The organism is Brevibacterium aurantiacum (assembly GCF_003932995.1).
Taxonomy (GTDB): Bacteria; Actinomycetota; Actinomycetes; order Actinomycetales; family Brevibacteriaceae; genus Brevibacterium; species Brevibacterium aurantiacum.
In genome coordinates this window covers 2,478,263-2,535,933 of the sequence record NZ_CP025333.1, presented here as the reverse complement: position 1 = coordinate 2,535,933, position 57,671 = coordinate 2,478,263, and the positions used below count along the sequence as shown (strand labels likewise).

General features: G+C 61.8%; 44 protein-coding genes and 3 rRNA genes (2 of these 47 running past the window's edge). 43 read left to right on the top strand and 4 right to left on the bottom strand.

What is annotated here, in order from left to right; genetic code table 11:
* From pglX to CXR25_RS11670, 5 genes are all read left to right on the top strand, one after another.
* Positions 1-1,159 carry the 3' portion of a BREX-1 system adenine-specific DNA-methyltransferase PglX gene (pglX, locus tag CXR25_RS11690; RefSeq protein WP_125240567.1) on the top strand. It extends 2,369 nt beyond the left edge of the window, so 1,159 of the gene's 3,528 nt are visible here — the last part of the coding sequence; its start codon lies off the left edge, out of view; its stop codon occupies positions 1,157-1,159.
* Entirely contained in the window at positions 1,156-3,651 is a 2,496-nt protein-coding gene (pglZ, locus tag CXR25_RS11685; protein WP_125240566.1) for a BREX-1 system phosphatase PglZ type A, read from the top strand. Before pglX ends, pglZ begins: the two co-directional genes overlap by 4 nt.
* Before the next feature lie 14 nt (positions 3,652-3,665).
* Complete coding sequence (gene brxL / locus CXR25_RS11680; protein WP_125240565.1) at positions 3,666-5,789, top strand: BREX system Lon protease-like protein BrxL; 2,124 nt, start codon at positions 3,666-3,668, stop codon at positions 5,787-5,789.
* Positions 5,786-7,051: an SIR2 family protein gene (locus CXR25_RS11675; protein ID WP_125240564.1), complete on the top strand. Its 1,266-nt coding sequence runs from the start codon at positions 5,786-5,788 to the stop codon at positions 7,049-7,051. The genes brxL and CXR25_RS11675 overlap by 4 nt, the downstream gene beginning before the upstream one ends.
* A gap of 73 nt (positions 7,052-7,124) precedes the next feature.
* Positions 7,125-9,065, top strand: coding sequence for an ATP-binding protein (locus CXR25_RS11670; RefSeq protein ID WP_164513963.1), 1,941 nt, complete (start codon positions 7,125-7,127; stop codon positions 9,063-9,065).
* 323 nt (positions 9,066-9,388) lie between these two features.
* On the opposite strand, the gene CXR25_RS19380 is transcribed toward CXR25_RS11670, so the two are convergent.
* The gene (locus CXR25_RS19380) at positions 9,389-9,667 is read right to left on the bottom strand and encodes a transposase (protein ID WP_164513962.1); all 279 of its coding nucleotides are present in this window, start codon (positions 9,665-9,667) and stop codon (positions 9,389-9,391) included.
* 188 nt (positions 9,668-9,855) lie between these two features.
* The gene (locus CXR25_RS11660; RefSeq protein ID WP_125240561.1) at positions 9,856-10,830 is read right to left on the bottom strand and encodes a quinone oxidoreductase family protein; all 975 of its coding nucleotides are present in this window, start codon (positions 10,828-10,830) and stop codon (positions 9,856-9,858) included.
* Between the two features lie 44 nt (positions 10,831-10,874).
* On the opposite strand from CXR25_RS11660, the gene argC reads away from it, so the two are divergent.
* The 15 genes from argC to CXR25_RS11585 all read left to right on the top strand — a co-directional run bounded on the left by argC (position 10,875) and on the right by CXR25_RS11585 (position 28,977).
* Positions 10,875-11,984, top strand: a complete 1,110-nt coding sequence (argC, locus tag CXR25_RS11655) for an N-acetyl-gamma-glutamyl-phosphate reductase (protein WP_125240560.1) — start codon at positions 10,875-10,877, stop codon at positions 11,982-11,984.
* Complete coding sequence (gene argJ / locus CXR25_RS11650) at positions 11,981-13,159, top strand: bifunctional glutamate N-acetyltransferase/amino-acid acetyltransferase ArgJ (RefSeq protein ID WP_125240559.1); 1,179 nt, start codon at positions 11,981-11,983, stop codon at positions 13,157-13,159. Before argC ends, argJ begins: the two co-directional genes overlap by 4 nt.
* Positions 13,156-14,139: an acetylglutamate kinase gene (gene argB / locus CXR25_RS11645; protein ID WP_125240558.1), complete on the top strand. Its 984-nt coding sequence runs from the start codon at positions 13,156-13,158 to the stop codon at positions 14,137-14,139. The genes argJ and argB overlap by 4 nt, the downstream gene beginning before the upstream one ends.
* Positions 14,132-15,334: an acetylornithine transaminase gene (locus CXR25_RS11640; RefSeq protein ID WP_125240557.1), complete on the top strand. Its 1,203-nt coding sequence runs from the start codon at positions 14,132-14,134 to the stop codon at positions 15,332-15,334. The genes argB and CXR25_RS11640 overlap by 8 nt, the downstream gene beginning before the upstream one ends.
* A 94-nt stretch (positions 15,335-15,428) precedes the next feature.
* Entirely contained in the window at positions 15,429-16,352 is a 924-nt protein-coding gene (gene argF / locus CXR25_RS11635) for an ornithine carbamoyltransferase (protein ID WP_125240556.1), read from the top strand.
* Positions 16,349-16,882, top strand: coding sequence for an arginine repressor (locus tag CXR25_RS11630; protein ID WP_101598844.1), 534 nt, complete (start codon positions 16,349-16,351; stop codon positions 16,880-16,882). Before argF ends, CXR25_RS11630 begins: the two co-directional genes overlap by 4 nt.
* Before the next feature lie 102 nt (positions 16,883-16,984).
* On the top strand, positions 16,985-18,457 hold the full coding sequence (argH, locus tag CXR25_RS11625) for an argininosuccinate lyase (protein WP_101598845.1): 1,473 nt from the start codon (positions 16,985-16,987) through the stop codon (positions 18,455-18,457).
* A gap of 82 nt (positions 18,458-18,539) precedes the next feature.
* Positions 18,540-18,785: a type II toxin-antitoxin system prevent-host-death family antitoxin gene (locus CXR25_RS18810; RefSeq protein ID WP_069601375.1), complete on the top strand. Its 246-nt coding sequence runs from the start codon at positions 18,540-18,542 to the stop codon at positions 18,783-18,785.
* A 30-nt stretch (positions 18,786-18,815) separates the two neighbouring features.
* Entirely contained in the window at positions 18,816-18,977 is a 162-nt protein-coding gene (locus CXR25_RS19145) for a type II toxin-antitoxin system RelE family toxin (protein WP_276330403.1), read from the top strand.
* Positions 18,978-19,083: 106 nt separating this feature from the next.
* Positions 19,084-20,370 carry a tyrosine--tRNA ligase gene (gene tyrS / locus CXR25_RS11610; protein ID WP_101598847.1) on the top strand — a complete coding sequence of 429 codons (1,287 nt, stop codon included), beginning with the start codon at positions 19,084-19,086 and terminating at the stop codon, positions 20,368-20,370.
* 250 nt (positions 20,371-20,620) lie between these two features.
* Positions 20,621-21,022 carry a YccF domain-containing protein gene (locus CXR25_RS11605; protein WP_009885325.1) on the top strand — a complete coding sequence of 134 codons (402 nt, stop codon included), beginning with the start codon at positions 20,621-20,623 and terminating at the stop codon, positions 21,020-21,022.
* A 536-nt stretch (positions 21,023-21,558) separates the two neighbouring features.
* Positions 21,559-23,092: ribosomal RNA gene (locus CXR25_RS11600) — 16S ribosomal RNA — on the top strand.
* Positions 23,093-23,504: 412 nt separating this feature from the next.
* Positions 23,505-26,621, top strand: a 23S ribosomal RNA gene (locus CXR25_RS11595).
* A 157-nt stretch (positions 26,622-26,778) separates the two neighbouring features.
* Positions 26,779-26,897: ribosomal RNA gene (rrf, locus tag CXR25_RS11590) — 5S ribosomal RNA — on the top strand.
* The 16S, 23S and 5S rRNA genes sit together here, the layout of an rRNA operon.
* A gap of 283 nt (positions 26,898-27,180) precedes the next feature.
* Complete coding sequence (locus CXR25_RS11585) at positions 27,181-28,977, top strand: BCCT family transporter (protein WP_069600349.1); 1,797 nt, start codon at positions 27,181-27,183, stop codon at positions 28,975-28,977.
* A 256-nt stretch (positions 28,978-29,233) separates the two neighbouring features.
* Here the strand turns inward: CXR25_RS11585 and CXR25_RS11580 are convergent, their stop codons facing one another.
* Together CXR25_RS11580 and CXR25_RS11575 are read right to left on the bottom strand one after the other, a co-directional pair.
* A complete protein-coding gene (locus tag CXR25_RS11580; protein ID WP_096162868.1) occupies positions 29,234-30,796 on the bottom strand; it encodes a GMC family oxidoreductase in 1,563 nt (520 codons plus the stop codon).
* Between the two features lie 13 nt (positions 30,797-30,809).
* Positions 30,810-32,288, bottom strand: a complete 1,479-nt coding sequence (locus CXR25_RS11575) for an aldehyde dehydrogenase family protein (RefSeq protein ID WP_114384936.1) — start codon at positions 32,286-32,288, stop codon at positions 30,810-30,812.
* A gap of 894 nt (positions 32,289-33,182) precedes the next feature.
* On the opposite strand from CXR25_RS11575, the gene CXR25_RS19015 reads away from it, so the two are divergent.
* The 23 genes in view from CXR25_RS19015 to CXR25_RS11460 are tightly spaced (at most 39 nt apart) and all read left to right on the top strand, a layout consistent with a single transcriptional unit that may run on beyond the window.
* Positions 33,183-35,438 (top strand): hypothetical protein, encoded by a 2,256-nt coding sequence (locus CXR25_RS19015; protein WP_241212331.1) that lies wholly within the window; start codon positions 33,183-33,185, stop codon positions 35,436-35,438.
* Positions 35,435-36,469, top strand: a complete 1,035-nt coding sequence (locus CXR25_RS11565) for an HAD-IIA family hydrolase (RefSeq protein WP_114384934.1) — start codon at positions 35,435-35,437, stop codon at positions 36,467-36,469. Before CXR25_RS19015 ends, CXR25_RS11565 begins: the two co-directional genes overlap by 4 nt.
* A complete protein-coding gene (locus CXR25_RS11560; RefSeq protein ID WP_114384933.1) occupies positions 36,462-36,665 on the top strand; it encodes a hypothetical protein in 204 nt (67 codons plus the stop codon). Before CXR25_RS11565 ends, CXR25_RS11560 begins: the two co-directional genes overlap by 8 nt.
* Positions 36,662-37,465, top strand: coding sequence for a TlyA family RNA methyltransferase (locus CXR25_RS11555; protein WP_114384932.1), 804 nt, complete (start codon positions 36,662-36,664; stop codon positions 37,463-37,465). Before CXR25_RS11560 ends, CXR25_RS11555 begins: the two co-directional genes overlap by 4 nt.
* Positions 37,462-38,403 (top strand): NAD kinase, encoded by a 942-nt coding sequence (locus CXR25_RS11550; protein ID WP_009883072.1) that lies wholly within the window; start codon positions 37,462-37,464, stop codon positions 38,401-38,403. The genes CXR25_RS11555 and CXR25_RS11550 overlap by 4 nt, the downstream gene beginning before the upstream one ends.
* Positions 38,404-40,107, top strand: a complete 1,704-nt coding sequence (recN, locus tag CXR25_RS11545; protein ID WP_114384931.1) for a DNA repair protein RecN — start codon at positions 38,404-38,406, stop codon at positions 40,105-40,107.
* 15 nt (positions 40,108-40,122) lie between these two features.
* A complete protein-coding gene (gene steA / locus CXR25_RS11540; protein WP_096146997.1) occupies positions 40,123-41,361 on the top strand; it encodes a putative cytokinetic ring protein SteA in 1,239 nt (412 codons plus the stop codon).
* Entirely contained in the window at positions 41,354-42,304 is a 951-nt protein-coding gene (locus CXR25_RS11535) for a copper transporter (RefSeq protein WP_096161101.1), read from the top strand. The genes steA and CXR25_RS11535 overlap by 8 nt, the downstream gene beginning before the upstream one ends.
* 1 nt (position 42,305) lies before the next feature.
* A complete protein-coding gene (locus tag CXR25_RS11530) occupies positions 42,306-43,175 on the top strand; it encodes a hypothetical protein (RefSeq protein ID WP_101582734.1) in 870 nt (289 codons plus the stop codon).
* Positions 43,172-44,905 (top strand): murein biosynthesis integral membrane protein MurJ, encoded by a 1,734-nt coding sequence (gene murJ / locus CXR25_RS11525; RefSeq protein ID WP_101582729.1) that lies wholly within the window; start codon positions 43,172-43,174, stop codon positions 44,903-44,905. The genes CXR25_RS11530 and murJ overlap by 4 nt, the downstream gene beginning before the upstream one ends.
* On the top strand, positions 44,902-46,074 hold the full coding sequence (locus CXR25_RS11520) for a glycosyltransferase family 4 protein (RefSeq protein ID WP_069600338.1): 1,173 nt from the start codon (positions 44,902-44,904) through the stop codon (positions 46,072-46,074). The genes murJ and CXR25_RS11520 overlap by 4 nt, the downstream gene beginning before the upstream one ends.
* Before the next feature lie 33 nt (positions 46,075-46,107).
* Entirely contained in the window at positions 46,108-47,244 is a 1,137-nt protein-coding gene (locus CXR25_RS11515; RefSeq protein ID WP_009883079.1) for a hypothetical protein, read from the top strand.
* 8 nt (positions 47,245-47,252) lie between these two features.
* Positions 47,253-48,935, top strand: coding sequence for a CTP synthase (locus CXR25_RS11510; RefSeq protein WP_035278698.1), 1,683 nt, complete (start codon positions 47,253-47,255; stop codon positions 48,933-48,935).
* Between the two features lie 11 nt (positions 48,936-48,946).
* Positions 48,947-49,594, top strand: coding sequence for an NUDIX domain-containing protein (locus CXR25_RS11505; protein ID WP_009883082.1), 648 nt, complete (start codon positions 48,947-48,949; stop codon positions 49,592-49,594).
* Between the two features lie 9 nt (positions 49,595-49,603).
* Entirely contained in the window at positions 49,604-50,551 is a 948-nt protein-coding gene (gene xerD / locus CXR25_RS11500; RefSeq protein WP_009883084.1) for a site-specific tyrosine recombinase XerD, read from the top strand.
* Positions 50,552-50,590: 39 nt separating this feature from the next.
* A complete protein-coding gene (locus tag CXR25_RS11495; protein WP_009883086.1) occupies positions 50,591-51,460 on the top strand; it encodes a ParA family protein in 870 nt (289 codons plus the stop codon).
* 8 nt (positions 51,461-51,468) lie between these two features.
* A complete protein-coding gene (locus CXR25_RS11490) occupies positions 51,469-52,353 on the top strand; it encodes a segregation and condensation protein A (RefSeq protein WP_009883087.1) in 885 nt (294 codons plus the stop codon).
* Positions 52,350-52,982, top strand: coding sequence for an SMC-Scp complex subunit ScpB (scpB, locus tag CXR25_RS11485; RefSeq protein WP_009883088.1), 633 nt, complete (start codon positions 52,350-52,352; stop codon positions 52,980-52,982). The genes CXR25_RS11490 and scpB overlap by 4 nt, the downstream gene beginning before the upstream one ends.
* Positions 52,983-53,000: 18 nt before the next feature.
* Positions 53,001-53,861, top strand: coding sequence for a pseudouridine synthase (locus CXR25_RS11480; RefSeq protein WP_029416991.1), 861 nt, complete (start codon positions 53,001-53,003; stop codon positions 53,859-53,861).
* On the top strand, positions 53,858-54,958 hold the full coding sequence (locus CXR25_RS11475) for a prephenate dehydrogenase (protein WP_096178475.1): 1,101 nt from the start codon (positions 53,858-53,860) through the stop codon (positions 54,956-54,958). Before CXR25_RS11480 ends, CXR25_RS11475 begins: the two co-directional genes overlap by 4 nt.
* Complete coding sequence (gene cmk / locus CXR25_RS11470) at positions 54,955-55,614, top strand: (d)CMP kinase (RefSeq protein WP_009883092.1); 660 nt, start codon at positions 54,955-54,957, stop codon at positions 55,612-55,614. The genes CXR25_RS11475 and cmk overlap by 4 nt, the downstream gene beginning before the upstream one ends.
* Positions 55,611-57,122, top strand: coding sequence for a ribosome biogenesis GTPase Der (gene der / locus CXR25_RS11465; RefSeq protein ID WP_009883094.1), 1,512 nt, complete (start codon positions 55,611-55,613; stop codon positions 57,120-57,122). Before cmk ends, der begins: the two co-directional genes overlap by 4 nt.
* On the top strand, positions 57,123-57,671 hold the start of the coding sequence (locus CXR25_RS11460; RefSeq protein ID WP_114384930.1) for an AI-2E family transporter. The gene runs 735 nt beyond the window's last position; only the first 549 of its 1,284 coding nucleotides appear in the window; its start codon is at positions 57,123-57,125; its stop codon lies off the right edge, out of view.

Genomic DNA, 57,671 nt, shown 5'->3' with positions numbered 1-57,671 from the left:
TGGCTCGGAGTTTGCAGACCTCCTGAATCCGACCCACCACTTCAAGGCTGGCGACTTTGCTCGTCTCCCGCTTCCGAAGGTTGATGCCGAGCAGGTCGAACGTCAGGCGGCAGATGCGATCGCCATCGCCAGAGATGACTGGCTGACGCAGGAGACCGCACCGGGCTTTACTGTGCTTCCGGGGGACGCTGGTCCTGGCACAGTGTCGTCTTGGGTTGAGCGTTGCCGCACGCTCGGCGAGGAACGCACGACGGCGCTCCTGACGATTGAACAGGACATTCAAGACACCATCGGTGAGGCCCTGGGCGACGAGGGCGGCGGCTCGACGCTACCAGCGCGTTCCACCATTACGCTCCTTGGCAATGCGGAGTACACCTTTTCGACCGCTGATGACGCCGGGCATGCGGCTGCGCGCGAGCTTGTCATCGATATGGTCTCGTACGCGGTCGGCTGTATGTTCGCTCGGTACAGTCTCGACGAACCCGGCCTGATTCTCGCTGACCAGGGCGCGACGCTACAGGATTACCTCGCCAAGGTGCCGCGGCCGACGCTCGTTCCTGATGCAGACAACGTGCTGCCGATCGTTGATGGCGACTGGTTCGAGGACGACATTGTGGCGCGGTTCCGCCAGTTCCTACGCACAGCGTTCGGCGAGAAATATTTCGAGGAGAATTTGCGGTTCGTTGAGGAGTCGCTCGGTGTCAAGACCCTGCGGGATTACTTCATCACCCGAGCGGGGCGGTCTAGGTTCTACGACGATCATGTGAAGCGTTACAAGAAGCGCCCGATCTACTGGCTGTTCTCCAGCCCGAAGGGTTCGTTCAATGCCTTGATCTACATGCATCGCTACGCGCCGTCCACAGTCTCGACGGTGCTGAACGAGTACCTGCGGGAGTTCGAGTCGAAGTTGGAGGCGAACCTTCAGCATCAGGAACGCCTCGTTGCCGGGGACGGCACGCCGCGCGAGAAGGCGGCGGCGCTCAAGGAGGCCGAGAGGCTGCGCAAGGTACTGCTGGAGCTGGGTGAGTACGAGCACGACATGCTCTATCCGCTGGCGTCGCAACAGGTCGCCATCGACCTCGACGAAGGGGTGAAGGTGAACTACCCGAAGTTCTACCCGGCCCTCAAGAAGATCACTGGGTTGGAGGCAGCGGAGTGAACTCGCTCAGCGCGGTCCTCCCGCATCTGGAGCAGCGATTCGAGTCGCAGCGGCTCGTTTTCTGGCATGACGCGGAGAGCGAGTATGCCGCCGAGCTCGATGCCCTCGACCTCCGCGAGGTCACGACCTTGCGTGTGGAGAACAACGAGTACTCGGTGAAGAACCGCGTCCTTCACGACGAACCGGCGGCCAAGTTCCTCATCTACCGCGCCGGTGGCGTGCCCGTCGGTGTCGGCAACTGGTTGCTCGACCTGGAACTGGCCTACGGCGTGTTCACCGCAGACAGCGCGGCACTCGTGCGACAGGACCTTGGGCTCGACGGCCCCGGCACCGAAGACGTGCTGCGGGACCACGAGAAGTTCTTCCGAGCCGCCAAACGAGCACAGGCCCTCAAGTCAGTACTTTCGGCTGACGATGACGCAGACCGGCTGCGGGCCAAGATGTGCGCAGTCGTGGTTGGCCAGCGTGAGCACAGCATGCTGGAGCTCACGCGCGCCCTGCTGATCGAGAACGCACGCGGCGAAGCAAGCAAGTACGAGGCTCTGGTTGAGCAGGGGCTCGGCGGGTTCCACTGGGCAGGTGTAGCAAAGATTTACGGCTACGAAGCAAACGAGCCCAGCGTCGACGACTTCGTGTTGTGGATGTTCCGCCAGGCAGCTAATGGGTTCGCATCGGACACTCCGGGTGAGCTTCGCAACGTCCAGCTCGATTTCGCAAGCCTGCGCAATGACCGGCGCAGCGCCGACGCCCTCGCGACCTTGGCGCGCCGAGCATCAGAGAGCCTGAGCTACGCGGACAGCATCGAAGATGCCGAACTGACCGATCTCGTCGACAACGATCTCTTCGAGGATGTCGAGCAGAAGGTCATCAGCCTGCTCGCCCACGCGGTCCGCGAACGGACGATGAGTGCGCGGGAAGTCGCGGAGACGATCCGCGCTCGCCAAAGCAGCATTTGGGTTGACGGATACCGGGAGCTGTACGCGGCACTCGGAGCCGCCTCCGACCTGTTGAGCGAACTCTCCAACGCAAGTTTCGCGATCGCGTCATTCGATGAAGGGCTCGACCGCTATCGCAAGCAGTGGTTCCTAATCGACCAGCTCTATCGGCAGTTCCACTTCGCGGCGCGCACCACCGAGTACGCGGGACCGCTGGAGGCCCTCCGCGAGGAGGTCGAGAAGCACTATGCGAACCGCTACCTGTACGAACTAGGCAACTCCTGGCAGCAGCAAGTCGACGCCGTGCAGGACTGGCGATCCGTGACGTTACGCCCACAGACCAAGTTCTTCATCGATCACGTCGAGCCGATCATCCGCAAGGGAAACCGGAAGGCGGTCGTCATTATCTCTGACGCGCTGCGCTACGAGATTGCCGATGAACTGCGCTCACGCATCCGCCAGGAAGACCGCTTCGACGCAGAACTCGACGCCATGCTCGGTGTGCTGCCGAGCTACACCCAGCTCGGCATGGCCGCTCTGCTTCCACACAGGACTTTGGCCCACTCGCAGGGTGGCGATCCCGTGCTCGTTGACGGCCAGCGATCCGACGGAACCACGAACCGTAACAAGGCCTTGGCCTCCGTGGGTGGGTTCGCGATCCGGGCCGAGGAGGTCCTGTCGATGCCGCGCGGGGAGCTGCGTGATCTCTACGGTGCGCATCAGGTGCTGTACGTCTACCACGACAGGATCGATGCGATCGGTGACAAGGCAACCACCGAGCGGCAGGTGTTTGAAGCCGCCGACGACGCATTGCGTGACCTGGTGGACCTGATCAAGCGGCTGACCAACGCGAATGCGACGAACATCCTCGTCACGGCCGACCACGGCTTCCTTTACCAAGACACCGAGCTAGCAGAGGCCTCGTACCTCTCGACCAAGCCGCAAGGTGACGACCTTGTAGTTACCAACCGTCGGTACGTGCTCGGCCGTGGCCTGAAGGATGACCCAGCGTTCCGGAAGTTCGACCCCGAGCAGGTGGGACTCGGCAGCAACCTGGAGGTGCAGATTCCCAAGTCGATCCACCGCCTCAAGCTGCCGGGTGCTGGCTCACGGTTTGTCCACGGCGGCGCGTCGCTCCAGGAGATCGTGGTGCCGGTGGTCACGGTCAACAAGAAGCGCAAGAGTGACACCCGCCCCGTCAACGTCGAGGTGCTGCCCGAGACCGACAAGATCACCACAGGACAGCTCGTCGTGAAGCTCTTCCAGTCCGAGCCAGTGAGCGAGAAGGTGCAGCCGCGCTCCCTGCGGGCAGGCATCTACGTGAGCGAAACCCTGATTTCGAACCAGCCCGAGCTGACCTTCGATCAGCCCTCCGCCGACAAGCGGGATCGCTACCAGAGCGCACGCATGCTGCTCAGCCAGGACGCCAACGAGTTCAACAACCATACGGTGGAGTTCCGACTCGAAGAGCAGATACCCAACACCACACAGTGGCGCGTCTACCAGCGGGCTCAGTACCTGCTCAAGCGCTCCTTCACGTCGGACTTTGATTTCTAGGGGAAGCAGCAGCCATGACGGACACAGAGAACAGCTCCGGCGACGAGCCAGTCGTCGAGACCAGCACGCCGCAGCAGACCGACCTCGACTACAAGATAAACCTGCTGTTCGGTGGTTCGGTCGTTCGCAAAGACCTCGTGAAGGCCGTCAAGGGCAACGCGATCGTGCCCTCCTACGTGCTGGAGTACTTGCTCGGCCAGTATGCCGCGTCCGACGACGAAGCGACGATCCAGGCCGGTATCGATGCGGTGCGCAAGATTCTCGCTGACCATTACGTACACCGCAACGAGTCAGAACTCGTGAAGTCCACCATCCGCGAGAAGGGCCGCCACCGGATCATCGACAAGGTGACCGTGACTCTGAACGACAAGCAGGACGTGTATCAGGCATCGTTCGCCAACCTGGGCCTCAGCGGCGTGATCGTCGAACCGGCGACAGTGAAGGCGAACCCGAAGCTGCTCGTCGGCGGCGTGTGGTGCATCTGCGACATCGAGTACTTCCACAGCGATGACGCTCGTGTGGTGCCGTGGATTCTAGGAAGCCTGAAGCCCATCCAGATGTCGAGCTTCGACTACGAGAGCTACCTGGAATCACGCCTCGGATTCAACACAGAAGAGTGGATCGACCTGCTGATCCAGTCCATCGGGTTCAACCCAGAGATGTTCGGCCGCCGCGCGAAGCTCTTGCAGCTCGTGCGTCTCATCCCGTTCGTTGAGCGCAACTACAACCTGGTAGAGCTCGGGCCGAAAGGCACCGGAAAGTCCCACATCTACTCCGAGTTCTCGCCCCACGGGATGCTGATCTCCGGCGGCGAGGTCACCGTCCCCAAGCTCTTCGTCAACAACGCAAACGGCCGCATCGGCCTGGTCGGCTACTGGGATGTTGTCGCGTTCGACGAGTTCGCGGGCAAGAAGAAGCGCACCGACAAAGCACTCGTCGACATCATGAAGAACTACATGGCGAACAAGTCGTTCTCGCGCGGCGTCGAGACCCTCGGAGCTGAAGCATCGATGGTGTTCGTGGGCAACACCTCGCACAACGTGCCCTACATGCTCAAGCACTCCGACCTCTTCGACGAACTGCCCGAGGCGTACCACGACTCGGCCTACCTCGACCGTCTCCACTTCTACATCCCCGGCTGGGAGGTAGACACCATCCGCAGTGAGATGTTCTCCGCCGGCTACGGCTTCGTTGTCGACTACATCGCCGAGGTGCTGCGGTCAATGCGCAACACCGACTACTCCGACCGCTACCAGCAGCACTTCACTCTCGGCTCAGACATCTCCACCCGCGACCGCGACGGCATCCATAAGACCTTCTCTGGCCTGATGAAGCTCATCTACCCAGATGGCAAAGCAACCCCAGTAGAGATCGAGGAATTGCTCCGCTTCGCCATCGAAGGACGTAAACGCGTCAAAGACCAAATATTGCGGATCGACACAACCATGGGCGTCGTTAACTTCGTCTACAGCGACAAGACCGGCGCCTGGCACGGCGTGACCACGCTCGAAGAAGACGAGTACCCCGACTACTACCAAGCGCTATTTCCCCAGACCGACGACGCGGCCTCGACCGCTGAGGCGGACGCCGCCGATAAGGATCCCACTACGACGGTCCAGCTGTCGGACGAGCTGGCACCTAAACTATTCGAAGGACACCGAGAGTTCCAGGAGAACCAGCGCGGAGTCTCCTACGAAGCGCTGCTCGCGCCGTACCTCCGCGGTGCAAGCGACATCACCGTCGTCGACCCCTACATCCGGCTGCCGCATCAAGGGCGCAACCTTGTCGACCTGCTCGCTCTACTGGCAGCCTCCAAGGACCCTGCCGACGAAATCACCGTCACGCTCGTGACCAAGGAAGTCCGAGGCGAATACGAGCAGCAGCACCTCCTCATGTTTAAGGACATCCAAGATAGCGCCGCCACTTCAGGCATCCAGTTCACAGTCACCTGGGATGAGACCATCCACGACCGGTCAATCCGCACCGATCACGGCTGGAAGCTCCTCCTTGGCCGAGGACTCGACATTTTCCAGAAGGGCTCCGGTAGCCCATACGACCTCGGCTCCCGACGCCAAGAGTTCCGCCAGGTCTTCGCCTTCGGCATCACTTACATTTACGAAGGCAATGGTGACTCATGACCGACATCAGCATCAACGGGATCCCACATGGGCCAGTGTTGGGTAACTTCGATGACAGCCTCAGTCCGGAGAGTCTTCGTGCGATCGTTCAGGACTCTCACCTGAGCTTCCTGGTAGGCGCAGGAACACCTTCATCGTTCTTCGGTCTGCTGGGAAACGTGGAAGATGCACTGACCGAACTCACTGAATCAACTGCGGACAACGACGTGAAGACGCTCGTCCGCGCGTCTATACACGCATATTTCATAGACTCGGTACTTGTGCCGAATCTGAAGGTCATTGAGCGCCATGCTGATGCAGAATCCGTCCTGACCTCGTACGCCAAGTTCCTGCGTACTATCAACCGCATTCTTCTCAAGCGCTACAGCTCCATACTTGCCAAGCAAGCAAATATCTTTACGACCAACATCGACATGGTGTTTGAGGTCGCTATGGAGCAGATGGGGCTCGACTTTAGTGATGGCTTCAGCGGCAAGATTCGACCCCGATTTGACCTTGGCGATTTCAACACCATCCGCCTCCGCATGTCTAGCAGGTTTGAGCAGCGGTCAGAGGTTCCGGTGTTCAACCTTTTGAAGCTTCATGGCTCGGTCGCATGGCGCGACGAGACCGGAGTAGCGGGACGGACCGAGATAACGTTTGACCACGGATTGACTGTCGTCTCCGAGGTCACGGCGGCACTCGCTGCGGCTCGTGAGCACCTCATCGCAATCAGTAGCCCGGCCGAGGTGAATGCGAAAGACCTCATCGCGAAGGCAAACTCAGGGCCTACGCCTGAAGCTGTTCGAGAATTCGTGACCGCGTACGGCAAGCTCGGAATTGTCAACCCCGATAAGCAGAAGTTCGCCACCACAGTCCTTAACGAGACCTACTACGAGTTGATCCGTCGATTCGCAAATGAGTTGGAGAAAGAAAACAGTGTCCTGTTTGTTCACGGTTTCTCCTTCCGAGATGAGCACCTCCGTGATGTCGTTACACGTGCCGCTCGCGCGAATCCGACACTCCAAGTGATTGTCTTCTGCTATGGTCGGGCCGATCGTGCGGAGTACCAGAGGCTAATACCTGACATCGACGTCAAGAACAGCAACATCTTCTTCATCGTCCCCGCAGAGCCGGAGGAGGGTAGTGACGAGATCAAGATGACTCTCGACGTTGTGACCCGCGACTACTTCACTCCGATTATCGGGGACAAGTTCCCCGAGCCGGATCAGCGGATCGAGCTCGGTATCCGTATTTCATCGGGCGATAACGCTGATGTTTGAGGGCGACACTGTTGCGCAGGACGATGTCTTCCGGGTGGGTCGCGTCGTCTCGGTCGAAGGTAGACAAGTTCACGTGTCCGTCGACAAACTCAAGAACGGCGCACACCTGCTCTTTCGGGGCGGCATCGTCCGCAACGTCGCGGTCGGCGGCTACCTCAAGATCACCAAAGGCTTTTCAGAACTGATTGCTAAGGTCGACGGCGAGCTCATCGAGCAGGACCGCGGTGCGTCATCCATCTACAAGCGCGGAGTCGACCCGATGAACCGCCAGCTCCAGGTCAGTCTTATCGGGTATATCGAGGGTGGACGTTTTGAAAGGGGAGTACGAGAAATGCCCCTCCTCGACAACGAATGCTTTATCCTCACGGAGGCTGAGTTTGCCCTCATCCACGCCTTCGTCGAAGACTCAGACACGCCCATCGAGGTGGGTGCCCTCGCGATGGAACCGACACAAAGCGTGTCCGTGGGTGTGAATTCTATTTTCGCGAGCCATGTCGGAATCTTCGGGAACACCGGCAGCGGAAAATCGTACACGCTGGCCAAGCTCTACCACGAACTGTTCGCTCGATACGGTGCATTGGACACCTTCCGCCAACGATCACAGTTCGTCCTGATTGACTTCAATGGGGAGTACCTCAACCGCGAGCCTTCAGACGGGGACAACCGCTCCACCGCTGTGATGACAAGTGATGCAAATAAGCGCGAGTACGCGCTCAGCACGCGTAGCGGGAATGGTCCACGTCTACCGCTTCCATCGAGCGCGGTCAGCGACCTCGCGTTTTGGACAGTACTACTCGACGCCACCGAGAAGACCCAAGCCCCATTCCTCGCGCGTGTCCTCAACAGCGACTACTGGGATCGACGGCTCGCAGACCCCAACGGCATATTGACCGTTCTGGGCGATATGGTCCTCCGCGCTACGAAGAGTAGCGACAAGTCCGTCGACCGACAGACGTTGTTGAACCTCCTGGCTGAGGTCCAGACCTGTCTCGGTTCAACGGCGCCCCAAGAGTTGGCTGCCGTGATCGATGATTTCCAGACAAACCTCCATTACAACGCGACCCTAGGGAAGTTCTTCTGGGGCGAATGGGCGAAGTACGTCGACCCAGATCATTCAACCTGGGAGTCACTTACGAAGGACAAGATCGTGACGCTCCCGATCGATTTTTCTACGATTGAACCGGGCATCGACGTGATTCGCTTCAAGATAGTGCTCCAGTACTACAACGACATCATCAGTGGCTTCTCCAACCGCGAGCACCTGTCGCCACTGATCAAGCGCCTTGAAACCCGAGTGCCCGACATCAAGAAACTGATCACTGTTGAGGATAACGGCGGCCAGTACGATGTGCCCTTGACTGTTGTGTCGCTGCGGGATGTTAGCCTGTCGATGCGCAAGGTGATCCCGATGTTGCTGTGCAAGCATCTTTATGATCTAAAGAAGGAGACCGATCCAACTAACGCGCGATATCTGAACCTCATTATCGATGAGGCTCATAATATCTTGTCATTGGACTCGTCACGCGAGAGCGAAGCATGGCGCGACTATCGCCTGGAGACATTCGAAGAGATCGTCAAGGAAGGTCGCAAGTTCGGCGTGTTCTTGACGTTGGCAAGCCAACGCCCCCATGACATCTCGCCGACGATCATTTCGCAGCTCCACAATTATTTCCTTCACCGTCTTGTGAACAATCTTGACGTGCAGGCGATCGAGAGGGCGGTCTCATATCTGGACCGGGTGTCCTTCGAACAGTTGCCCATACTTCCAAGAGGCGTTTGCGTGGTCGCTGGCGTATCGGCGCAGGTGCCAGTGATCGTGAGGATTAGCCCTCTTGCGCCGGAAACGGAGCCCAACAGCCGGACGATGTCTATCGCTGCCGATTGGCTGAGGCCCTTGGATAGGACGCTGCTCTCAGAATTCGAGCTCGCCGAAGCGCTCGGTGATGATGCTCCGAGCTCCGCCCAAATGCAGGCAGGCACCTTCGACTGGGGTAGTGATGACCCACCATTCTGAGCGTCCGGCATCTACACGGTCACACGATTCAATCGTGGGAGCGTTTCAGGTAGCAGCCTTTCGGTCGTGGCGCTGAAGCCATGCGGGGTTGATACTCGTCATTGTCTGCCACAAATATGCGATCGTTTTGCCTCCCGAGGGAAAGGCCACGATCCGTCTCCGTAGTCTGCGCGCGCCGAACCTATCGCGTTCTTCCATTCGATTTTGCTTATCCCCCAGCGAGAGCGTCGGAGCGCTGGCCATCCGCGAGGCCACCGCCTGCCTTGAGGACTCTATTAAAGGTGTGGCTATCGGACCCTTCAGAGTTAAGTGTGAGGCGAGATTTAAAGTTGGCCGGTGAACAGGTGCATCTTCAATCGATAGTGCTCGAACTTGCGGAACCCTTGGGCGATTAGGCGGCCGAACTCGATGGTCTCGTTAATTTCCTCAGTGCCACCATTGCTCGCTCGTCCAGTACCGAAGTAGGTCAAAAATGCTGATCTCCATAGAAGCAGGGTCTTCTTGAATCGAGCTATATCTAGGAATGAGTATGACGGACACGTGCCGATCAATTTCTCGACGAATCGTCGTGGTTGCGAGGCGTGGCCTGGTGGAACACGCATCGGAGGTCTTGCGCGCATTTGTGGGCGACCTCAGCCGCGACGTGGTAGGGATCGGTGGCATGATGCTGTGGATGTGTGAAAAAGCGAATCCATTTGGCTGGGTTTAACTTAGCGCTGGTGCTGAGACAGGATGGATTCTCCGACGACGGACAACCCGCCCGTCCTATTGTCTATCTGGAGTGTATCGATCACACCGTCAGCACAACCTTGCCCGTGGTCTCCCGGCCTTCAAGCGCACGATGGGCATCCGCAGCATCAGCCAGCGCGAACGTGGCTCCCACCCGGAAATTCAGCCACCCGTGCTCGACGCCGTTGAAGAGCATGGACGAGCGCTTGGCCAGCTGCTCGGGGGAGCGGACGAACCACGCGAGCGAAGGCCGCGACAGGAAGATGCCGCCCGATGCGTTGAGTCGCTGAATATCAAACGGCGGCACCTGACCCGAGGCTCCACCGAAGAGGACCATCGAGCCGAGTGGCTTCAGGGATGCCAGCGAAGCATCGAAGGTGTCCTTGCCGACACCGTCATAGGCGACCTCGACGCCCTCTCCATCGGTGAGCTCCTTGACCTTCGCGGTGATGTCGACACCATTGCCGTAGAGGAACACCTCATCGGCGCCGGCCTTGCGCGCCAGCTCAGCCTTCTCCTCGGTACTCACGGTCGAGATGACGTTGCCGCCCAGGTGCTTGATGATCTGGGTGAGCAGGAGTCCGACTCCGCCGGCACCGGCATGGACGAGCGAGGTGTGGCCGGGCTTGATCTCGTGCGAGCTCGTGGCTAGGTACTGGGCAGTCAGGCCCTGCAGCGGCATTGCGGCGGCGACCTCGGTGCTCACGCCCTCCGGTACGCGCAGCAGGTTATCGGTTTTGACGACGACCTGGGTCGCATACGAACCCGGGCCTTCGTGCCAGGCGACGCGGTCGCCGACGGACCAGCTCGCCACACCTTCGCCCACCTCGGCGATGTGACCGGTGCCCTCGGAGCCGACGATGTGCGGGTAGCTCATGGGGTACGTGCCCGAACGACGGTACGTGTCAATGAAGTTCACACCCGCGGCCTCGACGTCAACGAGGACCTCACCAGGACCGGGCCGAGGGGTGTCGATCTCATTGAATTCGAGAACCTCGGGTCCACCTGCTCGCATCGCCTGAATAGCCTGGGTCATCACGCCTTCTGCATATAATTTAATGTGCTGGTATAGTTATACATATGAATGATCTTAGTGTTGCCGTCTCCGGTGCCACCGGATACGCCGGGGGAGAGGTCCTCCGGCTGCTGAGCACTCACCCTCATCTCAACGTCACCATGGTGTGCGGACATTCTTCCGTGGGTGAGACGCTCGGCCGACATCAACCCCATCTTGCCCGATATTCCGATTTCGTGGTTAAGGAGTCCACCGCCGAGGTGCTCGCCGGCCACGATGTCGTCATCCTCGCGCTCCCACACGGTCAGTCCGGAGCGATCGCCGCCGAGCTCGAAGAGTCGAGCCCCGAGACACTCATCGTCGACCTCGCCGCCGACCATCGGCTCATCAGCGCCGCCGCCTGGGAGAAGTTCTACGGCTCCGATCACCAGGGCACCTGGTCCTACGGTCTGCCGGAACTGCTCACCGCCGACGGCACGAAACAGCGCGAAGCACTGAAGTCCACCAAGCGCATCGCCGTCCCTGGCTGCAACGTCACCGCCGTGAGCCTCGGACTCGCCCCGCTCATCCAAGCCGGACTCGCGGCACCTACTGGACTCAACGCGGTGCTGGCCAATGGCGTCTCCGGAGCCGGCAAGGCACTCAAGCCGCACCTCACCGCCGCCGAGGTCCTCGGCGATGCGAGTCCCTATGGCACGGGCGGCACGCACCGGCACGTGCCCGAGATCGAGCAGAACCTCAACGGTGTCCTCGGCGCCGACGCCGCAGAAGGCCCCACGCGGATCTCCTTCACTCCGACGCTCGTGCCCATGGCCCGGGGGATACTGGCGACCATCACTGCCGAGCCGGGGGAGTCCGCACCGAGAACCGCCGAGGGTCTCCTCGACGCCGCGGCACTGAAGGACCAGCTGGGCAAGGCTTTCGACCAGGCCTACGCCGACGAACCCTTCGTCCGCGTCCTGCCCGAAGGCCAGTGGCCGCGCACCTCATCGACCACTGGGTCGAACCTCGCGCACATCCAGTTCACCGTCGACGAACGGGCAGGCACAATCCTCATCGTCGTGGCCCTGGATAACCTCGTCCGCGGCACCGCCGGCCAAGCCCTCCAGTCCATCCATCTTGCCCTCGGCATCGACGAGACCACCGCACTTCCCCTTGAAGGAGTCGCACCATGAGCGTGACCGCACCACTTGGCTTCACAGCCGCCGGCCTGACCGCCGGACTCAAACCCAGCGGGACCAAAGACCTCTCGCTCGTCATCAACACTGGCCCCGACACTGCCGTCGCCGCCGTCTACACCTCGAACCGCTGCAAGGCCAACCCCGTCCTGTGGTCCCAGAAGGCCTCGGCCAACGGTCAAGCCCGCGCCGTCGTCCTCAACTCCGGGGGAGCCAACTGCTACACCGGTGACTTCGGATACGAGACCACCACGCTCACCGCCCAGACCACTGCCGAACTCCTCACCGAGTCAGGCACCGAAACATCGGCCGAAGACATCCTCGTCTGCTCGACCGGTCTCATCGGCGTCGGCGGTCAGGACTTCCGCGACACCATCATCGACAATCTGCCACCACTTGTGGCCGCCGCCGAGGACTCCGTGACCGGAGGCGAACACGCCGCCGAGGCGATCATGACCACCGACACCGTGGCCAAGACCGCCACCCGCGAAGGCAGCACTGGGTACACGATCGGCGGCATGGCCAAGGGCGCGGGCATGCTCGCCCCCGGACTGGCCACCATGCTCGTCGTCATCACCACCGACGCGAAGGTCGATCAGGCCGTGCTCGACCAGGCTCTGCGGGCCTCGACGAGTAACAGCTTCGATCGCCTCGACACCGACGGGTGCATGTCGACGAACGACACCGTTATCCTCATGTCCTCCGGCGCCCACGAAGCCGCAGTCGACACGGACGAGTTCACCGGCCTGCTGCGCGAACTCTGCCTCGACCTCATGCACCAACTCCACGTCGACGCCGAAGGGGCGCATCACGACATTGCGATCACCACGCAGGGTGCGGCAAGTGAAGCCGACGCTGTGGAGGTCTCCCGCTCAGTGTCACGTTCGGCACTGTTCAAGGCCGCGATCTTCGGCCAGGACCCGAACTGGGGGCGCGTCGTCGCCCAGGTGGGAACCACCTCGGCGAAATTCGACCCCACCGCTATCGACGTGAGCATCAACGGCACCGAGGTGTGCCGAGCTTCGGGACCCTATGAGGACCCGGAGAAGGTCAAATTCGAGCGCAACGTCGACGTCGTCATCGACCTGCACGCCGGTGACCACACCGCCACGGTCTGGACATCGGACCTCACCCACGATTACGTCGAAGAGAACAGCGCCTACTCCACATGAGCAACCCACACGACATGTCCACGAAGTCCACGGCCGCCCGGCTCGCCGCCGCCCAGGTCAAGGCCGAAGCCCTGACCGAGGCGCTGCCGTGGATCAAAACCTTCGCCGGTGCCACCATCGTCATCAAGTACGGCGGCAACGCGATGATCTCCCCGGAGCTGCAGCAGTCCTTCGCTGACGACATCGCATTCCTCCGCTTCGCCGGCATCCGACCCGTCGTCGTCCACGGGGGAGGACCCCAGATCACCTCGATGCTGTCTCGCTTGGGTATTGAAAGCGAGTTCAAGGCAGGCCAACGGGTCACCAGCGAGGAGGCCGCCGAGGTCATCCGCATGGTCCTCTCCGGCCAGGTCAACCGCGACATCGTCTCCCGCATCAACCGCAACGGCAATGCCGCGATCGGTCTCTCCGGTGAGGACGCAGACCTGCTTCTGGCCAACAAGACCCACGCCGAGGTGGACGGTGAGGTCATCGACCTGGGCCGGGTGGGTGAGATCGCCGAAGTCAACACCACCGTGCTCACCGAGCTCCTCGACGCCGGGCGGGTGCCCGTCATCTGCTCGATCGCCTCGGAGATCGACGGGGAGGCCGGCAAGCCCCTGAACATCAACGCCGACCTCGCCGCGTCGGCTGTGGCGAAGGCGCTTAAGGCGAACAAGCTCATCATGCTCACTGATGTGCCCGGCCTCTACGCGAACTGGCCCGACACCTCGAGCCTGATCTCGCGCATAGGACCGAAGAAGCTGCGCGAACTGCTGCCCAGCCTCGACGCGGGCATGATCCCGAAGATGACCGCAGCGCTTGAGGCCATCGAGCACGGGGTGCAGCAGGCTCACATCATCGACGGCCGGATGGCGCACTCCCTGCTGCTCGAGGTCTTCACCTCGGAGGGCATCGGCACCATGGTCGAAGACACCGTCGTCGAACCCGCACCACTGGGTGACGGACACAAGGGAACTATGGAGGACGACAATGAGTGACACACAATCCCAGACCTGGCGCGATGACTTCTCCCGCGTCCTCTCACCGGTCTTCGGCTCACCCCAGCTCGACCTCGTCCGCGGAGCGGGCGTGCACGCTTGGGACGCCTCGGGCAAGGAATACCTCGACCTGCTGGCCGGCATCGCCGTCAACGCACTCGGCCACTGCCACCCCGCCTGGGTCAAGGCCATCACCGAGCAGACGTCGACCCTGGGCCACATCTCGAACTTCTTCACCTCACCACCGCAGATCGCACTGGCTGAGAAACTTCACGAGGTCCTCGACCTGCCCAGCGGTTCGGCCGTGTTCTTCTCGAACTCCGGCACCGAAGCCAATGAGGCCGCCTTCAAGATGGCCCGCCGCGCTGGGGGTGGATCACGCCCGATCATCATCGCCATCGAGGGCGCCTTCCACGGTCGCACCATGGGCGCGCTCGCACTGACGGCCAAGGCCGCCTACCGCGAACCCTTCGCACCCGGGGTACCCGGCGTCGTCCATATTCCCTACGGGGACGTCGACGCGCTCGCCGCTGCCATCAACGACACCACTGCCGCCGTCTTCATCGAACCCATCCAGGGCGAGGTCGGAGTCCGGCAACACCCGGCCGGATACCTCACCAATGTGCGTGAACTGACTCGCGACGCGGGGGCACTCCTTGTCCTCGACGAGGTCCAGTCCGGAGTGGCTCGGACCGGATCGTGGTTCGCCTACCAGAACCCGGACATCGGCGAAGGAGTCGTCCCCGACATCATCACCTCGGCGAAGGGCCTGGGCGGGGGCATGCCGATCGGGGCCACCATCACCGTCGGCGATGCCAACACCAAACTCCTGGAAGCCGGCCAGCACGGGACCACCTTCGGCGGGAACCCCATCGCCTGCGCGGCCGGACTGGCCGTGCTCGAGACCATCGAGACCGAGGACCTACTCGACCATACCCGGGACATGGGAGCGTGGCTGACGAGCCAGCTGCTGGCCATCGACGGCGTTGAGAAGGTCACCGGCACCGGACTGCTCCTCGGCCTCGAACTGGCCGCCGGCCTCGATGAGAAGGCGATCGCAGCCCGCGCGCTCGAAGCCGGATTCATCATCAACCCCGTCGCACCCGGACGCCTGCGCCTGGCACCACCGCTGATCATCACGAAAGACGATCTCGCACCGTTCCTGACCGCCCTGCCCGGACTGCTGCACGGCTGAACACGTTCGCCGCCCCACCTAGCGGCCACCTCGGCGACCGGGCCATCGACCCTCACAGCCCGGTTGCCCCACACAGACTGACAAAGGACACACCATGACACGGCATTTCCTCAAGGACACCGACCTCACCCCGGCCGAACAGGCACAAGTCCTCGACCTCGCAGTCGAACTCAAAGCAGCCCCATATTCGCGGACCCCGCTGGCCGGGCCGCAGACCGCGGCAGTCATCTTCGACAAGACCTCAACGAGGACCCGCGTGTCCTTCGCCGCCGGGATCGCCGCCCTTGGCGGGCAGCCGCTCATCATCAACCCCGGTGAGGCGCAGCTGGGGCATAAGGAGTCCATCGCCGACACCGCGCAGGTCATGTCGCGCATGGTCTCGGCGATCGTCTGGCGCACCTATGCCCAAGCAGGTCTGGAAGAGATGGCCCAGAACTCATCCGTTCCGGTCATCAACTCCCTGTCCGATGACTACCATCCCTGCCAGATCCTGGCTGACCTGCTCACGATCCGCGAACACCGCGGCGACGTCGCCGGTCAGACCATGACGTACTACGGCGATGGGGCCAACAACATGGCCAACTCCTACGTCCTCGGCGGAGTCAACGCCGGCATGCACGTGCGCATCGCCGCCCCCGCCGACTACCAGCCGGCCGATGCCATCATCGCCGAGGCCAAGGAACTCGCCCAGGCCACCGGTGGATCCGTCACGGTCACCGACGACGCGAAAGCTGCCGCCCAGGGTGCCGATGTCCTCGTCACCGACACCTGGGTGTCCATGGGACAGGACGCCGCTGGTCGCGACGACGAGACCTCACCGTTCGTGAAGTACCAGGTCACACAGGAACTCATGGAACTGGGCAACGACCCGATCTTCCTCCACTGCCTGCCGGCCTACCGGGGCAAAGAGGTCACCGCCGAAGTCATCGACGGACCCGCCTCGGCGGTCTTCGATGAAGCCGAGAACAGACTCCACGCGCAGAAGGCACTCATGACATTCCTGCTGGAGAAGCGATGAGCGAGAACGCCACATCACCGACGAACTCGGCACCGCTGACGAAGACCGCGCGGCAGCAGAAGATCATCGATCTCATCACCCGCACATCTGTGCACTCCCAGATCGACCTGGCCGAGAACCTGGCAACGATGGGCATCACCGTCACCCAGGCGACCCTCTCACGCGACCTCGCCGAGGTGGGTGCCGTGAAGATCCGGTCCACCGCCGGATCCGTCTACGCCGTCCCCGGTGAGGGCGGCGACCGCAGCCTGCAGCAGTCCACGGGTGACAGCCTGGATGCGAAGCTGCCGAGGCTGCTCGAAGAGCTCCTCGTCTCCGCGGCAGCTCAGAAGGACATGGTCGTTCTGCGCACCCCGCCCGGAGCCGCCCAATATTTGGCCTCGGCGATCGACCGCTCCTCGATGACCGGGATCTTTGGCACAATCGCAGGAGACGATACTGTTCTCGTCATCGCGATGTCCTCCGTCGGGGGACAGACACTGGCCGAGACATTCCTCGAATATGCGGCCGGAAACGCCGCCGAGAGCTGATACACCCGATACACGTATGACCGATACACACGGGCCTGGAACACATAGCCAGACCTGAGACACACGCAGACCCGGCCGACCGGGAACTGGAACACCGAACCGATGGATTCAAACCGGCAGCGTGGAAGCGCCGACGGTGGGGAAGGACCTTTTGTGAGCGAACGACTGAGCCTATGGGGCGGACGATTCTCGGACGGCCCGGCCGATGCACTGGCCGCGCTGAGCAAGTCGACGGACTTCGACTGGCGCCTGGCCCACTACGACATCGCCGGTTCGAAGGCCCACGCAAAGGTGCTGCACCGCTCGGGTCTGCTCGACGATGATGAGCTGCAGGGCATGACCGAGGCGCTTGACGAACTCGGCCGCCGCGTCGAAACCGGCGAATACGTTGCCGCCGAATCCGACGAGGATGTCCACTCCTCACTCGAACGCGGACTCATCGAGATCGCCGGACCCGAGCTGGGCGGCAAACTGCGTGCCGGCCGGTCCCGCAACGACCAGATCGCGACCCTGGGACGCATGTACCTGCGCGATCACGCTCGTGAAGTTGCCGGGCTCGTCCTCGACGCCGTCGACGTCCTCATCGCCCAGGCTGAAGAGCACCCCGAAGCGCCGATGCCCGGTCGCACCCACCTGCAGCACGCACAGCCTGTGCTCCTGGCCCACCACCTCCTGGCCCACGCATGGCCGTTGCTGCGTGACGTCGCCCGGTTCGTCGACTTCGATGAGCGCGCCGGCATCTCCGCCTACGGCTCGGGTGCCCTGGCCGGATCATCGCTGGGCCTCGACCCTCAGGCTGTGGCCGCCGATCTGGGCTTCAACGACTCGGCAGAAAACTCGATCGACGGCACCGCAGGTCGCGACGTCTTCGCCGAATACCTGTTCATCACCACGATGATCGGCATCAACCTCTCCCGTCTCAGCGAGGAAGTCATCGCCTGGGCGACCAAGGAATTCTCCTTCGTCACCCTCCACGATGCGTACTCGACCGGGTCCTCGATCATGCCGCAGAAGAAGAACCCCGACGTCGCCGAGCTGACTCGCGGCAAGTCCGGTCGCCTGATCGGTGACCTCACCGGTCTGCTCTCAACGCTCAAGGCCCTGCCCCTGGCCTACAACCGTGACCTGCAAGAAGACAAGGAACCGGTCTTCGACGCCACAGACACCCTCGAACTCCTGCTCCCGGCGTTCACCGGGATGGTCGCCACGCTGAAGTTCAACACCGAACGCATGGCCTACCTGGCACCCCGCGGATTCGCGCTGGCCACGGACATCGCCGAATGGCTCGTCCGCAAGGGCGTTCCCTTCCGCATCGCCCACGAACTCTCCGGAGAATGCGTGCAGCTTGCCGAGTCGAAGGACGCCGAGCTGTGGGATCTCACGGACGAAGAGTTCGCCGGCATCTCCGAGCACCTGACACCTGACGTCCGTGAGGTGCTCACCACGCTCGGGTCGATTGACTCCCGTAGCTCCAAGGGCGGCACCGCCCGCAGCGCCGTGGATCAGCAGCTGGCCAATGCGAAGGCCGAAGTTGCGAAACTGCGTGAATTCGCGGATTCGCCGCGGAGCGTTTGAGCGTCCTTCTCTAAGAAGAAGCACGACTTCAGGGGCGCACTTGAGCATTGCGTACAACTTGTACAAGTTGTACGATGGGTTCATGAGTTCAGTGACGTTATCCCAGTTCCGCAATCAGCAGAGTGACTATATTGCTGCTGCGCAGCGCGAGCCCGTCGAGATCACCTCGCGCGGGGCAGGCCGTCGTGCTGTCGTTGTGTCTCCTGAGTTCTATGACCGTGCTCTGCAGGCGTTGGAAGATCAAGCTGACATCCGATCTGCCGCCGCGGCGCGTGATGAGTCCGAACGAGTCACTCACGAGGACCTCGTCCGAGAGATTGGCATCTGAGCTTCCTCGATGAGCTACTCGATCAGTTGACTGGCCGAGGAACCTCGTCCACAAGGGAGTATTCAGCTCAAGGACGGTGGCGGCGAACTTCGGATTCGGGTCGGCGATTACAGGATCATCTATGACGTATACGACGGGGAACTTCTCGTGCTGGTCTTGCACCTTGGGCATCGACGTGAAGTGCATCGCTGAAAATGATTCCGGTGCGCCCAGGGGTGAGGGACCAGCTCAGAACAACCCGTAGAATTGACCCCGTCGGCTTCTCGCCGACACTTCATACACATCTGAAAGGACCGAAGTGACCGACATCTTCAGTGAACTCAAGGCCCGTGGACTCGTCTCGGTTTCGACCGACGAAGCCGCCCTGCAGAAGGCTCTCAATGAGGAATCGCTGACCTATTATGTCGGTTTCGATCCCACCGCACCCAGCCTGCACATGGGCAACCTGGTCCAGCTCATCACCGCCGCGCGCCTGCAGAAGGCAGGACACAACCCCCTGGCTCTCGTGGGTGGAGCAACCGGACTCATCGGTGACCCCCGTATGTCGGGAGAGCGCACGCTCAACCCGCGCGAAGTCGTCGAGGAATGGTTGGCAAAGATCCGGGCACAGGTCGAGAAGTTCCTCGACTTCAGCGGCCCGAATGCCGCCCAGGTCGTGAACAACTACGAGTGGACGTCCGAGATGTCCGCAATCGACTTCCTCCGCGACGTCGGCAAACACTTCCCGATGAACCGGATGCTGGCGAAGGAATCGGTTTCGGCTCGCCTCAACAGCGAAGCAGGAATCTCCTTCACGGAGTTCTCCTACCAGGTACTGCAGGGCAACGACTACCTCGAACTCCACCGCCGCTACGGCTGCTCCCTGCAGACCGGTGGCTCCGATCAGTGGGGCAACCTGACCTCGGGTGTCGATCTCATTCGTCGCGTCGAGCAGCACAGTGTCCATGCCCTGGCCACACCGCTGATCACCAAGGCCGACGGCACCAAGTTCGGCAAGACCGAGTCCGGCACCGTGTGGTTGGACGAGAGCCTGACCAGCCCATACGCGTTCAGCCAGTTCTGGCTCAACGCCGATGACCGCGATGTCGTGAAGTACCTCAAGGTGTTCTCCTTCCGTTCCCTCGAGGAGATCGAGCAGATCGAGGCCGAGTTCACCGCGGCACCACACACGCGTTTGGCACAGAAGGTGCTGGCCGAAGATGTGACGACACTGGTCCACGGTAAGGAGAAGTACGAGCAGGCGATCGCAGCGGCCTCTGCCCTGTTCGGTGGGGGAGAGCTGGCCAGTCTCGACGCCTCCACCCTGGGAGCCGCGACTTCCGAACTGCCTCGAGGTGATGTCAGCTCGACGCAGCTGGCTGAGGGCATACCCGTTGCCGATGCTTTTGTGACTGCCGGAATCGTGAAGTCCAAGGGCGAGGCACGCCGAGCCATCAAGGACGGCGGCGCCTACGTCAACAACGTCAAGGTCACCGGTGACGACCAGACCCTGACCCCCACCGAGGTGCTCCCTACCGAAGGCGGAGGAGTGATCCTCCTGCGTCGTGGAAAGAAGACCCTGGGGGCAGTTGACATCATCAGCTGAGCTCCATGACTGCTGACGACACCGTGCCCTTGATCAATTCGAGGGCACGGTGTCGTCGTATCCGGGCACAGAGACCCGAACCGGTGCCGACCACGAGTCTCATTGGACAAGCGAAAGACTTGTTTTGAGAGATGACAAGGCTTTCGCTTGTATTCGGTGGTCACCGACGTCAGATCTCTGGACAGCCTCATAGCGTTGACCGGAGCTGTGACCGAGACTGGTATCAGTACTACGTCGAAACGAGGAGAACATGAGAACACTGCTCAACATCATCTGGTTTATCTTCAGCGGACTGTGGCTGGCGCTCGGCTACTACCTGGCCGGCATCATCTGCTGCATCCTCATCGTCACCATCCCCTGGGGCATCGCCTCCTTCCGGATCGGCAACTACGCCCTCTGGCCCTTCGGCCGCGAAGTGATCGAGACCAGGCCGGCAGGCATTGCGACAACTCTCGGCAACATCATCTGGGTCATCGTCGCCGGCATCTGGCTGGCCATCGGACACGTGGTCACCTCGATCCCGCTGTTCGTCTCCATCATCGGGATCCCACTGGGATGGGCCAACATCAAACTCATCCCCGTCTCGCTGATGCCCCTGGGCAAAGAGATCGTCGACAGCGACTCCCTCATGCCCGGGTACCGCGGAGCCTGAGCCCGGCGCCACGCAACAAAGACCCGCATGTAGGGACTGAACCCTAGAATTCGGGGAACAAGAGGCCCGATGAGGCTCCGGTGACGGGTGTCACAGCCAAAGGTCCGGTTTCGAGTTGCACGCAGCCACTGGCCTGGTCTAGAGTTGTATCTCGTTGCCCCGCAGAAAACGAACTCTTCGAGAACAGTTTTCACCGGGTGTGACCAGCACAAACACAGTTTGTCTGGTCCACACGGAAAATGTTGGTGGCAGCCAACAATTGAAACTGACACCCCCAGTGAACACGCCCCAATAATTGGGTCTGTGGTGATGGGTGAGTGTTTGTGGTTTGAGAATCCAATAGCGTGTTTGTTTGAACAAATAGTGATGCCAGAAACATTATTTTTCTGGTAAGACAATCACATGTTCACACATTTGTGGCTACCCTTCGCCGGGTGGTCACGCCAGCATGTGTGGACATGATTAATTGGTCAGCCTCGGTCACCCCGTGATCGTTGGTTGACTGTCTTGCTGGGATTCATTCGTAACATAATTTTTTTATGGAGAGTTTGATCCTGGCTCAGGACGAACGCTGGCTGCGTGCTTAACACATGCAAGTCGAACGCTGAAGCCCTGGTGCTTGCACCGGGGTGGATGAGTGGCGAACGGGTGAGTAACACGTGAGTAACCTGCCCCCGACTTCGGGATAAGCCCGGGAAACTGGGTCTAATACCGGATATGACGACCGAAGGCATCTTTGGTTGTGGAAAGTTTTTTCGGTTGGGGATGGGCTCGCGGCCTATCAGTTTGTTGGTGAGGTAATGGCTCACCAAGACGACGACGGGTAGCCGGCCTGAGAGGGCGACCGGCCACACTGGGACTGAGACACGGCCCAGACTCCTACGGGAGGCAGCAGTGGGGAATATTGCACAATGGGGGAAACCCTGATGCAGCGACGCAGCGTGCGGGATGACGGCCTTCGGGTTGTAAACCGCTTTCAGCAGGGAAGAAGCCTTTATCGGTGACGGTACCTGCAGAAGAAGTACCGGCTAACTACGTGCCAGCAGCCGCGGTAATACGTAGGGTACAAGCGTTGTCCGGAATTATTGGGCGTAAAGAGCTCGTAGGTGGTTGGTCACGTCTGCTGTGGAAACGCAACGCTTAACGTTGCGCGTGCAGTGGGTACGGGCTGACTAGAGTGCAGTAGGGGAGTCTGGAATTCCTGGTGTAGCGGTGAAATGCGCAGATATCAGGAGGAACACCGGTGGCGAAGGCGGGACTCTGGGCTGTAACTGACACTGAGGAGCGAAAGCATGGGGAGCGAACAGGATTAGATACCCTGGTAGTCCATGCCGTAAACGTTGGGCACTAGGTGTGGGGGACATTCCACGTTCTCCGCGCCGTAGCTAACGCATTAAGTGCCCCGCCTGGGGAGTACGGTCGCAAGGCTAAAACTCAAAGGAATTGACGGGGGCCCGCACAAGCGGCGGAGCATGCGGATTAATTCGATGCAACGCGAAGAACCTTACCAAGGCTTGACATACACCAGACCGTTCTGGAAACAGTTCCTCCCCTTTGGGGTTGGTGTACAGGTGGTGCATGGTTGTCGTCAGCTCGTGTCGTGAGATGTTGGGTTAAGTCCCGCAACGAGCGCAACCCTCGTTCTATGTTGCCAGCACGTAATGGTGGGAACTCATAGGAGACTGCCGGGGTCAACTCGGAGGAAGGTGGGGATGACGTCAAATCATCATGCCCTTTATGTCTTGGGCTTCACGCATGCTACAATGGCTGGTACAGAGAGATGCGAGACCGCGAGGTTTTAGCGAATCCCTTAAAGCCAGTCTCAGTTCGGATCGTAGTCTGCAATTCGACTACGTGAAGTCGGAGTCGCTAGTAATCGCAGATCAGCAACGCTGCGGTGAATACGTTCCCGGGCCTTGTACACACCGCCCGTCAAGTCACGAAAGTCGGTAACACCCGAAGCCGGTGGCCCAACCCTTGTGGAGGGGGCCGTCTAAGGTGGGACTGGTGATTGGGACTAAGTCGTAACAAGGTAGCCGTACCGGAAGGTGCGGCTGGATCACCTCCTTTCTAAGGAGCACACATAAGAACCCCAACGTGTCACCCGTACGTGGTGCCGGTTGGGAGCTCAAGGGTGGAACATCATTATTTTCGCTCAACCCGCACAGCGTCGTTAAGGTTCATGCCTTGTCGACGGTGTGATGATGGTGGGCTAGAACGAACACGTTATTGGGTCCTGGAATCACAAACCAACCAGCAATGGTTGGGTGTGGTTTCAACCAACAGGACCAACCCGTCCAGACCAGCAGCCTTTGGTTGTGTGGGTGTGGGTGGTGTTTGGTAGTGGTTTGAGAATCGTATAGTGGACGCGAGCATCAACAGCCCGAACTTTGTTTGGGTTGTTATGTAATGTGATTTTTCTTGTGAAATCTTAGTGTGAAATTTTCGCACACACATTTTGCAACCAAATTTTTTTTGGGTGTGATGAGTGTGTAAGAGCGCATGGTGGATGCCTTGGCATCAGGAGCCGATGAAGGACGTGGAAATCTGCGATAAGCCTCGGGGAGCCGATAAACGGGCTGTGATCCGAGGGTGTCCGAATGGGGAAACCCCGCCACATGAGAGTGTGGTGACCCGCATCTGAATATATAGGGTGTGTGGAGGGAACGCGGGGAAGTGAAACATCTCAGTACCCGTAGGAAGAGAAAATAAAACATGATTCCGGGAGTAGTGGCGAGCGAAACTGGATCAGCCTAAACCGTGTGCGTGTCAAACGTGCTGGTGTTGCGTATGCGGTGTTGTGGGGAATGCGTGTTCGGTCCGGCATGACCGAGTCGTTGATGTGTGTTGCGTGTAGTCGAAGCTGGTGGGAAACAGTACCGGAGTGGGTGAGAGTCCCGTAGACGAAACATGTGGCCCCGACGATATGTGTTTGCCCGAGTAGCACGATACTCGTGGAATGTCGTGTGAATCTGCCAGGACCACCTGGTAAGGCTAAATACTTCCTGATGACCGATAGCGGATAGTACCGTGAGGGAATGGTGAAAAGTACCCCGGGAGGGGAGTGAAATAGTACCTGAAACCATGTGCTTACAATCCGTCAGAGCCTCCTTTGTTGGGGTGATGGCGTGCCTTTTGAAGAATGAGCCTGCGAGTTAGCGGTGCGTGGCGAGGTTAACCCGAGAGGGGTAGTCGTAGCGAAAGCGAGTCCGAATAGGGCGTATGAGTCGCGTGTCCTAGACCCGAAGCGGAGTGATCTAGCCATGGGCAGGGTGAAGCGTGTGTAAGAGCGCGTGGAGGCCCGCACCCACTTCAGTTGAAAATGGAGGGGATGACCTGTGGTTAGGGGTGAAAGGCCAATCAAACTCTGTGATAGCTGGTTCTCCCCGAAATGCATTTAGGTGCAGCGTTGCGTGGTTCTTGCCGGAGGTAGAGCTACTGGATGGCTGATGGGCCCCACCGGGTTACTGACGTCAACTAAACTCCGAATGCCGGTAAGGTTCAGCGTGGCAGTGAGACAGTGGGGGATAAGCTTCATTGTCGAGAGGGAAACAGCCCAGACCATCAACTAAGGCCCCTAAGCGTGTGCTAAGTGGGAAAGGATGTTCAGTTGCGAAGACAACCAGGAGGTTGGCTTAGAAGCAGCCATCCTTGAAAGAGTGCGTAATAGCTCACTGGTCAAGTGATTGAGCGCCGATAATGTAGCGGGGCTAAGTACACCGCCGAAGTTGTGGCAGCACCCCTGATAGCCGTAATGGTGGGGTGTTGGGTAGGGGAGCGTCGTGCTGGCAGTGAAGTCGCCGTGTGAACGAGTGGTGGAGCCGGTACGAGTGAGAATGCAGGCATGAGTAGCGAAAGACGGGTGAGAAACCCGTCCACCGGATGACCAAGGGTTCCAGGGCTAGGCTAATCCGCCCTGGGTAAGTCGGGACCTAAGGCGAGGCCGACAGGCGTAGTCGATGGACAACCAGTTGATATTCTGGTACCGACGCTTAACCGTCAATACCAAAACACACGATACTAACCTCGGTGTTCTTCCGTGATGCCTTCGGGTGTCTGGTTGAAGGATTCTGTGGGACCTGAGTGTGGAGTCGGTAAGCGCGAGGTGTGACGCAGGAAGGTAGCCAGGCCACGCGATGGTAGTCGTGGTCTAAGGTCGTAGCACGTGGGGGTAGGTAAATCCGTCCCCACATTGAGTGTGAGAGCTGATGGGCGCCCCACTTGTGGTGGGGTGATCTGGTGATCCTATGCTGCCGAGAAAAGCATCGGCGTGAGGTTGTGTGTTGCCCGTACCCTATAACCGACACAGGTGGTCAGGTAGAGAATACTAAGGTGATCGAGAGAATCGTGGTTAAGGAACTCGGCAAAATGCCCCCGTAACTTCGGGAGAAGGGGGACCATCCCGGTGAAGCCAACGTGCTTGGTGATGTGCTGGTGGTGGTCGCAGAGGCCAGAGAGAAGCGACTGTTTATTAAAAACACAGGTCCGTGCGAAGATGTAAGTCGATGTATACGGACTGACGCCTGCCCGGTGCTGGAAGGTTAAGAGGACTCGTTAACCCCGTTAGGGGTGAAGCGGAGAATTTAAGCCCCAGTAAACGGCGGTGGTAACTATAACCATCCTAAGGTAGCGAAATTCCTTGTCGGGTAAGTTCCGACCTGCACGAATGGCGTAACGACTTCTCTGCTGTCTCAACCACGAACTCGGCGAAATTGCATTACGAGTAAAGATGCTCGTTACGCGCAGCAGGACGGAAAGACCCCGAGACCTTCACTATAGTTTGGTATTGGGATTCGGTGTGGTTTGTGTAGGATAGGTGGGAGACTGTGAAACTATCACGCTAGTGGTGGTGGAGTCGTCAAGTGAAATACCACTCTGACTATTCTGGATTTCTTAACTTCGGACCCTGATCGGGTTCAGGGACAGTGCCTGATGGGTAGTTTAACTGGGGCGGTTGCCTCCTAAAGAGTAACGGAGGCGCCCAAAGGTTCCCTCAGCCTGGTTGGCAATCAGGTGTCGAGTGTAAGTGCACAAGGGAGCTTGACTGTGAGACGGACGTGTCGAGCAGGAGCGAAAGCTGGGACTAGTGACCCGGCCATGGCTTGTGGAAGCGTGGTCGCTCAACGGATAAAAGGTACCTCGGGGATAACAGGCTGATCTTGCCCAAGAGTCCATATCGACGGCATGGTTTGGCACCTCGATGTCGGCTCGTCGCATCCTGGGGCTGTAGTCGGTCCCAAGGGTTGGGCTGTTCGCCCATTAAAGCGGTACGCGAGCTGGGTTTAGAACGTCGTGAGACAGTTCGGTCCCTATCCGCTGCGTGCGTAGGAAATTTGTGGAGGCCTGTCCTTAGTACGAGAGGACCGGGACGGACGAACCTCTGGTGTGCCAGTTGTACCGCCAGGTGCATGGCTGGTTGGCTACGTTCGGGAAGGATAACCGCTGAAAGCATCTAAGCGGGAAGCCTGCTTCGAGATGAGATTTCCAACCCATTAAGTTGGGGTGAGGTGTCCTATAGATTATGGGTTTGATAGGCCGGGTATGGAAGCACTGTGAGGTGTGGAGTTGACTGGTACTAATACGCCGATCACTCATCAACCTTTATTTTTGGTTGGTGTGTGCGTGTTTCACGCTATGGGTTTTACGAGATATTAACGAGTCACATTATGTGTGGTGTTCGCGTTCGCTGTACGGTTCTTGGACCGCTACTACACTCTTGAGGTGTGATTACTCGGGTGGTGGTGGTTTGTTGGTTTTGCGGTGGTGATAGTGGTGGGGAAACGCCCGGTTAACCGTTCCGATCCCGGTAGCTAAGCCCATTCGCGCTGATGGTACTGCAACTTGGTGGTTGTGGGAGAGTAGGTGACTGCCGCAATATTCTTTAAGGTGAGGGGTCATTCCACTTCGGTGGGATGGCCCCTTACTTGTATTCACGAGTGGTGTGGTGGGGGAGTGTTTCCTGATTCCAATCAGGGGAGGCTCCTCCACCATTCTTCATTCACGGCTTCGAGATCTCGCAGCGCCTGCGAGCAGGAGATTCTGTCTATTCTGGGCCTGACCATCGGTTGAACTTTCCCAAATTCCTACGCGTGGTTCAGTCCACAGTGATGGACTGTATAGGTAGTGTGGTGGTCACAACACGTAGGAAGGTACCGCTCATGCTCAACCGTCTGCACGATACCCTTAGGCTCCGGACCAACCCGGCGATCTTCTTTTCGTCAGCCGCGGTCATCATTCTGTTCGTGCTCGCCACGATCTTTTTCACTGACGCTCTCGACAGTGGTGTCTCTGTCGCGTCGGACTGGCTGCTGACGAACCTCGGATGGTTCTACATCCTCGGCGTCACCGTCTTTTTGGTCTTCCTCATCTACATAGCCGCATCACGGTACGGTCGGGCCAAGCTCGGCCCGGACAACGAGGAACCGGAGCACTCGAATGGTGCCTGGTTCGCGATGTTGTTTGCCGCCGGCATCGGATCGATCCTCATGTTCTGGGGAGTCGCGGAACCGGTCAGCCACTTCGGCGACCCACCTCGGGGGTCCTTGGGCATCGAACCCGGTACGGTCGAAGCTGCCACCGACGCGATGAACTTCACCTATTATCACTTCACCCTGCATACCTGGACGATCTTCACCCTGCCGGCGTTGTGCTTCGCCTACTTCATTCACAAGAGGAACCTGCCACCGCGTGTGAGCTCCATCTTCCAGCCGATCCTCGGTGAGAAGATCCATGGTCCCATCGGCAAGTTCATTGACGTTGTCGCCATCATCGGCACCGTCTTCGGTATTGCGGTATCTATCGGTCTTGGCACATTGCAGATCAACGGTGGTCTGGCCCAGGTCATCGGCATCCCGGAGAATGCACTTTGGCAGCTCATCATCATCGGCGTGGTCTGCGGCTTGGCGACTATTTCTGTGTCAATGGGTCTGGACAAGGGCATCAAAGTGTTGTCGAACATCAACATCGTGGTCGCTGTCCTGTTGCTGATCTTCATCATCGTCCTCGGGCCCACCTTGTTCATAGCTCGCGGCATCTTCGAATCCTTGGGCACCTACATCCAGACGCTTCCGGAACTGGCACTGTGGAATGACACCTTCGCCGACACAGGCTGGCAGAACACCTGGACGGTCTTCTACTGGGCCTGGACCATCACCTGGTCGCCCTTCGTGGGTATCTTCATCGCCCGGATCTCCCGCGGTCGTACCATCAGGCAGTTCGTCATCGGAGTTCTCGCGATTCCGTCGGCCTTCTCCGTCATCTGGTTCGGAGTCTTCGGATACGCTTCCTTTGACATCGAGTTCAATCAGGGTGGTGGACTCGTCGATCGCGTCGTGGAACAGGGTGATGTCCCTGGTGCGCTGTTCGCATTCCTCGAGCATTACCCGCTAGCTGCGCCAGTGTCCGTTATCGCCATCATCTTGGTGATCATCTTCTTCGTCACCTCGGTGGACTCTGCGGCTCTCGTGGTGGACACGATGAACAACGGTCACGAAGACTTCAATCCGCTGGGGCAGCGAATATTCTGGGCTCTGGCTATTGCCGTTGTCACCGCGGCGCTGCTCGTCTTCTCCGGTTCGGGTGGACTCGAGGCACTGCAGTCGACGATCATCCTCGTCGGGCTCCCGTTCTTCATCATCGCGTACTTCCAGATCTACGCCCTCATGCGAGCGTTGCGTGAGGACGCCGGTGAACTGCCACGAGTGCGAATGCGCAAGTGGAAGAAGGTGCTCCCACCCGAAGAGGTCGAGCGCAGGGCCGATGAAGACGACGTCTTCGCTCATGAATACGACGATGAGGAAGAGGTCGTGACTGCTCCCGAAGCTGTTGAGCCGGCGCCGGAGTTCCGCGACCCCTACATCTCTGAAGATGGAAAGAAGAAGAAACGCTACGGAACGCTGGCCAGTCGAACCGGCAGCGCGAAGAACGAGCCGGATCGTCCGTCCTCATCCGAGTGATCTCTTGAGGTCCGTCTAAGACGGGCAAGGGGCTGGTCATACCTGCATGTCAGGTGTGGCCAGTCGCTTTTTCTATCCATCAACCTGAGCATCGCCGTCCGAACTCGGCTGCTTGGACTGAGGCCCTGGCGATGAGCTTCTCGCCTGACAGATGACGAGGAGGGCCCCGCTTGTCAGCGGAGCCCTCCCAGACGGTCCATCTCCTTGCGTCAGAGCACTGTTCGGTCTCGACCGCTCAGCGCCAGGAGGCGAGGTATCAGGATCCTGATTTGATCATTTCAGCGCACTTCTCACCCATCATCATCACCGTGATGTTGGGGTTGACCGTCGTGATCTCCGGCATGGCCGAAGCATCAACGACGCGGAGGCGGTTGACGCCCTTGACCCGCAGCTGGGGATCCAGCGGCGAGGACTGGTCATCGGCGGCACCCATACGTGCTGTGCCCACCGGGTGGTAGACGGTGTTGTGGGTGCGGGTGATGTAGTCCTCGATCTGCTCATCGGTCTGCACATCCTTGCCGGGGAACAATTCCTCACCGGCCCACTCGGACATGGCGTCCTGGGCCACGATGGCCCGAGCCTTGCGGATACCGGCGATCATGACGCGCATATCGTGGCCCTCTGGATCGGTGAAGTACCGAGGGTCGACGTGGGGCTTGTCCCGGAAGTCACGTGAGCGCAGACGCACGGTGCCGCGTGAGCGGGCATGCGTGACATTGGGTGTCAGGCAGAAGGTGTTCTCCGACGTCGGGTATCCCTGACGCAGGGTATGCATGTCGAACGGCACGGAACCGTAGTGCATCATCAGGTCAGGGCGGTCCAAGCCCTCTTCGGTCGGTGTGAAGATGCCGGCCTCCCACCACTGGGTGGAGTCGTCGACCATGGGCTTCTTCGCGTCCCAGGCGATGACACCTTCGGGGTGGTCCTGGAGGTGTTCACCGACTCCCGGCGAATCGACGCGAACATCGATACCCACCTCGGCGAGGTGGTCCTTGGGTCCGATACCGGAGAGCATCAGCAGCTGCGGGGTGTTGATCGCACCAGAGGAGACGATGACTTCCCGCTTGGCTTCGATGCGCTTGGTGTGACCGAAGGCGTTGTTGACGACGTGGACGCCGGTGCAGTTCTCCTGCTCATCGAACTCGAGGACCTTGGCCTGAGTGTCGGTGAGGATCGTGAGATTCTCACGGTCGAGGATCGGGTGCAGGTAGGACACCGAGGAGGACGAACGGGTGCCGTCGGCCTTGCGGTTGACCTGGAAGAAGTTGGCACCGTTGATGACGGTTTCACCCTCGTTGAACTGAACGCGGGGGATACCCTCCTGCTCACAGGCGTCGAGCAGGGCAACACCACATGGGTCATTCGGTGGCACGTTCATCAGGTGCACGGGGCCATCGTGACCGTGGTGGTCACCGGGAAGCTCGTTGTTCTCCAGCTTCTTGTACAGGCCGAAGGTGTCCTTTGATCCCCACCCGGTGGCGCCGAACTTGGTCTCCCAGTCGTCGAGATCCTCGCGCGGTGCCCAGAAGGCGATGCATGAGTTGTGCGAGGAGCAGCCGCCGAGGACCTTTGCCCTGGCATGCCTCATATGAGAGTTGCCGTGCTCCTGCTCCTCGATGGGGTAGTCCCAGTCGAAGCCGGACTCGAGCAGTTCCATCCAGCGGTTGAGGCTGAGGATGACGTCCTCGCCGACATCGGTCGGGCCCGCTTCCAGCAGACCGACGCTGACGTCGGGATCCTCGCTGAGGCGTGCTGCCACAGCGGCACCCGCGGAGCCTCCGCCCACGACGACATAGTCAAAGCTATTAGTTGTTTCCACGTTCTGACTCTCCTTATTTGCTGTGGTCGGGGAACCAGCCGGTGACGGCGGGCTCGAGGTTCTGGTAGATGTGCTTGGCTTCCTGGTATTCGGCCAGACCGGTCGGTCCCAGCTCGCGTCCGGAGCCTGACTGCTTGTATCCGCCCCACTCTGCCTGTGGCAGGTAGGGGTGGAAGTCGTTGATCCAGATGGTTCCGTGGCGCAGGCGCTGGGCGACCAGCTGGGTCTTGCCGGCATCCTGGCTCCAGACTGCGCCGGCGAGGCCGTAGTAGGTGTCGTTGGCGATCTCGACGGCCTCGTCGACCGTGGAGAATGTTTCGACGGTGACGACAGGACCGAAGGCTTCGTCGGAGACCACGGACATTCCGCGTTCAACCTGGTCGAGGATGGTCGGCAGGTAGTAGTAGCCCTTCTCCAGGTCGCCCTCGCCCCAGGTGCCGCCGCAGCGCACACGGGCGCCTTCTGCAACGCCCTTGTCGACATAGGCGGTGACCTTGTCGCGGTGGGCTGCGGAGATGAGCGGTCCGGTTTCTGCGTTGTCATCGAAGGGTCCGCCGAGGCGGATCTGCTGAGCACGCTCGACGAGACGGTCGACGAACTTCTCGGCGATCGATTCTTCGACGATGAGTCGTGCGCCTGCGGAGCAGACCTGACCGGAATGGACGAACGCGGCGTTGAGCGCGTTGTCGACAGCGGCCTCGAAGTCGGCATCGGCGAAGACGACGTTCGGGTTCTTGCCACCGAGTTCCAGGGCGATCTTCTTCACGGTGGCTGCGGCGTTGGCTGCCAGCAGACGTCCGGTGACCAGTCCGCCGGTGAAGGAGACCATGTCGATGCCATCGTGTGTTGACAGTGGTGCTCCAGCATCTGCACCGGCGCCGAGGATCAGGTTGCCCACACCTGCGGGCAGTCCCAACTCTTCCAGCACCTTCATCGTCAGGATCGCCGTGTGCGGGGTGAGCTCGGCGGGCTTGAGGATGAACGTGTTACCGGCTGCCAGGCACGGTGCGATCTTCCATGCGGCCTGCAGCAGCGGGTAGTTCCACGGTGTGATGAGAGCGCAGACGCCGACTGGTTCGTGGACGATGCGGCTGGCGACGGTGTCGGTTCCGGCGTCGACGACGCGGCCTGCATCATTGGCGGCAAGCTTGCCGAAGTAGTCGAAGCAGTTGGCGATATCGTCCATGTCGATCTCGGACTCGACGTAGCGCTTGCCGGTGTCAAGGGACTCGGCACGAGCGAACTCGGCCTTGCGCTCACGCAGGACCGAAGCGAACTTGAGGAGAAGGTCGCCTCGTTCGCTGGCGGGCACGCTTGCCCAGACGCCCGAGTCATAGGCTCGACGTGCGGCAGCGATTGCGAGTTCGGTGTCAGCTGGACTGGCTTCGTCCACCTCGGCGACGAAGCTGCCGTCGGCAGGATTATGGATCTCTCTGATCCCGCCGTTTTGGGCCGAAACCCACTGTCCATCGATGAAAAGCGTGTTGGGCACGATGTCTCCTATTCCTTGATGGTGAAAATTGCTGAGATTGAGTTTGAGGTTCTCCGTTGCACCACTGTGGGCGGGGGAGTCAAAGTTGAGGGCATGGCTCCTCTTTCCGCTGGTAGTGCCGCTTCTGAAGGCCACGATATGCGAACAGGGGCATCCGACGCTTAATCGAATGAATCGGATCACAAAATGAAGGCGTCACGGTGCGCATATGCGGGTGTGAACGGTAGTGGATGCCGATATCTGCGTCCGCATAGGTGGGCAGGGAACTGCCGGCACCATCCGGGTTATACCGAGCCAGCATCTTCGGACCTGACTCGGAGTCCGCGGTGACAATGAGCACAATTGCCGGGATGGCGATAGCGCATTTGAATGGGCAGGAAATCCCACTGCGACGACTAAAGCGACGACCGGCAATGGCGTGTGAGTGCAGATGAGGTGTAATTTCGGATGTAGTTTCGCGTGTTGATAAAGCTATTGATGTGGGCGCGCACGAGGAGCTGATCATCATGCTCGAATCTTCCACACCAGGCTTCATGAATCCCCTACTGACCGCGATGAGATGACCGTACGTCTCCGCAGACCAATGCTGGCGGGACGGTTCGCCATGATTCTAACAGAGCACTTGAACGAGCTCCTGAACTTTTGCCGGAGCTGGATTTCTAATAGGCGAGTGTTCCTGCTAACCATTCGCCGAGTGGCCACGTGGCCGAATGAGGTTCCGGCAGACCCTCTAGTTGTTCGGTCTTAACCTGTCCGCCGGTGGTGAAAGAGAATTTACCGCAGTCGCTGCTGCTCTTCGTTCACCATAAATACGTGTTCCCACGCACAGGACTTACCCGTTTCGAGTGGACTAGAATGGTGCGGAATCATTGAAAAGACTTTATAGGGAGAATCGTGGCCCCAGGGGATTCGCGAGACAGCCAGCACAACCGCCGTTCGGACGGCGGGCGCCGCTCAGATCGCGACAGCAATCACAATCGTCGACAGGACTCTCACCAGTCCCGGGACGAGCGCGGGTCACGTAACTCCGATCGTCGCGACGACCGCCGAGGCGGCTACCAAGGTAACCGTTCGAACGACGGTGAACGTCGTGGTGGTTACCAGGGCAATCGCAGTAACGACGGTGAGCGCCGTGGGGGTTACCAGGGCAATCGCAGTAACGACGGTGAGCGCCGCAGCTTCGGTGGCGACCGTCGCAATGACGGTGAGCGTCGTGGGGGCTACCAGGGCAACCGTTCGAACGACGGTGAGCGTCGTGGCGGTTACCAGGGGAATCGCTCCAATGACGGTGAACGCCGTGGGGGTTACCAAGGTAACCGTTCGAACGATGGTGAACGCCGTGGCGGATACCAAGGCAATCGCTCTAACGATGGTGAGCGTCGTAGCTTCGGTGGCGACCGTCGAGATGATCGCCGAGGTGGATACCAGGGCAATCGTTCCAACGATGGTGAACGTCGCGGTGGTTACCAGGGCAATCGCTCCAATGACGGTGAACGCCGTGGCGGATACCAAGGCAATCGTTCCAACGATGGTGAACGTCGCAGTGGTTACCAGGGTAACCGTTCCAACGATGGTGAACGTCGCGGTGGTTACCAGGGCAATCGCTCCAATGACGGTGAACGCCGTGGGGGCTACCAGGGCAATCGCTCCAATGATGGTGAGCGTCGCAGCTTCAGCGGTGACCGTCGGGACGATCGTCGTGGGGGATACCAGGGCGATCGCCGCAATGACCGCGGAGGAGACCGACGTCGTGAAGGCGGCGGCAGCGATCGCGGAGGATTCGGCCGTAACAACAACGACCGCCGGGCCGTTCGGTCAACCGACACCGGTGAATACGCACGCGAGCAGCGTGCCCGTCGTCCGCGGATCCAAGAACCGCCGATCCCCGAAGAGGTCACCGGCAAGGAGCTCGACAAGGAGCTGTTGGGCCAGCTGCGTTCCCTCGACAAGGAGAATGCTGCGGCAGTTGCCAAGCATCTCGTCTCCGCCGGAGGATTCCTGGACGTCGATCCGGAACGCGCCTACGAACACGCAAAGGCAGCCATGGCTCGCGCGGGTCGCGTCGGTCTCGTCCGAGAAGCCCTCGGCATTGCCGCTTACCACGTGGAGAAGTACGACGAGGCGGTGCGCGAACTGCGCACTCACCGTCGCATCTCCGGTTCGGACGACAACATCGCGCTCATCGCCGATGCCGAACGTGGCCGTGAGAAGCCTCAGAAGGCACTTGAACTGTTCGAGTCGGCAGCAGAGCTCGACCTCGACAACGATGCTCGCACCGAACTCGTCATCGTGGCCGCCGGAGCGAAATCGGACCTCGGCGATCTCAAGGGCGCACGCGCTCTGATCGAAGCCGAGGACTTCACCCAGAAGCCAAGCGGTGCATTGGTGCGACTGATGGCCGCATATTCCGAAGTGCTGCGCCTGCACGGAGAAACCGAGATGGCCGACAAGTACGAGGAGCTTTCGCGTCGCACTGCCAAGGCCACGGGCACTCTCTTCGGGGACGAAGAGCCAGACCCCAACCTCGGCGTGGAAATCGAGACCGTCGAAGAGATCGAAGATGACGAGCCTGCCTCACTCGACGATGCTCCTGCTGAGGCTGAGTACGGCTCGGCACACGATGCTTATGCTGTTGGCATGGCTGACGTTGACAACAGGGACGCTGCAGAACTCGAAGACGCTGAGTTCGACGATGCCGAGACCGAACTTTCGACCGCGGCTGGTTCAGGCGCCGACGATGTCGATTTCGACGACGCAGACGCTGAGGGCGCGGACGAAGCAGAGTTCGACGAGGACGCTGGCGACGCCGAGGCCGACGATTCCCCTACAGCCAGCCTCGTCGCAGACAACGCCATCACAGATGCCGTTGCTGACGCGGCTGGAGACGATCACGTTCCGGCGAAGTCGAAGACGCACGTCTCAGAGAAGGAACTGAAGAAGGTCAAGGTCTCCGACGAGGAGATCGAAGCTGAACTCGACGAACTTCTCGAGGACGCCGAGGAAAGCGCCGCTTCCGATGAGGAGACTTCCGAGACCTCCGACGAAGAAGCTCACGCGGAACCCGAAGAATCGGGCACGAGCCTCAAGCCTGCAGACAACGCGAGCTCAGAGGAGACGAACGTCTCGTATCGGCTGAACGGTCATCAGTGACGCCAGTCGCCAATGCAGCAGCACCGGTCGATCGCCGTGCGCCTGAGCAATCGGGCGCACCGATCGACTGTGTGCTGTTCGACCTCGACGGCGTTGTCTACCACGGTCCGGAACCGATCTCCGGAGCCGTGGAGGGCATCAACTTCCTCCACGATCAGTCAATCCCCGTCAGCTATGTGACGAACAATGCCACCCGCACCGCCGAGGTGGTGGCCGATCACATCTCCACGCTGGGAATCAGCACGACACCCGCCGAGGTGACCACCTCGGCGCAGGTGCTGGCGGGGAAGCTCGCTGCGAAGTTCGGGACCGGCGCACTCATCTACCTGGTGGGCACCACCGGACTGGCAACCGCGCTGGAATCCGAGGGCCTGCGGGTCACACACACCCTTGATGATGACCCAGTGGCCATCGCCCAGGGCCTCGACCCGGAGATCTCCTATCAGCGGATCGTGGACGCCTGCGAAGCCATCACGGCAGGCATCGAATGGTGGGCGACCAACCCCGACTATTCGATGGTCGGGCCCAGGAGCCGAGTCCCAGGCAATGGGGCATTCATCGACATGCTCTCCAAACTCACCGGTGCTCAACCGACCGTCGTCGGCAAACCATCCCCGCACATGATGGAATTCGCAGCCCACAGGTGCGGTGCCCAACGACCCCTCATGGTCGGCGATCGTCTCGACACGGATATTGAAGGCGGCAACTCGGCGGGATTCGAAACCGCACTCGTCCTCACCGGCGTCCACGACATCCACGATGCACTCCACGCGAATTCCGAGCTGCGCCCCACCTACATCCTGCCAAGTCTGCGGAGCCTGCCGAGGCTCATCGCCGGCAGCGCGCAACCAGCGGCGGACGAGACCCCGGGGCCAGCAGCATGTCGAATCGTCGACGGTGAACTCCGTGTGGACGAGTCTGCCCCAGACAGTGTTTCAACGGTCGAGAGCGCACTCCGATTAGCATGGGAGGCGATGGACCGCGGCGAGGACGTGGCTCCAGGGAATCTGCCACGGAGGATCCATGACTGAACCGAGCCACGAGACACAGCAGCCTGCCGCACCGACCCCAGCACCCGCACCGACTCCAGCCTCGGTCAACGGTGATGTGCCGGTCGAAGCCTGGCGTCGCGACCTCGAACAGATCGGCGAGGCACCCAGCGCCGAACGGCACGAACAGCTCTCCGCACTCCTCGATGACCTCGACTCGCAGGTGAGTTCATTGTGAGCAGACTCGACCGCGAACTGGTCGAACGGGAACTGATCGCCACACGCTCCCGTGCGGCAAGAGAGATCGCCGCCGGACGCGTCAGCGTCAACGGCCACACAGTGTCGAAGCCCTCGCAGGTCGTGTCCGACACCGATGAGCTCAGCGTCACAGAACCCGATCCGTGGGTGGCACGCAGCGCCCACAAACTCCTCGGCGCGCTTGAATCGTTCTCAATCGATGACGTCACTGGACTGACCGCACTCGACGCCGGCGCCTCTACCGGCGGCTTCACGCAGGTCCTGCTCCACCGCGGCGCAGCAGAGGTCTGGGCCGTCGACGTCGGACACGACCAGTTCGATGCCGGACTCCGTGGGGACCCACGTATCCACGTCAAGGAAGGCCTCAACCTCCGCGAGCTCGACGACTCCGACGTACCGCAGGTCGACCTGGTCGTCGCCGACGTGTCCTTCATCTCCCTGCGTCTCTTGCTGGCCCCGCTGCTGGCAGCCACACGACCCACAGGTGAACTGCTCCTCATGGTCAAACCCCAATTCGAACTCGCCCGCGGCGCACTCGACAAACACGGGGTCGTGGCGACCGCGGCCAAACGGCGCCGCGCCCTCGACTCCGTCCTCGCCGGCATCAGCGAACACGAGGCTCGCGTGATCGACATCGCGCCCTCCGTCCTCCCAGGTCCGAGCGGAAACCGGGAGTATTTCCTGCGTGTTCGACCAGGGAAAACACGAACCGAGTCCGATAGGCTCAACGAGGCGGACATCGAAACCCATCTGGATCAGATCATGAGAGGAGAGCCGTGAGCCGACACATCATGGTGCTGCTGCACCCCCAACGCGAGGAATCAGCAGTGGCAGCAGTGAGCGTGTGGAAGGCGCTCCTCGACGACGGAATCACCCCAGTCGTCCTCGACGAAGAGGTCCTCAACTTCGCCGAACGCAGTTCCCACGCCGACGTGCAACAGGAGCTGCTCAGCCGCTGCGAGGTCATCGACCCAGCCCAGCTGGCGATCTGGAAGACCAAATGCGAACTCGTCATCGTCCTAGGGGGCGACGGCACGATCCTGCGCGCGGCCGAACGCTTCCACGGGTCCGGTGTGCCGCTCATGGGCGTCAACCTCGGACACGTGGGATTCCTCGCCGAAAGCGAGAGAGAGGACCTCGCCGAGGCGGTCCACCGAGCCTCCCAACGTGACTACCTCGTCGAGGAGCGCCTCGCCCTCGACGTCACCGTCTGGCACGAAGGGGAGGCGATCTACAACGCCTGGGCCCTCAACGAAGCCACCATCGAAAAGACCTCCAAGGCCCGCATGATCGACGTCGTCCTCGGCGTCGACGCCCGCCCTGTGTCCTCCTTCGGCTGCGACGGAGTGATCTTGGCGACGCCGACCGGATCGACCGCCTACGCGTTCTCCGCCGGTGGACCCATCGTCTGGCCCGAGGTCGAAGCACTGCTGCTCATCCCGATCTCAGCCCACGCCCTCTTCACCGAACCACTCGTCGTCAACCCCGACTCCCGCCTCGGCGTCGAGATCTCCCCACGCAACCCCGACTTCTCAGCAGTCCTGTGGTGCGACGGACGCAGAGCCCTGGAGCTGCCCGCCGGTGCACGGATCGAAGCCAAGCGCTCACAGTCCCCGATCAAACTGGCCCGGCTGCACACCGGTCCCTTCACCGATCGATTGGTGGCGAAGTTCCGACTGCCCGTCTCCGGTTGGCGGGGACCGATCGAGGAGGCGTAGATGATTTCCGAACTGAGGATCTCCCACCTCGGCGTGATCGCCGAAGCAGAGGTCGAACTCTCCACAGGCTTCACCGTCGTCACCGGTGAGACCGGTGCCGGCAAGACGATGTTCGTCTCAGCACTGAGTCTGCTCATGGGCCGCAAGGTCGGTTCCGGTGTGGTCCGCAAGGGAGCCGAGAAGGCCGAGGTCGAGGGCATCTTCTCTTCCGTCACAGACTCCGTGCGCTTCCGCATCGAAGAGGCAGGCGGCAGCGCCGAAGACGAAGCGATCATCTCCCGCACCGTGGCCCAGAAGGGCCGAGCCCGCGCCACCGCCGGAGGACGCACCGTCCCCATCTCCGTGCTCACCGAGATCTCCGACGAGCTCATCACCCTGCACGGACAGTCCGAACAGCTGCGACTCAAAGGCCCCGCCCAGCAGCGGCAGCTCCTCGACTCAGCCGGCGGCCCCGAACTCGAAGCAGTGGCGAAGAAATACCACGCAGCATTTGAGAACTGGCGCGAGACCCAGACCAAGGTCGCCCGGATCAAGGACAGCACCGCGGCCAGGCGGGAGAGGATCCTGTGGCTCAACGGCTGCCTCGAGGCCATCGACAAGGTGCGCCCGGTTCCAGGCGAAGACGAAGCCCTGACCGCGCAGGCCGCGAAACTCGGTGCCGCCGCCGAGATCACGCAGGCCGTCGGCAGCGCCCATGACCTCCTGCTCGGCAGCGAACTCGACGACGCCGGTGCTGCTGTCGACCACGTACACCAGGCGATCAGCGCCCTGTCTGACGTCGAATCCGCGGACCCGGAACTGGCCCGCATCAAGGCCGCCCTCAACGACGCCGTCCTGCGCCTGTCCGACTCCGCCGCGGAGCTCAGCTCCTACCTCACCGGGTTCGACGAGCTGGGGGAGACCTCACTGGAAGAGACTGAGGCCCGCAGAGCCGAACTCGGATCCTTGGCAGCCTACGGCCAGAACGTGACCGAGGTACTCGACTTCGAAACCCGTTCAGCTCAGGAATTGGCAGAGCTCGAAGCCGATGACCGTGATCTCGACCAGCTCGATGCCGAACTCGACGAAGCCCACAGCGCAATGGTCGAGGCGGCTCGCGGACTGACCGAGATCAGAACGGCTACCGCCGCATCGTTCTCCCGCGCCGTGAGCGCAGAACTGGCAGCCCTGTCGATGCCGAAGGCCCAGGTGACGTTCGAACTCACCGACCGAGAACCGGCAGCCCACGGCTGTGACGACGTGCGACTGACCTTCGCTCCGCACGACTCCTCGGCCGGTGACGACATCGGCAAGGTCGCCAGCGGCGGTGAGCTCTCACGCGTGATGCTCGCCATCGAAGTCGTCCGCGCGGCAGGGGAGGCCATCCCCACCTACGTCTTCGACGAAGTCGATGCCGGTGTCGGCGGAAAGGCCGCCATCGAGATCGGGAGACGACTGGCGAAGCTGGCCGAGAACGCCCAAGTCATCGTCGTCACCCACCTGCCGCAGGTCGCGGCCTGGGCCGACACCCACGTGACCATCGTCAAGGACGATGACGCCGAGACCGTGATGTCCGGGGTCAGAGAACTCAGCGAGGACGAACGGGTCATCGAACTCTCACGGATGCTGGCAGGCATGGAGGACTCCTCCTCAGCAAAGGCCCATGCAGCCGAACTGCTGGACTCGGCCCGGCGGGTCAAGACCGGCTCAGCTGCGCTGACATGAGAGAATAGGCTCACCATGAGAGCGCGTAGAACCCGGGAGAAGCACATAGTCCCGACCAGGTCAGGCCCGGCTCCCGCCAGGCTCGACCGGCGGACGAAAGACCTCACCAAACGGCTGAGCGCAGGCGATATCGCAGTCATCAAACACGGCGACATCGACCGAATCTCCGCCGAGGCGCTCGTGGCCTGCAAACCCGCAGCCGTCATCAACGCAGACAAATCGATCTCCGGACGCTACCCCAACCTGGGACCGGGAATCATCGTCGACGCGGGCATCCCCCTCCTCGACGCCACCGGGCCCGAGATCTTCGACCTAGTCGACGAGAACGCCCAGATCAGCATCTCCGATGACACCGTGTTCCTCGATGAGAAGGAGATCGCCACCGGCATCGTCCAGACCTCGGAGACGATCGCGGAGGACATGCACGCAGCCGAGGCCGGAATGAACTCCGTGCTCGTGGACTTCGTCGACAACACGATCGAATACATCCGCAAGGACTCCGACCTCCTCTCGGCCGAGCTCGTCGTTCCCGAGGTGGCCACGAAGTTCGAGGGTCGACACGTCCTCATCGTCGTCCGCGGCTATCACTACAAAGAGGACCTCGCGATCCTCGGCTCCTACATCCGCGAATACCGTCCGCTCCTCGTCGGAGTCGACGGCGGGGCCGACGCCATCATCGAGGCCGGATACAAGCCCGACATGATCGTCGGCGACATGGACTCCGTCTCCGACACCGCGCTGACCTCCGGAGCCGAAATCGTCGTCCACGCCTACCGGGACGGAAACGCTCCGGGAACCGAGCGCGTTCACTCCCTCGGCGTCGACTGCGTCGCCTTCGCCGCCTCCGGCACCAGCGAGGACATCGCCATGCTGCTGGCCGACGACAAAGGTGCCGACCTGATCGTGGCCGTGGGCACCCACGACACCGTGATGGAGTTCCTCGACAAGGGGCGCAAGGGCATGGCCTCGACATTCATCACGCGACTGCGGGTGGGCTCGAAGCTCATCGACGCCAAGGGCGTGTCCCTGCTGTATCGACAGAGGATCTCCAGCCTGCAGCTGAGCGTCCTGATCATCGCTGGTCTCGTCGCACTCGGTGTGGCCCTGTTCGCGACCGCTGCCGGCCAGACCCTCATCGGACTCATCGGAGCCCAACTCGACGGGGTCTTCGGATGGATCGGCTCCCTGTTCGGCGGCGACCCTGCTGCATCTTCAGAATCTGCCAGCATCATTCAAGGACTGACCAGTGATTGATTTTCGTTACCACCTCGTCTCCCTCGTCTCGGTCTTCCTCGCCCTGGCGGTGGGGATCGTCCTGGGCGCCGGACCGCTGAAGGAGCCGATCGGTGAGTCCCTGCAGAGTCAGGTCGACTCACTGCGGGCCGACCGTGACGACCTGCGCGCGAAGATCGATGCCGCCAACGGCAACATCGACAAGCAGAACGACTTCGTGACCTCCGCCGCCCCCGAACTCATCGGCGACACACTCGAAGGTAAGGACGTCAGCATCATCGGTGCACCCAACGCCGACCCCGAGCAGGTCGAAGAGGTCACCAACCGGATCAAGGAAGCAGGCGGCAAGATCGGCGGAGACGTCTCCTTCGTCGACAACACCCTGTCGCTGGCGGACTCCGAAGAGTTCCTCAAGATCCTGCGGGCCTCGGTTCCGAGTCTGCCCAAGGACGATTCGACAGCACTGCGGGCCGCCCTCGTCATCGCCCTGACCGGCAACGCCTCGATGCTCGAGGACAGCGAGGACCGGGACGCTGCGGAGAAGAAGTCCTCCGGAATCTTCGATGCCTTCGTCGACGCGGGCCGACTGCGCACCGACACCGACCACAAGCCCACCCCGCTCTTCGTCGTTATCGATGACGAGAACTCAAAGCTCGCCGACGAGACCGAACCCAGCCCCGAAGCGACCGATGACAAGGCCAACCGGACCCTCATCACCGACTTCGTCAATGCGCTGACCTCGGACTCGAAGTCCGTGGTCGTGGCAGGAGACGCCGGTTCGGCCCAGAACGGACTCGTCTCGATCCTCCGGACGGAGAAGTCGCGAGCCAGCACCGTCGACGGACTCGGCCTGGGAGCCGGAGCCGTCATCACTGTGCGAGCCCTTGCTGCAGGCGAAGCCGGAACCCACGGCCACTACGGCTTCTCCGATGACGCCGAAGAGATCATGCCCGGAAAGGACTGAGATGATCCGCTCACTCGTCAGCTCCGCCGTCGCCGGCCTCGTCGGCTACACGGCGACCAGAGCCATCCTCAACTCGAAGCTGCGCACCCATGACAAGGTGGTGCGCACCAACCATGCCGGAAATGACGTCTCCCTCGTCGAAGGCCCGGCCGTCACCGCCGGACTGGTCGCCGGCAGCCTCCTCATCGAAGAACCACGCCAGCGCGCGGCCACTCTGCTGGTGACCACAGTTTCCGGCGGCCTGGGTGCGGTCGATGACTTCCTCGAATCCGGGGATTCGAAGGGACTGCGTGGCCATCTCGAGGCTCTGTCCCGCGGCGAGATCACCACCGGTGCGATCAAGGTCATCGGCATCCCCTTGGCCTCGATCGCCGCAGCGACGATCCTGCGCACCGGTCGAAACAACCACGGGCTGTTCTCTTCCCATCGGACGACCGAAGCCCAGACATGGTGGGGGTCCACGGTCGACGTCGTCGTCACCGGGGGAGTCATCGCCGGCACCGCGAACCTGTTCAATCTGCTCGATCTGCGCCCCGGACGTGCGCTCAAGGCGGGACTGCTGACGTTGGCCTTCATGCCCCACAGACATGGCCTGACCTGGGCACCCGGTGCGGCCATCGCCGGGGCCAGCACGGCGGCCTGGCCCGATGACCTCGACGGTGCCGTCATGCTCGGCGACACCGGCGCCAACGCACTCGGTGCGGCTCTGGGCACGATCCTGGTCGAGAACTCCACGGCCAAGCAGCGTGCGCTGGTTCTCACCGGACTGGTCGGTCTCACCCTGCTCAGCGAGAAGGTCTCCTTCACCTCGATCATCGAATCCACTCCGGGACTGCGAGAGATCGACGCCTTCGGCCGCGAGGTCGTGTGAATAAGGTGGTTCGAGTCTTCGCCTCCGCGGCGCTGCTCGTCTCGGTCATCACCCTCTTCACCCGACTCGTCGGGTTCCTGAGGTGGCTCGTATTCTCGCCCAATGTGGGCGCCGGGTCGGTCGGCAACGCCTACCAGACCGCGAATTTGGTTCCCAACATCCTCTTCGAAGTCGTCGCAGGTGGTGCCCTGGCGGGTGCCGTCATCCCTCTGCTCGCGATTCCTCTGGCCCGATCGGACAAGGAGACGGCAGGTCGGATCGCCTCGGCGCTGCTGACCTGGGCAGTCTCAGTGACGCTGCCGTTGAGCATCATTCTCGCGGTCTTCGCGCACCCGATCGCAAGCTTGCTGATCGGCACCGATGTCGACAAGACAGCGCAACTCGAGGCGACTGTCGTGTTCCTGCTCATGTTCTCGCCCCAACTGGTGCTCTACGGCATCGGGGCCGTGCTCACCGGTGTGCTCCAGGCGCATCGAAAGTTCATCTGGCCGGCCTTTGCGCCGCTGCTGTCCAGCCTCGTCGTCATCGGCTGCTACATCGCCTACAACATGGTCGGCGGCTCCGACGAATCCTGGCGGGACCACATCGGCTGGTTGGGCTGGGGCACGACCATCGGCGTCGCTGCTCTGGCGCTGCCGTTGGCTCTGCCCATGCGCACCACTGGACTGCGCATCAGGCCCACCTGGAGTTTCCCACCCGGAGTCGCTCAGCGGGCTCTTCGGCTGGCCGGTGCAGGCATGGCGGCGCTGCTGGCACAGCAGGCCGCGATGTTGGCAACCATGCTCCTGTCGAACCATTCCGGTGGCGAGGGTACTTTCGTTCTCTTCAGCTACATCAACGCCGTCTATCTTCTGCCCTACGGTGTCCTCGCGGTGACAGTCGCCACGGTGGTCTTCCCATCCCTGTCGTCCTGGGTCGCTCGTTCCAAAGACCCCGATGCCAGCGATACGGATAGAGGCAATGCCGGAGTTCAACTGCGACGTCTGACCTCGACGACAACCGCGCTGATCATCAGTATCGGTCTGCTGGGCACGGTCATCCTCGTCAGCGCGGCAGGGCCTCTGCAGACGTTCTTCACCGCCATCGATGCCGCAGGCGAAGGCGGAGATGCGCCCTTCGACGCAATGAGTCAGGCGATCATGGTCATGGCTCTTGCGGTGCCTGGCTGGTCCTTCGTCGCCTGGGGCACCCGCGTGTTCTACGCGCTGGAACATTCGCGTCATTCAGCGGTGGCGACGACGACTGGCTGGTTGCTTGTCATCGTCGGAATGCTGTTGGCAGTCTTGGTCATCAACGCCGACGGCGATGACGGGCTGACGCTGGTCTCCATCTGCATCGGCTACGCAATCGGCATGAGCGTCGCCGGAGGTTTCCTGCTGACCTCGATGCGGCGGGTGCTGGGGCCTGCCGGGCTTCACAGAGTGCTGCGCCGAGGCCTGCTGTCTCTGGTTGCCGCTGCTCTCGCGTCGGTTGCCGGCGCGCTGGTCTCGCATTGGTTGGCGGGGCCTGTGGGCATCGACGCACTGTCCTCGGTGGCCAACGGCGTGATCTCCGCGCTCATCGGCTGCGCGATCTTCGCAGCGATCGTCGTCCTCGACAAAGGGTTCATCTCCGAGGTGCGAACGGTGCTCGCCGGTCGCCGAGGTGGCCCCGACCTGGCCGAACAGACTGACCCTGCCGTCCAGGCCGCCCCACCGATCACTCCCAAAGAGAATGAGGATGAGAGATGAGAATCGTCTACGTGCTCGGTACATCGACCGGGGGAGTCGGCACCCATGTGAAGGCCCTGGCCAGAGATGTCGCCGCGGCCGGCCATGAGATCGGAATCATCGGACCCGCCTCCACCGACGAACACTTCGGTTTCTCCTCATTGCCCGGTGTTCGCTTCGCCGCCCTCGACATGGGCACCGGAATCGGTGTCCGTGATGCCGCGCTGATCATCCGCCTGCGCAGTCTCATCGGCAGCTTTGATGCCGATATCGTCCACGCTCACGGCTTCCGGGCCGGCTTCGTCGCTCTCCTGTCCGTCCGCACCGCTCGACGCCGTCCCCGCCTCATCATCAGCCTGCACAACCAGGCCAGCGGCCACGGCCTGCGCGGCACCGTCGAAACCGGCATCGAGACCCTGCTGGCCAAGGGCGCGGACCTGACGCTGGGGGCGAGCACCGACCTCGTGGACCGAACCCGAGAGCTCGGCGCCGTCGACGCCCGGTTCCTGCCCGTCGCGGCCCCGGAAGTTCACCCCGTCCCCGCCGAGGCTGTCCTGGCCACCCGTGCAGCCCTGGGCGAGGAATTCGGGTTCGGACCTGAGACCGTCATCGTGCTCGCCGTCGGGCGTGTCGCACCACAGAAGAACTACCCGATGCTGATCAGGGCGTTGGGCCACCTCGGCGATGCACAGGTATCAACTGTGGCCTCGGACCGAACGACACCGGAGCTTGTCGTCCTCATCGCGGGAGCCGCGGACCCCACCGTCCTCGACGAGGTGCGGGGGCAGTACGAGAGCCTCGCGGCCACCTCGGCGATTCCGGCTCTGCATTTCCTAGGCCCGCGTGATGACATCGCGGCACTCAATGCGGCCGCCGATCTCTACGTCCTCACCAGCGTCTGGGAAGCCCGTGCCCTCGTGCTGCAGGAGGCGCTGATCTCCGGGCAGGCCATCATCGCCACGAGCACCGGTGGAACGACGGAACTCGTCGGCGACGCGGGCATTCTCATCGACAGCGATGACGACACCGGACTGGCCGCAGCCATTGCCGAACTGGCCACCGATCCCACCCGTCGGGCCGAACTGGCCGCACGCGCCCAGTCTCGTGGAGCGCAACTTCCCGATGAGAGGGAAGTGGCCAAAGAACTGGTGGGCATATACACGGAACTCATGCCCTCCCAGGTAGGGTAGAAGCAGCGTCGATCTAATGAAAAGGATGAGGAAATGAGCGAATCCGGCGAGGTCCACCCACTCAGCGCAGACACGAGGATTCTGCATGTGCTCGCCGAAACTACGGGTCCCGTTGTCGAAGTGGCGAAACTCGCAGTGCTCGGGCATCTGCGCGCAGGCTTCAAGGTAGCGGTCGCCGCCCACCGTTCGCTGCTGGGCACCTTCGGAGTCCCCGAGGAACTGGCAGACAACTTCCGTGAGATCGAACTCGCGGCCAGACGACGCTTCACGCTGGCAGATCCCAACACCGCATTCACTCTGCACAAGTACTACCAGCACGTGGACATCGTCCACGCCCACGGACTGCACGCCGCGACGCTCGCCGGCCTGGCCTTCACCGGCCTCCCGGCCCGCCTGCACCCGAAGGTCGTCGCAACGGTCGAGTCCTTCGACGCGGCCAACGTCATCGAGAAGACCGGCGCCGAGATCGTGGGCCGCACCGCGACCGCGATCCTGGGCACCACCGAACCCGTCGTCGACTATTTCGGGGAGAAGGTCCCCGTCGTCGAACGGGCCGAACTCGTCCACCCGGACATCGACGTCGACCTCACCGTCAGGACACCGCGCGCACAGGTGCGCAAGGAACTCGGCGTCGAAGAGGGCACCTGGATGGTCGCCAGCCCCATCGCCCTGCGCGACCACACGGCACTGGCCACCGTCCTCGACGCCGCCGACCAGATCAACACGAAACGGCCCGGACGTCCCGTCGTCACGGTGCTCACCGGCACCGGCAAGGACCGGAGCACGATCGAGTCCGCCTTCGCAGACCGACACGTCATCGTCGCCCCCGCCAGTGACCTCGTCGACGTGGCAGCAGCCGCGGACGTCGTCATCGCCAGCGAGACCATGACCGGCCTCAGCCATGAGGACCTCATGCAGCTGTCGAAGCCGGCAGTCTTCATCGGCAACACGCGACGTGCAGGCATCTGGGGTGCCGCGGCAAAGGCTGTTGCCGCCGACGACACGGACGCACTTCTGAGTGAGATCAATCATCTTATCGACGACCCAGCCGGACGCGGATCGCAGGCTGTAGCCGCGAAGAAGCGCGTCATCGACGTGAACAACGGGGCCGCGATCTCTGCGACTCTGCTTGATCTCTACGCCGAAGTCGCCGAATCGTCGGATTCGTGAGCCGGACTTTGATAGAATCAAATCCCGTGGTGAATCGAACTGGCCCAGGCGGCACAAATACGGCAAAGCACATCTTCGTCACGGGAGGCGTTGCCTCTTCGTTGGGCAAGGGACTGACGGCTTCGAGCCTCGGTCACCTGCTCACTCAGCGCGGACTCTCGGTAGCAATGCAGAAGCTGGATCCCTATCTCAATGTGGATCCGGGAACAATGAATCCCTTCCAGCACGGTGAGGTCTTCGTCACCGAAGACGGTGCTGAGACCGATCTCGACATCGGCCACTACGAACGATTCCTCGACGTCAACCTCGACGGCGCGGCCAATGTGACGACCGGACAGGTCTACTCCTCGGTCATCGCCAAGGAACGTCGTGGTGCCTACCTCGGTGACACCGTGCAGGTCATCCCGCACATCACCGATGAGATCAAATCACGGATGCGGGCCCAGGCCGAACGTCCTGTCGACGAACGTCCCGATGTCATCATCACCGAAATCGGCGGCACCGTCGGCGACATCGAATCCCAGCCCTTCCTCGAAGCAGCACGTCAGGTCCGACACGACATCGGCCGCGACAACGTCTTCTTCATCCACGTCTCACTCGTGCCCTACCTGGGACCCTCCGGTGAGCTGAAGACGAAGCCGACGCAGCACTCCGTGGCCGCACTGCGCTCGATCGGCATCCAGCCCGACGCGATCGTGCTGCGCTCCGACCGTGAGCTGCCCGACTCGATCCGCACGAAGATCGCCTCTTCCTGCGACGTGGAATCCGACGCGGTCGTGTCCTGCGTGGACGCACCGAGCATCTACGACATCCCGAAGGTCCTCCACGACGGAGGCCTCGACGTCTACGTGATCCGTCGTCTCAACCTGCCCTTCCGCGACGTCGACTGGACGAAGTGGGACTGGGTGCTCGAACGCGTCCACAATCCCGCACACCATGTGCGCATCGGCATCGTCGGCAAGTACATCGACTTGCCCGACGCCTACCTGTCCGTGACCGAAGCGCTGCGTCACGGCGGCTTCGCCAACGACGCTCGCGTCAAGGTCGAGTGGATCCAGTCCGATGACTGCGAATCCGAGGACGGCGCGGCTGAGAAGCTCTCGGGCCTCGACGCGATCTGCGTGCCCGGCGGATTCGGCATCCGCGGCATCGAAGGCAAACTCGGTGCGCTGAAGTACGCACGCACCAACGGCATCCCGACCCTGGGACTGTGCCTGGGCCTGCAGTGCATGGTCATCGAGTACGCCCGCAACATCGCCGGAATCGCCGATGCCTCGTCCTCCGAGTTCGACCCCGAGACTCAGGTCCCCGTCATCGCGACGATGGCCGAGCAGCTCTCCATCGTCGAAGGCGAAGGCGACCTGGGCGGCACCATGCGCCTGGGCACCTATGAGGCGAAGCTCGACGAAGGCAGCGTCGTCGCCGGAGTCTACGACTCGACGCTCATCACCGAACGTCACCGTCACCGCTACGAGGTCAACAACTCCTACCGTGAGGATCTGGCCAAGGCCGGTCTCCGGTTCTCGGGCACCTCACCCAGCGGTGAACTCGTCGAATTCGTGGAGCTGCCGGAATCTGAGCACCCCTACTACGTGGCGACACAGGCTCACCCCGAGCTCAAGTCACGTCCGACCAAGCCCCACCCGCTGTTCTCCGGACTCGTGGCAGCGGCGCTGAAGGCCCAGAAGTAGTCAGGATCAACGTGAGCGATCTGCGCGACGAAGCCTATACGCCGGACATCACCGACTCCGAGGTCGTCTACCACGGTGCGGTGTGGAACATCCGACGCGAGACCTTCGACCTGCCCGAAGCAACCGGGCTGGTGCGCGACATGATGTCTCACACCGGTGCTGTGGCGATCGCGTGCGTGGATGAGCAGGAGCGGATCCTGCTCATCCAGCAGTACCGCCACCCTGTTCGGGCCAGGCTCTGGGAAGTACCGGCCGGTCTCCTCGATGTGCCCGACGAGGAACCCTTCGCCGCGGCCCAGCGGGAACTGGCTGAGGAAGCCGATCTGAGGGCCGCCCGCTGGGAGGTCCTCACCGACTCCTGTCTGACGCCCGGCGGCAGCAGCGAGACGATCCGGCTGTACCTGGCCCGGGACTTCGAACTCATCGCCGACGAAGACCGGCACGAACGCAGCGAAGAGGAAGCCGGCTTCAAATTCCGGTGGGCCAGTCTCGACGAGGCACTCGACGCTGTCAGCGCCGGTGAGATCACAAACGCGATCGCACAGCTGGCCATCCTGCAGGTCGCCCACATCCTGCGCGCAGAAGCCGCCGGCGAACCCACCAGGACTCGCAGCGTCGACGCGCCCCGCCGCCTCATCGACGGCCGACCGCAGGCCTGAGGGCACGCCATGGCCCGGCACGGTGCCGAACTTCTCCCCGAACTTCCGGCGTCGCTGGCCCGTGCGTTTGAGACGTACCTGAACTCGCTGCGCTTCGAACGTGGGCTCTCGCGAAACTCCATCGACGCCTACGCCCGTGACCTCGCCAGGTACGGCACCTGGCTCAACGGGCAGGGGATGAGCCACCTCGGCGAGGTCGAACGCACCCACGTCGAAGCCTTTGCGCTTCACCTCCTCGATGAGAACCTGGCGCCACGGACCCGAGCACGAGCACTCGTCGCGGTGCGCCGGTTCCACGGATTCGCCCTCGGTGAGGGACTGGCGGCCACAGATCCGGCCTCCGAGGTCAGCCCACCGCAGGAAGGGCTGCGTCTGCCCAAGGCTCTGTCCTTAGACGATATCGAGGCGATGCTGGCAACCACCGGCGGTGAGGAACCCGCGCAGATCCGTGCGGCCGCACTGCTCGAGCTGCTCTATGCGACCGGGGCGAGGATCTCCGAGGCCGTCGGTGTCGATCTCGACGATCTCGACCTCGAGACCAGCCTCGTGCGCCTCTACGGCAAGGGCGGGAAGGAACGGATCGTGCCCTTCGGTTCCCACGCCGCCACCGCTCTGGGCGCCTGGGTATCACGGACCAGGCCGAGCATGGCCGCGAAGGCCAGATCATCGGCACCGGCCGGGGCCCTGTTCCTCAACGCCCGGGGAACTCGCCTCTCACGCCAGACCGCGTGGCAGATCGTCAAGGACGCCGGGGAACTGGCGGGGCTGGAGGCCGAGGTGTCACCGCATACGTTCCGACACTCGTTTGCGACACACCTGCTCGAAGGCGGGGCCGATATCCGCGTTGTCCAAGAACTGCTGGGACACGCCTCAGTCACTACCACGCAGATCTACACCAAGGTGTCGGAGGAAACATTGCGGGAAGTGTACGCGACCTCGCACCCTCGGGCGCGGTAGGGTTGGAGCAGAGAGCAATGAAAGGTGGCCATCCGAGTGATGAATACGCAACAGGCGTTGGATATTCCCAAATCGAAATCCACTGTCCCCGAGCAGCAGGACTTCGACGAACCAGCACCGCTGGACACTCATGGGCCCGCCCGCATCATCGCGATGGTCAACCAGAAGGGCGGCGTCGGCAAGACGACCTCGTCGATCAACCTCGGCGCCTCACTGGCCGCCTACGGCCGCAAGATGCTGCTCGTCGACTTCGACCCGCAGGGCGCACTGTCCGTTGGGCTGGGCGTCAACCCCTATGACCTCGAGATCAGCGTCTACAACCTGCTGATGAACTCACGTCTTGACCCCCACGAGGTCATCGTCGGCACCGATTTCGACAACATCGACATCCTCCCGGCCAACATCGACCTCTCCGCCGCCGAAGTCCAGCTCGTGGGCGAGGTCGCTCGGGAGCAGATCCTCTCCCGTGTGCTGTCCAAGGTCGCCGACGAATACGATGTCATCCTCATCGACTGCCAGCCATCCCTGGGCCTCCTCACTGTCAACGCGCTGACGGCCGCGCACGGCGTCATCATTCCGCTCGAGACCGAGTTCTTCGCCCTCCGTGGTGTCGCGCTGTTGGTGGAGACCATCGAGAAGATCCAGGACCGGCTCAATCCCTCCCTCGTCGTCGACGGGATCCTGGCCACGATGTTCGACTCGCGCACGCTGCACTCCAAAGAGGTCATGTCGCGTGTCACGGAGGCCTTCGACGACAAGGTCTTCGAGACGGTCATCAACCGCACTGTGAAGTTCCCGGATGCCTCGGTCGCCGCCGAACCGATCACGAGCTTCGCTCCCAAGCACGCAGGCTCGGAAGCCTATCGTCGCCTGGCCAGGGAGCTCATCGCCCGCGGAGGCGCACCCTGAGCGAGACCGTGCACGAGGGGTTCCAGGTTGAGCTGGAGAACTTCTCCGGTCCCTTCGACCTGCTCCTCGGCCTGATCTCGAAACGTCGCCTCGACGTCACAGAGATCGCCCTCGCCGAGGTGACCGATGAGTTCATCGCGTACACGACGAGTCTCAGCGAACGCACCGGTGCCAAAGCCGGTTCCAGCCTCGCCGAGATCTCCCAGTTCCTGTTGGTGGCCGCGACCCTCCTCGACCTCAAGACGGCGCGACTGCTGCCCAACGAGGACGGCGAGGAGGAACTCGACCTCGAACTGCTCGAAGCTCGTGATCTTCTGTTCGCCCGGCTCCTGCAGTATCGGGCCTATAAGTCCGTGAGCAGATTCTTCGCCGAAGCCATGGCCGCGGGGTCGGTCAGGGCACCACGCAGCGTCGGACTCGAACCCGAATTCCAGGACGTGCTGCCCCCGCTGCAGATGCACATCGGTCCCGGTGAGCTGGCCGGACTCTACGCAACCGTGCTCCAACGCGACCACACGCCCCCGAGCGTCGCCGTCGACCACATCCATCTGCCGCTGGTCAGCGTCTCCGAACAGCGCGGCCACATCCTCAGCCTGCTGCGGGCCGGGGACCTGGACTTCCAGAAGCTCCTCGACACCGCTGACAACACGCTGGTCGTCGTGGCCCGCTTTCTCGCGTTGCTGGAGCTGTTCAAGGTCGGCCTGTGTGACTTCGCGCAGGAGGAGCCGCTGGGGCCGCTGCTCATCTCCCGCACCGACTCCACCGACGATGGGGTCGACCTGCGAACCGAGGGGGAGTGGGACGGCGCTCCCGTGGAGGAATACGGTGGCGAAGAATACGCGGGCGGCGTCAACGAGGAAGACACTGCCGAGAAGGAAGAGGGACCGGCATGATCGACGATGAAATCCTGGCCGGGATCGAGGCCGTCCTCATGATCAGCGACTCCGCTGTCTCGGTGACCGAGCTGGCCACCGCCCTCGGGCTCGATGAGGACACCGTTACCGATGCCATCGCCGAGCTCAAGGCCGACTACGACGGCGGGGAAGACCGCAGGCAGCGCGGATTCGAGATCCGCCTCGTCGCGGGAGGCTTCCGCATCTTCTCCCGCGGGGACTATCACGAGATCGTCAAGGACTTCCTCACCTCCGGACAGAGCGCGAAGCTGTCGCAGGCCGCACTCGAGACCCTGGCCGTCATCGCCTACCGGCAGCCGATCTCGCGCCCGCGCATCGCCGCCATCCGCGGGGTCAGCGTCGACGGCGTGATCCGCACCCTGCTGCTGCGCGGACTCATCGTCGAAGCGGGCAAGGAGGCGACCACCTCGGCGCTGCTCTACACCACTACCCACCAGTTCCTCGACGCCCTGGGAATGAACAGCATCGACGACCTGCCGGAGATTGCTCCGTACCTCCCCGAGGACGCCGATGTCGCCGAATTGGGTGCCGACAACACGGAGGTTCTGGCCTCCGTGGAGGACGAGATGGCCGATCTCGACGATGAGATGTCACGAGTTGACGATTGATTTGAGAGAATGGACATTATGAGTCCATACCGTGATCCCCGAGCGCCAGGCGGGCGCAACAATCGTCCGACCCGAAAACAGCGATCCAGCACCTCTGCACGAGGCTCCCAGCGGTCGCAGTCAGGCACGGGCGAGAAGTCGGATGCCCATGTCAGCGGGGGTGTGAGACTGCAGAAGATCCTCGCCGAGGCGGGCCTGGGCTCACGTCGTGCATGTGAGCAGCTGATCCTCGACGGACGGGTCGAAGTGGACGGTTCCATCGTGACCGAGCTGGGCACCCGAATCGACACCGAAACCCAAGCCGTGTACGTCGACGCAGTGAGAATTTCGACACAGACTCAGAAGGTCTACCTCGTGCTGAACAAACCAGCCGGAGTCGTGTCGACGATGAGCGACCCGGACGGGCGTCCCTGCCTGGCCGACTACGTCAAGAACCGCGTCGACCGTCTCTTCCACGTCGGACGACTCGACACCGAGACCGAGGGACTCATCCTGCTGACCAATGACGGGGAGCTGAGCAACCGCTTGGCTCACCCGCGCTACGAGATCCCCAAGACCTACCTGGCCCAGGTCCGGGGACAGCTGGCCAAGGACGTAGGCTCTCGCCTCAAGGCAGGCATGGACCTCGACGACGGCTTCGTCAAGGTCGATTCGTTCAAGCTCGTGGATTCGACTCCCGGCAAGTCCGTGGTCGAGCTGACTCTGCATTCGGGCCGCAACCGCATTGTGCGCCGCCTGCTCAAGGAGGTCGGCCACCCGGTCGAGCGTCTGGTGCGCACGAAGTTCGGTCCCATCACCTTGGACGAGCAGAGGCAGGGCAAGATCCGCCCGCTGCGTTCGGACGAGATCGGCGAGCTCTTCGAGGCCGTCGGCTTGTGAGAATCCACATCATCGGCACCGGTCTGCTGGGCGCGAGCCTCGGACTGGGGTTGAGTGCACAGAAGTACCAGGTCAGCCTCGAAGACACCTCACCGACCGCCCAGCAGCTGGCGGCCGATCTGGGGGCGGGGACTGTCAGTTCCGCACGTCTCGATGCCGAAGATCCGCAGATCGTCGTCGTCGCCACTCCACCGGATGTTGCCGCGCAGACGATCGCGACGGCGCTGGAGACCTACCCGAACGCCACGGTCACCGACGTCGCCAGCATCAAGACTCGCCTGCTCGAAGCGGTGCGGGAACTGGTCGGCGAGGCCGAACTCAGCCGCTACATCGGGTGTCACCCGATGGCGGGCCGGGAGAAGTCGGGGGCGATCGCTGCCCGGTCGGACCTGTTCACGGCCCGACCATGGGTGATCTGCTCGGATGAGGACACACCGGGCAGCCGCCTCGGCGAGGTCGTCACGATGGCGGAAGCCACCGGTGCCTCGGTCATCCATCTTGATCCGCGCATCCACGATGCCGCGGTCGCGAAGGTCTCACACGTGCCGCAGGTCGTCGCCTCGCTGGTGGCCTCGCAGCTGCGTCATGCGCCGTTGGAGGAAATTGAATTGGCGGGGCAGGGGCTGCGCGATGTGACCCGTATTGCGGCCTCGGATCCACGTCTGTGGACGCAGATCTTGGCCGGGAACTCCGAGGAGATCCGCTCGGTGCTGCTGGATCTGCGCACCGAACTCGACGAGGTCATCACTGCTCTGGAATTGGGCCCCGGCTCGACAGGCGCACTGGCCAAGGCCATTGCGTTGGGCAATGAAGGTCACGATCGGATTCCGGGCAAGCACGGACAGGCTCCGACCAAATATGCTGTAGTCACGATCTTGGTTCCCGACACCCCGGGAACTCTGGCCACACTGTTCAAGGACATCGGTGACCTGAACATCAACGTCGAGGACTTCCGGATGGATCACGCGCCGGGTCAGAAACTCGGGATCGTCGATGTCTCGGTGGTGCCGGCCACCCAGCAGGAACTTGAAATCGGTTTGTTGTCGAAGGGATGGCAGATTCCCGAATCCGCCATCGAGAAAGAGGGAATTGCATGAGCGTCGTCGCCATTGACGGACCAAGCGGGGTCGGCAAGTCGAGCACCGCGAAGGAAACGGCCCGCCGATTGGGCTACAGTTACCTCGACACGGGTGCCATGTACCGTGCGATGGCCTGGCTGTGCCTCAACCGGGGCGTGACCGACCCGGTCGACGTCCTCGAACAGGTCCGCGGGGTCGATCTGGAGATCTCGACCGATCCGGACGAGTTCTTCGTCTCCGTCGACGGAATTGATGTCAGCGAGGAGATCCGCGAACCCGAGGTGTCGGAGAACGTGCAGACCGTGTCTGCCGTCGTCGATGCCCGCGAAGAGCTCATCGACATGCAGCGGACCATCATCGCCGCGGCACCGGAGGGAATCGTCGTCGAGGGACGTGACATCACGACCGTCGTGGCCCCGGACGCTGAGGTTCGCATCCTCATGACCGCCCGTGACGAGGTTCGCGTGGCCCGCCGGGCCAAGGAGCTCCACGGAAACGCCGACGCCGAGGCTCTCGCCGCCACCCAATCCCAGGTCACCGGCCGTGACGCCAAGGACTCAGCGACAACGAGCTTCTTGGAAGCCTCCGAAGGTGTCTACACACTCGATACCAGTGACATCGATTTCGACCAGGTGGTCGAGACGGTGCTGAAACTGGTGAAGGACTCACAATGACTGATTCAGAATTCCACGAGAACCCGGACGAGCATCTGGCCGAGCGTCTCGAGAGCATCAGCGACGAGGAGGCCGAGAAGAGGGCGACTGCTCTCGAAGCCGGTCTCTCCAGCTATGACCTCGAAGACGAGGACCGGGCACTGCTCGACGCCTACGGTTTCGAGTTCGAAGCCGAAGAGACCCGCGGGGCTGACCCCGTCCTGGCCGTCGTCGGGCGCCCCAACGTGGGCAAATCGACCCTGGTCAACAGGATCCTCGGCCGCCGTGAAGCCGTGGTCGAAGACGTCCCCGGAGTCACCCGTGACCGGGTGAGCTACCGGGCGGAATGGAACACGAAGGAATTCACCCTCGTCGATACCGGCGGTTGGGACTCGGACTCCAAGGGCATGGCCTCGCGCATTGCGATTCAGTCCGAAGTCGCCGTCGACATGGCCGACGCCGTGGTCCTCGTCGTGGATGCCACGACCGGACCGACCGCGACCGATGAAATGGTCGTGAAGATGCTGCGCCGGAAGAAGAAGCCCGTCATCCTCGCCGCCAACAAGGTCGACGACGAACGCGGCGAGCTCATGGCCGCCGAACTCTGGGGCCTGGGCCTTGGCCAGCCGTTCACGGTGTCCGGTCTCCACGGTCGCGGGGTCGCTGACCTCCTCGACGAGGTGCTCACAATCCTGCCCGAGGTCTCTGCCGTCGAAACCCGCATCGAAGAGGGCGGTCCGCGTCGGATCGCTCTGGTGGGGCGACCGAACGTCGGAAAGTCCTCCCTGCTCAACCAGCTCATCGGTTCCGACCGTGTGCTCGTGGACAACGTCGCCGGCACCACCCGCGACCCGGTCGACGAACTCATCGAACTCGGTGACAAGCAGTGGCGTTTCGTGGACACCGCCGGCATCCGGCGTCGTGCCCACCAGGCCAGCGGTGCTGACTTCTATGCCGCGCTGCGCACCCAGACTGCTCTGGAACGTGCTGAGCTGGCTCTCGTGCTCCTCGAGGTTCAGGAGCCCTTGAGCGAGCAGGACGTTCGCATCGTCACGACGGCCGCTGAAGCCGGCCGTGCCGTGGTGTTGGCGTTCAACAAATGGGATCTCCTCGATGACGAGCGTCGCTACTATCTCGAACGCGAGATCGAGCGGGACCTGGCTCATGTGGCTTGGGCTCCGCGAGTGAACATCTCGGCCAAGACGGGACGCCACGCCGACAAGCTGGTCCCAGCGATGGAGGCTGCTCTGGAGGGATGGGACACACGCATCCCGACCGGGCGACTCAACGCATTCCTCGGTGAACTGGTCGCCGCGAACCCTCACCCGGTGCGCGGAGGCAAGCAGCCGAGGATCCTGTTCGGAACCCAGGCGCAGTCCCGGCCACCGAAGTTCGTGCTCTTCACCTCCGGATTCCTCGATCCGGGGTATCGTCGTTTCATTGTCAGGCGTCTGCGTGAGACGTTCGGGTTCAAGGGAACTCCCATCGAGGTTTCGATGCGAATCAGGGAGAAGCGGAAAGGGCGCTGAGTGAGCGTTGACGGGCAGTTCCACGGGCAGCAGCCTGAGCTGACTCCTGAACAACGTCCCTGGCATGCCAGCCGGCCTGCCAGGGCGCTTGTCATCGCGTTGACGATCGCCGGCCTGGCCTATGCCCTGATGTTCTTCAAGGGACTCCAGGACATCGTCGCTCCGGTGTTCCTGGCGCTCAACTTCTACATCGTCGTCTATCCGCTGCAGAGGTATCTGACCAAGCTGAAGGTGCCGCGTGCAATCGGTGCCACCATCTCGGTCCTCCTCGTGCTGGTGATGATCTTCGGCTTCTTCGGGCTGACGGCATGGTCCGTCGCCGAACTCGTACTCCTTATCCCCAGCTACGGTGAACAGCTCGTCGCGACCTACCAGAGCGCACTGTCGTTCCTGTCCGATATCGGTGTCACGTCCTCAGTCCTCCAACAGCAGTTCCAGCAGTTCAACGTCAGATCCCTCATCGACGCTGTGTATCCGCTGCTGACCAATGTGTCGTTGGTCGCTGGGCTGCTGACCACTGTCGTCATGGCAGTGTTCTTCGTCGCCATG

Excerpts from the sequence above, each read along its gene's own strand:
- CXR25_RS11530 (WP_101582734.1), top strand. The coding sequence starts at position 42,306 with ATGATCCGCTCACTCGTCAGCTCCGCCGTCGCCGGCCTCGTCGGCTAC.
- argB (WP_125240558.1), top strand. The coding sequence starts at position 13,156 with ATGAGCAACCCACACGACATGTCCACGAAGTCCACGGCCGCCCGGCTC.
- argJ (WP_125240559.1), top strand. The coding sequence starts at position 11,981 with ATGAGCGTGACCGCACCACTTGGCTTCACAGCCGCCGGCCTGACCGCC.
- CXR25_RS19380 (WP_164513962.1), bottom strand. The coding sequence starts at position 9,667 with ATGCGTGTTCCACCAGGCCACGCCTCGCAACCACGACGATTCGTCGAG.
- CXR25_RS11605 (WP_009885325.1), top strand. The coding sequence starts at position 20,621 with ATGAGAACACTGCTCAACATCATCTGGTTTATCTTCAGCGGACTGTGG.
- argF (WP_125240556.1), top strand. The coding sequence starts at position 15,429 with ATGACACGGCATTTCCTCAAGGACACCGACCTCACCCCGGCCGAACAG.
- CXR25_RS11515 (WP_009883079.1), top strand. The coding sequence starts at position 46,108 with ATGAGCGAATCCGGCGAGGTCCACCCACTCAGCGCAGACACGAGGATT.
- CXR25_RS11560 (WP_114384933.1), top strand. The coding sequence starts at position 36,462 with ATGACTGAACCGAGCCACGAGACACAGCAGCCTGCCGCACCGACCCCA.
- CXR25_RS11520 (WP_069600338.1), top strand. The coding sequence starts at position 44,902 with ATGAGAATCGTCTACGTGCTCGGTACATCGACCGGGGGAGTCGGCACC.
- der (WP_009883094.1), top strand. The coding sequence starts at position 55,611 with ATGACTGATTCAGAATTCCACGAGAACCCGGACGAGCATCTGGCCGAG.
- CXR25_RS11480 (WP_029416991.1), top strand. The coding sequence starts at position 53,001 with ATGAGTCCATACCGTGATCCCCGAGCGCCAGGCGGGCGCAACAATCGT.
- scpB (WP_009883088.1), top strand. The coding sequence starts at position 52,350 with ATGATCGACGATGAAATCCTGGCCGGGATCGAGGCCGTCCTCATGATC.
- CXR25_RS18810 (WP_069601375.1), top strand. The coding sequence starts at position 18,540 with ATGAGTTCAGTGACGTTATCCCAGTTCCGCAATCAGCAGAGTGACTAT.
- CXR25_RS11630 (WP_101598844.1), top strand. The coding sequence starts at position 16,349 with ATGAGCGAGAACGCCACATCACCGACGAACTCGGCACCGCTGACGAAG.
- recN (WP_114384931.1), top strand. The coding sequence starts at position 38,404 with ATGATTTCCGAACTGAGGATCTCCCACCTCGGCGTGATCGCCGAAGCA.
- argC (WP_125240560.1), top strand. The coding sequence starts at position 10,875 with ATGAATGATCTTAGTGTTGCCGTCTCCGGTGCCACCGGATACGCCGGG.
- CXR25_RS11660 (WP_125240561.1), bottom strand. The coding sequence starts at position 10,830 with ATGACCCAGGCTATTCAGGCGATGCGAGCAGGTGGACCCGAGGTTCTC.
- CXR25_RS11495 (WP_009883086.1), top strand. The coding sequence starts at position 50,591 with ATGAATACGCAACAGGCGTTGGATATTCCCAAATCGAAATCCACTGTC.
- cmk (WP_009883092.1), top strand. The coding sequence starts at position 54,955 with ATGAGCGTCGTCGCCATTGACGGACCAAGCGGGGTCGGCAAGTCGAGC.
- steA (WP_096146997.1), top strand. The coding sequence starts at position 40,123 with ATGAGAGCGCGTAGAACCCGGGAGAAGCACATAGTCCCGACCAGGTCA.
- argH (WP_101598845.1), top strand. The coding sequence starts at position 16,985 with ATGGATTCAAACCGGCAGCGTGGAAGCGCCGACGGTGGGGAAGGACCT.
- CXR25_RS11585 (WP_069600349.1), top strand. The coding sequence starts at position 27,181 with ATGCTCAACCGTCTGCACGATACCCTTAGGCTCCGGACCAACCCGGCG.
- brxL (WP_125240565.1), top strand. The coding sequence starts at position 3,666 with ATGACGGACACAGAGAACAGCTCCGGCGACGAGCCAGTCGTCGAGACC.
- CXR25_RS11640 (WP_125240557.1), top strand. The coding sequence starts at position 14,132 with ATGAGTGACACACAATCCCAGACCTGGCGCGATGACTTCTCCCGCGTC.
- xerD (WP_009883084.1), top strand. The coding sequence starts at position 49,604 with ATGGCCCGGCACGGTGCCGAACTTCTCCCCGAACTTCCGGCGTCGCTG.
- CXR25_RS11675 (WP_125240564.1), top strand. The coding sequence starts at position 5,786 with ATGACCGACATCAGCATCAACGGGATCCCACATGGGCCAGTGTTGGGT.